The organism is Enterobacter sp. R-1.6.2 (assembly GCF_035064085.1).
Taxonomy (GTDB): Bacteria; Pseudomonadota; Gammaproteobacteria; order Enterobacterales; family Enterobacteriaceae; genus Enterobacter; species Enterobacter asburiae_B.
The window spans coordinates 1-55438 of sequence record NZ_JASEYI010000010.1; the positions used below are offsets into that span (position 1 = coordinate 1).

Genomic DNA, 55438 nt, shown 5'->3' on the forward strand with positions numbered 1-55438 from the left:
TATTATGGTGATCCCCTGGGCGAAATGCGCCTGGTAAGCAGAGTTTTTGAAATGTAAGGCCTTTGAATAAGACAAAAGGCTGCCTCATCGCTAACTTTGCAACAGTGCCAAATATTTTGCGGTCATGCGTTCACTCTCAGGTTATCAATCAAATGGATGGCCGAGGCCGGGTAATAATCACCACTGACAATAAGTTCCTCAGTGGTATAGGGGTAAACAGCCAGCGCATCGCCGTGATAGCATCCTGCGCCGACATAAAACTCTCCCGTTGAGCTCAGGCTGATAGCCAGCCCGGTCATGTGTCTACTTGCCGGTTTGGCATCCTCAATGAGCCGTTCAAGCTCCTGATACATTTCGTCAGTGATGCCGTTATCAAGCACACCGACAACCAGACGGAATGTGCCAGGCTCCTCACCGAGCTGCCACCACTCGCGCACCTCAATCAAAAAGCCAAGCGGTTCCACCACACGACGCAATGCGCTGATGGTTCCTTTGTGCTGATGGACGAAAAACGAGGACATAATGACGCTGCGTTTGGTGCTCTCCGGCCACGCCTCATCCCAACGGTCTACCGACAGCGCCCATGCCAGGTAGGGAAGTAAATTTACCGGGCACGCGCTGGGGTTCCATAACGTGCGTAGAGGTACCGGCACACGCTCAATATTCGAGAGCGCAGCGGCAGCGGCGACTTCCAGCGGCGAGGATCCAACGGGTAACAGCCTTTCACTCATCCGAACCCCCGATCGCTATCTGATACGAGGTACAGTTCGAGGCCTGCGACTTACTCAGTACAATGTCAGAGTGGGGAGATTCCAGTTCCACGCGCTGCACGCCTTCAACGTGAAGTGCTGCATAGATGGCCGAGAGACGAATATCGCGTCCAAGGCGATGCTGCGCGCTGATATAATTCTGCAGCTTCTGCTCTGCAGCTTGCCTGATGGGTTCAGCTTCTGGTCCGGGATAAACGTAGAGCGTTGCGTTTATCTTGTAAGGCACAATTTCTGCTGACTGGACAGTTACACGATCGCCGACCGGGCGGACGGTTTCAGCGTTAAGCGCTTTTTCAACAACCGCCAGTAGTTCAGGACGAGCGGTACCATCACCCTCACGGGATAACACCGAAATCGTCACGTATGCGGGCTGAGGGCTTTCAACCGAAACGTCAGCGACCCGTCCGTCGGCGCTTCGACCATGATATTCATAGGCTCCAACCGGCCCCGCGACGCTCAACCCTTCAAAGGCCTGCTGCGCACGCAGCCGCAGGTCGGCATCAGACTCCATGACGGCAGCCGTTGGCGGAATGGTAGTGTCATCGCCCGGGGTGATGGTCAGGCGTTCGGTATTATTGTTTCCCGCAATAACGTCCAGATCGTGACCGGAAGAATAGGCCAGCGTCACGGCCAGCGCAGCCTCATTAACCCGCTGGCGCCAGATAACTTCCCGGTAGGCGTTCTCCTGCAGAAGCTTCACAATCGGCTCGGATTCCAGCGTCAGCGTCCGTGCAATCGCCTCTCGCTCCTCTTCCGGATAGAGGGAGACAAAGGTGGCCTTTCGTTCTGCCAACAGCGTTTCATAATCCACCTCCTCCACGACATCAGGCGCGGCGAGCTGGCTCAGATCAACAATAGCCATAGCGTTTAACTCAGTGAAATGGTGATAGAAAAGGATTGTCCGGAGGTCGGGCGCGTGCCGGTGATATCGACATACAACGTCCCGTCGTTCTCCGAACGCTCGAATGTGATGGCCGTCAGGCTTATTCGCGGCTCCCATTTCTGGATGGCGGAATAACAGGCGGCCATGATTTGCAGTCGCAGCGCCGGGCTCTGCGGCCTGTCGATCATCGCCGCCAGCAGCGAGCCGTATTCCCGGCGCATGACCCGCGAACCGATCGGCGTAACCAGAATGTCGCACACGCTTTGCCGGATGTGTTCAGCCTCTGAAATGCTCAGCCCGGTCTGCCTGTTCATCCCCCTGTAACGCACCGTCATTGTGTCCCCTTAGTCCAGCTTCCGCCGCTTTGCACACTGCCGTGCGCGTGGTTATCCACCTGCACCCCGTTGGAGGTGAATTTACCGCCGGAATGCTCAATATTTCCGGCCATCACACCGCCCTTCTGCACTTCAAGAGAGGCGGTAATTAACTTGTTAGTGCACACCACTTCAGGCGTATCCAGCGTGATGCGGGACGTTGACATCACCCTCACCTCCGGCACGGTGGCGGTCAGCGATTCAGAGGCGGTAATGTCGGCCGTTTTAATGCCTGTAACCGTCAGCGCCCCGTGACCGGGTTCGTACTCGATGACCGCCCCGTCAGGAAACGAGACGTGGAACGCATCAGGTGACCCGGACGGCGCCGGATGGTCGTCAGAGAAAATGCCGGGCAGCACAAAGGCGGTATCAAGCTCGCCGCCGATGGCCAGCAGCAGCACCTGCTCTCCCTCGGAAGGGGCCCACCAGACGCGCGAACGTCCCGCACGACAGGTGAGCCAGTTCAGCCAGGTGGTTTTCATCCCGCCGGTCTGGACACGACAAAGCCCTCTGCTGAGGTCAACATCGGTCACAACACCGATACGAATAAGATTGCGGATCGCGCGAGCGATGCCGTTCATGGAAGTTAATGTATTCATGAGAAGAGAATGCCGTTCAGGAGGAACGGCAGCAACGAGACGCGGTTTTCTGCGGGATGATACAACAAGCGGTCCAGACGGCAGGCGCCAGGTGGCCTTCAGCGCGGGGAAATTAGTCCTCCCACTGGCTGACCAGCTCGCCGTTGACGTATAGCGCCTTCGGACGCGTAACGGGCTCCGGCAGCGGCGGCTCGGGGGAATACGTCGCGTGGAGAGCGCCCTGCTCCTGGGAAACAAGAATTCGCTCGGTTAATTGCACGCTGATGGTGATATCCATCGTATCGTCATCGTTTAAGACGATCGCGAAGGTGTAACCGTTTTTGCGTCCTTCATCGAGGGTAAAAATATCCGGCTGGTTTTCCCGAAGCCAGGCCAGCACCGGGACGAAAAATCCCTCGCTGTCGCCGGTGAAGCCGCTAACCTTCGCGTTCAGCGCATACCGTTTTTCAAAGGAGAGCGAGGAGGCCTGGCGGGCGTCAATATTGCCGCCTCCGACCGACATCTGCAGGCGCTCCGGGTTGGCATTGAGTTGGGGGATCGCGTCAATTAATGCCTGACGCAGGCTCTTGAGTTTGTGCATCGAGTTTATCCTGACAGTCTTTAATGGTTTCAACCTGCAGCGCGCAGGCGATAAGGGCGTATTCCAGCCTGCGAATATCCGCGCTGAGATCGCCGTTAGTGGCGGGTTCGCTCCCCGGCATCGGGCAGCGGCTCACCTTCGGGCAGGCGTTGTAAACAATGTGCTGCGGAGGCGCAGGCGGTGCGGGTGTGCAGCCTGCGGACAGCATCAGGCAGCTGAGCGGTATACCAGCGGCGTAACGCTTCATTTTCATTGAGTAATTTCCCGATAGTCGCTTCCCGTCTTGCCCCCTCCTCGCCCGCCGTGACAAGCTCCTCACGGAGCCTGACCTGGGCGTTTTCATTTGCTCTGGCCATCCGCTGCGACAGGGACAGCTGCTGATTAAGCGTGGCGAGGGCCGTTTTTTGCTCGCTGGCGACCCGATTGGCCGTAGCTAAGGAACGGGACAGGTTCAGGTTGTCATGACGAAGCCACAGCGCGATGGCCAGCAGCCCGGCCAGCGCCAGCATGAGCGTTCTCATGGCAGCCCCTTCATGCACCAGGCCTTCTCGCGGACGCGACGGTTTTCCAGCCCGGCATTTTTGACGCCGTTGACGTACACCCAGCGGGTAAGCTGCCCGCATGCCTGCACCCACTGTTTACGTTTGATAAAGGACACCAGCGTCGAACGGCAGGCGGCGCCTGCGCCGACATTAAAGGTAAAACTCACCAGCGCGTCATAGACCCGGGGCGGCATCTCTACTGGCGCACATGCCGCCAGACGCCGCTCAACATTGAGCACATCAGCGACCAGATTTACCGCAGCCTCACGCTCGGTAATGTCCCGCGTCGGCACAACGTTTGCCGTGTGGCCAATGCCGGACGTCCATACGCCGGCGCTACACCGGTAGGGCGAGAGGCGACATCCTTCGAGATCGGCAATCAACGCCAATCCTTCCGGGGACGTTTTCAGTAATCGAAAGTCAGGCATCAGCACCGCCAGGGCCAGCACGCCGGCGACGCTGCAACGCTTAATGATTGAGTTCACGAATGCTCTTCTTATCGAGGCCAAGAGACTGGAGATAGCGCCAGGTTTTTCGCTTAAACCAGTAATTCGTTAATGCGGTAAAAATGGCGCACAGACTCCCCACGTACAGCGCGACTTTTTCAGGAGACATCGCCCCGAACCATGCCAGCGCCATGGCCAGCCAGTAGGCGATAAACGTGGTGATTTTCTCCAGGCTCAGTCCCATAGGTTTACGGATTCTTTTGTGGGGGCGCTATTCACCTCCGGCATCTCTACCGGCGTGCCGTGAGGCAAGATAACGCCTAACTCCGCGAGGCCAGGATTGGCCTTCAGAACGGCTTCAACGACGCCAGCCGTGCGCCCATAAAAGCGGGCGCAAACGGCATCAAGCGTGTCCCCTTGCATTGCATAGATTTTCATCAGACGCTCCCAACATCCGGTTTCCAGGTACCGTAGAGTTTCCCGGGCCAGCAGGCTTTTCGCTATCGCTGACGGATGGACAATCGCGGGCACAACAGATCGTCCGCGAGCGGCGAAGCGTGGTTCAACGGAAGCGCAAAACAGGAATGAGGGTGTTGGTACGGGTGATGACGCCGGGGCTAGCGCCAGCTCTCGTCTTCCCAGACTTCCCGGAGGATAGCGTCCAGCGCCTCGCGATCGGCTTCTTTTTCAAGCCCCTGGAGTTCGACCCCCGTCACCGATCCGATTTTCACGTTCACCCGCGATGACGGAAACAGGGAGCGTATTCTGCGGGTCAGTTCGCACTGAAAGGCCTCAACGACGGCAGGGTCAATCTGCTGATCTTTATCGAGAGTAATGTTCACCCGAACGTTGCCCTCTTTTTTGATTCGTTCCGGAACAGGCGATGCTGAGAACACAACGGTAAATGCGTTGTTCTTGATTAAATTTCCCCGCGCAATCTCAGCAATCAAATTCAGGGCAATCTCACGATCTCTTTCCTGACACGTTCCTTCCGTCGTCAGTCGCGCAATCAGCTCGACTCGTTCAATCATGACCTGCTCGTTCAACTCTCTGTCCACACAACCTCCACCACGAGATACTGTATAAACATACAGTAGCACGTATTCACAAAAAGAGTGAAGCGAAAAATCAGAACCCTTCACGGTATGTACATGATATGGATGGAGATTAGCGTGCCCTCTGAGCGAAGAGATCCGTTAAAAGCCCAATACGTTCAAGGATTTTCCGCGCCTTTTGCTGGTAAGAACACGGTGCCGGAAATAGCGATCCGTCAGCTGCGCCCCTGCACCATTTATCGTTAAAGCGGCTGATGCCTCCCGCCATCAGATGCAGGGCTTCTGCCCGGCTGATGGCTATCCCGGTGGCGAGCCGTATCTCATCGATCACCTTCTCCGGTACCCCGTTCTGCGGGTCGCTCGCGAAGACGACGGGCGCTGTCGCGCCAGGGCGGATGAATTTGATGCGTTCGGTTAACGCCCGCCTCGCACGTCGGCTGAGGGGTTGAGAAAGATCGGTCTGCGTACAGTTATTGACAGAACTCCGAGAGGATACGGGCGCGTCCTTAAGATCCGCGGCCCGCTTCGGCACAATTTTCCACTGCGTGAGCCGGGTTAAAACTGGGCTGCCCGCGCCAACGGCAGAATCGTACACGCCGCGGATGCGGACCGTTTCCTCGCCGTACTGGTTAAACCCGGCGCGCGGCTCATACAGCGTGCGCACCTGTAAATCATCGCGACGCACAAACGGCCCGCCCTGCGCAGTAACGTAACCCGCCCAGTCCCCGGCGTCGGCAGCCTCCTGGACGGCGGCAAACTCAACGCTCAGACCGCGCGCGGCCTCGGCATCCACCAGACGTCGCAGCTCGCGGTAGACCGTTACCGGCGCGCCGCCGATGAACTGAAACTGGCGAATGTGCCAGCGTCCTGCCCAGGCCGACACGGCGGACGCCGTCTCCTTCAGCAATCCACCGCTTTCGTTATCGGTCTCGCCATCGAGCGCATAGCCGTCGATATTCTTTGAGATGTATTTGGCGATATAGCCGGTAGCGCTGCCTTTCTGCGGATCGATCGCGTCCGCGTGAAAGCGCGCCTGTCTGGCGCTTTCGCTCTGCAGCTCAACGGCATCCTCCTGCCGGGCATAATCCCCGATAATCCGGCGAACGCATTCGACGTCTTCCGGCAGCATAAACATCAGCATGTGCCAGTGGGGCGTACCGTCGTGATGGGGTTCCGCAACGCGGATACCAAAGATACGGCGCCCGTCCCGGTGCAGTTTTGCCCGGATGCGCGCCCACAGGCGGGTAAAGTAGATTTGCGTATCCGCCGGGCTGGCCCCGTTCCACTTCGCGTTGGGGAAGCCTGATTTCAGCGTCGCGTGATACTGCGCGGGCGCGGTTAAGGTATAGAACTCGCCCACGTAGCCCAGCGACTCACAGATATTTTCAAACCCGCGGATGCGGGTCATCAGTTCACAGCGACGTATCGCCGGGTTGGCCACCGAGCTGTCGTATTTTTCAATCAGGCTGATGCGGTTGCCCTCTTCATCTTCCAGCTCCATGCCCTTGAGAAATTCGCGGGTGCGGCGCTTCTGCTCGCGCCACTCGGTCACGCAGCGTTTGCTCGCATACGCCGCTTTTCGCTTGCTGACGTTGCCGAGGGCGATCTGCAAATGCTCGCGCCAGGCAGCCGCGACCCGACGCAGGCGCCCGCACCACCACGCCTCGGAAAACATGCGGATCACCGCCGCGGCAACGTCATCTTTGTTGAAAAACGTCTTCGACACCCGCTCCCAGTGCGGAGGCGACACGTTGAACTGTCGGGCGATCAGTCCGGCGCGCTGATACCAGACGTACAGCGTCTGGTATTCACCCATCTCAGCATCGTTAATATTCGCCAGCTCGCCGCGAATAAAGCTGGCGATATCTGCGGCCAGCAGGTCGATGTCCGCGCGGGACATATCCGGAAGGCGGTTATAGCGGGCCACCAGTTCGACCATCCGCGAGGCGAGGTATTGCAGAAGCTTGGTGTCGAAATGGCCGTCAAACACGGCCCTCGAGACCTCGTCGTGCAGGCCTGTGCAGGCATAGCGTTCAGAGACCCGCCTCAGACGGGGTAACATCCTTTTGCAGAAGCGGATCAAAAAGGCGTTAGCCTGCGGGCTGCCCCTATGCTGTTCGAGGGCGTCAACCGTGCGCCAGACCTCGAAGCGTACGCAGTCAGGCTGCTGTGAGAGGGCAATTCTTGCCTGCTGCAGCGCCGCGAAAAGGCGATCGCGGCGCTGCTGTTGGGCATGGGTGAGATAAGGGCTGGCAATGGCCGACCGTGGGGCATTCCACGGATAAGCAAATGACGTAGCCAACTTATCCTCCCCGGACGTGTTTATTTTTTATCTCTGCGATCTCCTGGCAGGTTACGCACAGGGCTACGCCGGGCACCGCTATTCGGCGCGCCTCCGGTATCGGCGCCTCGCAGTCCTCGCAGAGGAAACGCGAAGGCGATGCGGGTCGTCTGCGGGCGCGATTAATGTACCGCTCTCTGTCCTCCTGCTCGCGCGCCTGCGCAAGATCGATAAAATCGGCCATCAGTGCAGCTCCTGGGATTCACGCTCGTAGCGGGCCGCCTCGTGGCACAGCAGTTCGGCAACGTCTTCTCCGCTCATGCCGGTTTTGTAGATATGGCTCGCCAGGGCCTCCAGACGCAGGGAGACCGCGAGGGCTCGCGCGCATCGTTCCTCTGTTTTTGCCTCTGCCAGCAGGCGCTTCAGTTCTTCACTTCCGGTCGGATAAGGGCGGTTTTCACTGTTTCGCATCACGCGTTCTCCTTAAATTCAGGCAAAAGGATGCCCGGCGGGTTTACGCCATTAGTTTTTGGGTTGGGTTATATCGGCATGGTCAGCCGTTCAGGAAATAAACTCACGACAGCACGAAAATGATTCATGGCGTTAATCAGCGCCCTTTTCTCCTCTGTGGTTAGCTCACTGAGCTCGCACTCATGACGGGCGACGGGCAATCTCGCCAGGAAAAAGAGGGCGGCCAGCGCCCTGCTGTTCTCCTCAAAACAGGGATCGCGCTTATCGCGCAGCTCAGCCATAAACCGCGCCAGCTCTTTTCCGCTATCGCTCCCGTATCGGGCGCGCAGTTCAGCGACGTGGTTAAGCCCGCTAAGGCGAGCTCCCACGCTAAGTGGAACCCTTGCACGGGCAGCTTCTATCGCCATATCTCCCCTCGCGTAAACTCACGCACGCTAGTGCGCTGAAAACGGGCACAGCACGGTTTTTTCCGCCGTTTGATGATTGCGATTTCAGATGCCATGCTGCATGATTCCCATTTTGATAATGTCTGCAATCATTAGCCTCTGTTTGCCAACGCCTGCCGCTGATTGCCCGAATTTGTAATAATACTAATACCCAAATGAGTATTAGTAAACACCCAAAGGAATATATTTTGATTTTAGATTCTCAAGTGAATAATGAAGAGTTACTCGATAGAATCTGTCAGGTATATGGTTTCACGCAGAAAATCCAGCTGGCCCGGCACTTTAATATCGCCGCCAGCTCGCTTCAGAACCGCTACGCGCGCGGTACCGTCTCTTACGATTTTGCGGTTCAGTGCGCGCTGGACACCGGTGCCAGCCTTCGCTGGCTGATGACCGGACAAGGTGCACAGTTTGAAGGTCACCCCGCGCCGGGCGATCCGGTTTCGGTTTCCACATTCACACTGAGTGATGGAAAGCTGGAAGAAAATACCACTTTGAGTATTGACTCTGGTTTCTTTAGCAAACCGCTGGCTCGCGGCATCGCCGTTCGGGCGGAGGGAAAGCTGCACTTTATTGAAAAAGAAGCATCGTTAACCGACGGCCTGTGGCTGGTTGAGATTGAAGGCACCGCCAGCATCCGCGACCTCACGCTGCTGCCGGGTAAAAAACTCCACGTGGCGGGCGGCAAGGTTCCGTTTGAATGCGGTATCGACGAGATAAAAACGGTGGGGCGCGTGGCGGGGATTTACAGCGAGGTTAATTGAGGGTGGGTCGGATGCATTCGCCACCAAAGGTGGGGCGCTCGCTTTCGGGTAGGACACGGAAAAACCCGAGGCAGGGGAAAAAGAGAATCGACGCACATTAACAGGGCTGGTGAAGGTGTGGCATGTCGCTCTATCGGGTTTACCCCATAATGAGAGCACCACACATCAACTCATTAAAGAAATCCCCCATCGCGCCGATCATCATCCGTGTGTATTATTTCCTGTAGCTTTTACAACAACTAACCTTAACTCAAATACTTAAGCGCCAAAGCGAAAGGCATCATGAGCACACCGATCAAACGGCTAGAAATCATTAAAAATGCCATTGAACTGGAAGATGACGACATCATCCAGAGCCAGCTGACACGCCTGAAAAATGAAGCGTTTGACGATGAGCTGCAGGCAATCGTCGTGGCGCTTGAGGAGAAGAACTACACCGCTGCGATGGCGGCAATTACCGCCTGGCTGCAGGGCCAGCGCGCCGTGACCCAGTGGCGCGATCCGCAGGTGGCCGCCAGCAAGCTGGAGCTAAAGGCACTGGAAGAGCGTCTGCGCGATCTGATTGACCGGCGCAACGCCCGGGTGCAGCAGCTTGATGAGTTCAACGATCTCTATTTTTCTCGCCTCGGACCGCTGATGCAGCAGATCCTCGCCCTGCGTAAAACGCTGGCCGAGCTCAATCTGCGCCGTCAGCAGGCGGAAGCGCGTCGTCGCGAGGAAGATTACCGTCGCTGCCAGCGCTATATGGCGCAGGCGGTAGAGGTGCTGGCGACGCTCACCCAGCGCTGGCGCGATCTCCCGGCCGACTCCGTGCAGGCCGCTGAGGCGCGTAAGCATCTGGAACAGCAAAGCAATCTGATTGCCAACCTGCTGGCCGAAGCGCTGGAGCTGGAGAGCGGCTTAACGCGCGAAGAGGAGCCTGCGCGTCAGGCGCGCGACGACGCTAACGAAGAGTACGAGAAGTATCGCGAGCAGCATCACGATGCCGAAGTGCGGCTGCGCAAAGGGAAAGATCTCTCGGAAGAGGATCGGAACGAGCTCAAGCGCCTCTGGCGGCAGGCGAGCAAGCTCTGCCATCCGGATCTGGTGGCGGACGACCTGAAAGAGGAAGCTAACGCGATGATGGTCCAGCTCAACCAGGCGAAGCAGCGTGGCGACGTTAAAACCATTCGCTCACTGGTGGCCCGGCTGCAGCAGGGCTTTGAGCCATTGATGGCAAGCGACAGGCTGAACGATCTGGAACGTATCCGCAAAAAAATGGCGCAGGTTCGCGAGCAAATCGACATTTTAGTGAACGAGCTGGCGGAGCTGGAGAAAGAGGAGTCCTGGCTTCTGGTCTCGTCGCTGAACAATATGGAAGCGTACTTCGCTCAGCAGGAGAAAGCCCTGCACGAGGTCCGCGCCTCGCTCGAACATCAGGTGAGCGAAGCGCAGCTGGATTCCGCCGCCTGATTATTTGGCGTGCCAGTATGCGCTGGCACGCACCAGCTGCTGGTCAATCGCGTCGGTTTCAAACTGACGGCTCAGCGTCTTCACTACCTTCCCTTCCCCGGTCAGCCAGATGAAGTAATCTTCCTCTGGAACGGTCAGCGCCGCCAGATGGTCCGCTACCGCCTGCTCGCTGTGGCCCACCACCCAGGTGATGTTGAATTCACTCAGGTGCGCCAGATACGCCTTATAAGAATCGTCTCCGACCGTCACAACCGCATGAATTTCCGGGCGAACCGGCAGTTTAGCAATGCTCTCCAGGCGTCGACGCAGCGCGGGCATGCCGGACTCGTCGCACACGTACAGCTGCCAGGCGTAATCCTCCGGAACCACCAGCGAACCGCGCGGACCGCCGATGGTCAGCCTGTCGCCCGCTTTCGCCTCGACCGCCCAGCGGCTGGCAATGCCGCCGTCATGAACGAAGAAATCGAGCACCAGCTCATGGTTTGCCTCGTCGTACAGCGGCGTGTAGTCGCGCGTCTGAGGACGTACGCCGTCACCCCAGTCGATGCCTTCATCGGTGACCACCGGCGGTACAAATACCGCCCCAGGAGCCGGGAAAAAGACTTTTGTATGGTCGTCGAAACCGCGGGAACTAAAGCCCTCCAGCTGCTCGCCGCCTAAAACAATGCGCTGGAAACCCGCGCTGGCGCGCTCAACGCGGAGCACCGTCAGCTCGCGAAAGCGCAGGTCATTACGAACACGCTGTGGGTAACGGGTAGATGCCATTTTTAGCCCCTTCTCTGGTGAATACGATATATCTAAATCAATTATCCAAATGATAATGATTACTAGTAAGTAAAAATGCAAGATCTTTTAGATTGCATCTGAATATATCTTAGATATAGTTTAGATATATCAAATTAAGAGAACTACTATGCGACACGAACACGACAGCGGCGGGCGCCGACCGCGCTTTTTCGGCCACGGCGATCTGCGGCTGGTGATTCTGGATATCCTGACCCGCAGCGCGAGCCACGGCTACGAGCTGATCAAAGAGATCGAGAATCTGACCCAGGGGAACTACACCCCGAGCCCAGGGGTGATCTACCCGACCCTGGATTATCTTCAGGATCAGACCTTTATCACCATTACGGAAGAAGATAACGGTCGTAAGAAGATTGCGATTACCGCTGAAGGACAACGCTGGCTGGACGAAAACCGGGAACAGCTGGAACAGATCCAGGTGCGTATCAAAGCGCGTTCCGTCGGTTTTCAGCTGCGCAAAAACCCGCAGATGAAGCGGGCGCTGGATAACTTCAAAGCGGTGTTAGACCTGAAGGTGAATCAGGGAGAGCTCAGCGACGCGCAGCTCAAGCAGATTATCGGCGTTATTGACCGCGCGGCGCTCGAGATCTCCCAGCTGGACTAAGCCGGAGCGTGCTCGCTCACGCGGAAGACGCGTACCAGCTCCTTCAGGTGCATCGCCTGTTCGTTAAGCGATGCCGCCGCCGCGACGGACTCCTCCACCAGCGCGGAGTTCTGCTGGGTGGTGGCATCAATCAGGCCAATCGCGCTGTTAATCTGCGAGATACCTTCCGTCTGCTCGTGGCTGGCCTGGCGGATTTCGCGCAGGATCACGTCCATCTCTTCCACGTTGCCGACCATCCCGTTGATCAGCGCACTCGCTTTTTCAACCAGGTTCATCCCGTCCTGGGTCTGGCTGGTAGAGCTCTCAATCAGCTCGCGGATTTCGCTGGCAGACGACGCGCTCTTCTGGGCAAGCTGGCGAACTTCACCCGCCACCACCGCAAAGCCGCGACCGTGCTCGCCGGCGCGCGCCGCTTCCACCGCCGCGTTCAACGCCAGAATATTGGTCTGGAAAGCAATAGCGTCGATCAGGTCGATAATGTCGGACATCCGGTTCGACGTCTCGTTAATCAGGCGCATTTTGCTGGTCACCTGCTTCATCATCTCGCCGTTGTTTTTGACCACCGTGGCGGCATCCGCCGAGAGGTTGGTCGCTTCCCCGGTATGCGAGGCGGTATTTTTCACCGTCGCGGTGATCTGCTCCATCGAGGCGGCGGTCTGTTCTACAGAACTTGCCTGCTCTTCCGTGCGCGCGGCCAGATCCTGGTTCCCGGCGACAATCTGCGCGGCTGCGCTGGAGATATTCTCCGAGCCGGTTTGCACCTGCTGCACGATGTCCAGCAGTCGCGTTTTCATCTCCATCAGCGCATGCAGCAGCAGACCCGTTTCGTCTTTACCATGTGGCGTGATGCTGCCCGTCAGATCGCCCTCAGAAATGGCTTTTGCAAAATGCACCGCCTCGCCGAGCGGACGAGTGATAGCGCGCACGATAAACCAGCCAATCAGGCTGCCTGCCGCAACGCTAAAGAGCGTGAGCAGGATCAGCAGCAGGCGGTTAGACCTGAAATCCCCTTCCACCTGCGCGCCGGCACTCTGCATCTCGCTGTTTTGAATGGTAATCAGCTCCTTCACCTTCGCTTTATAAGCCTGCTGCACGGCGAGGGTGGTGGTCATCATCTCCTGAATAGCGCCCGCACGATTGTTGTTCTGCACCGCCTGCAGAATGCGGTAGCGCGAGTCCAGATACTGCTGGCGCACGCTGCGGATCTCCGCCAGAACCTGCTGAGACTTTTGATCCTGCAACGCGTTGTTCAGCTCGCCCAGGATCACCGTGATGTGCTCGCTGATCTCTTTCAGGCGCTGCTGAGATTGCCCCGTATAGGTGCCCTGCTCGTCCAGCAGCATCAGCTGTTGAGTGCTAATAAATTCCTGGAAGTTATCGATTAACTGGTTCGCTTTTACCGTGGTCGGATAATCACTGGTAATAATCGATTGCATCCCGTTATTAGCCCGGTTCAGGCTCAGCAGAGACAGGCTCGCACTGATGGCCATCAGGACAATAAAGAACCCGAACGCCAGAAATAATTTCGTGCCGATCTTTACGTCATGTAAGAACATATTTTCTCCATCGATGTGATTATTTCTCAGACGATCGCTGTTATCGGTAACGATTTCGCTAACTTTATGAGTTTGATCGTTTTTTTATTTCATAACCCCCGCAATGCATAGGTGCAGGCTATTAATATGGCCTCATCGATCGTTACCAGACCGTCAAACGGGGTATTTTCGAAATAGCATTCTGAAGAACTGACTTAGGCAGGAATAAATAACTGAGGCACTTTCTTTAGTTATTTAATATTAAATTAACAATAAACCACATTAATAGTCACAATCAGAAAAATAAAAAGCCGTTTATTCCCTACGGTATAAACGGCTTTTTTGGAACATTACTGACTCAGTGGAGCACAGTCACCGCATCCTTTAGGCGTCCGGCGCGGTGCTTCACCATTGCAGAAATGTGGGCGCTCTCCTCGACCAGGTCGGCGTTTTTCTGCGTAATGCTGTCGAGTTCAGCCACCGCGCGGGTCAACTCTGACAGCCCGGTTGCCTGCTCGGAGGTCGCGTGGCTGATCTGGGCGATAAGCTGCGTCACGTTTTTCACCTGCACCACGATATCATCCATCGTGCGGCCTGCGGCGTGAACCTGCTCAGAGCCGGACTGCACCTTGCTGGCGCTGGCATCAATCAGTTTACGAATATCATTGGCGGCACTGGCGCTGCGGCTGGCGAGATGGCGCACTTCGCCCGCGACCACGGCAAAACCTTTTCCCTGCTCTCCTGCCCTTGCCGCTTCAACCGCCGCGTTCAGCGCCAGAATGTTGGTCTGGAAAGCGATATCGTTAATCAGGGAGGTAATCGAGCCAATCCGCTGCGTGCTGTCGGCAATGTCATCCATGGTTTTAACGACGGTCTGCATCGCGTTGCCCCCTTTCGTCGCCGCGCTGCTCGCGGCCACGGAGAGTTTATCCACCTCGGCGGCGGTTTCAGAGTTACTCTGAACGGAAGCGGCCATCTGGTTCATTGTTGCGACGGTCTGCTGCACGTTCGCCACGGTCTGACGCGTCCGATCGTTCAGGTCTTCATTTCCCTGCGCCAGCCTGTCGCTGCCGTCACGGACGCTCACTACCTGGCTCGAGACGTCATTGATTAACCAGCGGCACATCAGGCCCAGCTGCCCGACCGCGCGCAGCGTCAGCCCCAGCTCGTCGCTGCGGTTCAGATGCTGCACGCTGTTGCGTTCACCGGTTGCGACCTTCAGGGCCTGTCGCGCCACATTCTCTACCGGGCGGACAATCTGTTGCTCAAACAGCAGCGTCCCCAGCAGCATCACCACCGCGGCAGCAACGAGCGGCATCCACCCGGCGGAAGTCGCGATCAGCGTGGCGGCGAGAACGGCAAAAAGCGCCGCCATCACGCTGCGCACGCGCCAGCGCAGCGGCATTGCCGGCAGTTTACCCAGCCAGCCTTTTCCAACCACCAGCCCCTTGTGCACGCGTTTCTTACAGCTCCCGTCGTTCAGCGCCCGGTAGAGCGGCTCCACGGCCGCAATCTCTTCGGCTGTGGCTTTGGTGCGAATGGACATATAGCCCGTCACCTGCCCGCGGCGCACCATCGGTACCGCATTCGCACGCACCCAGTAGTGGTCGCCGTTTTTGCGCCGGTTTTTGACAATCCCGCTCCACGGCTCGCCCTGCTGCAGCGTGTACCACATATCGGCAAACGCGGCTTTTGGCATATCGGGGTGGCGCACCATATTGTGCGGCTGGCCCGTCAGCTCATCGAGCTGGTAGCCGCTCACCTGCACAAAGGTGTCGTTGGCGTGTGTGATGTAGCTGTGGACGTCTGTGGTAGACATTAAGGTGGTGTCATCGTCCAGAGGATATTCATTCTGGGTGACATAGGTTGGAGAGGACATCGTGGGCATCCCTTGCAGGTTATTTGAATGTTAATTTTGTGGGTCAATGTTTTTTCGGCGGTAAACAATTTATCTTTAGTTGTTAAACTTGATGAAGATCGCAGATTTCACTTAAACCATATTTTTTGTACGATTTTATAATTCATTGATTTCAAATACTTTCGCAAAGAAATTACCTATAAAGCATGACCAGTTAATGCCCACTTAAGTTGCAGCCAATGCACTTCTTTAGTGCAGATGCGCTTTTCCGGCCTCATTTACCCTTTTTGTCCTGTACCGCTAAATCCCGTTTCGGTTGCTCCGGCATGATTAAATATTGTGCAACATTATTTTAACCTGGCGTTTATCCCGATTTTCGTTAAGTCATCTGAAGTGGCGTAATCCCTGCAATACTTAAACCAGTATCATGTGATACGCGATCCCCGGGAGCACATTTTGAACAGGTTACCTTCCAGCGCCTCGGCTCTTGCCTGTACCGCGCACGCACTGAATCTCATTGAGAAGCGAACGCTCGATCATGAGGAGATGAAACAACTTAACCGAGAGGTCATCGATTACTTTAAAGAGCACGTCAATCCAGGTTTTCTGGAGTATCGCAAATCTGTTACCGCCGGCGGGGATTACGGAGCCGTAGAGTGGCAAGCGGGGAGTCTTAACACGCTTGTCGACACCCAGGGACAGGAGTTTATCGATTGCCTGGGTGGTTTTGGTATCTTCAACGTGGGGCACCGTAATCCAGTTGTGGTTTCCGCCGTACAGAATCAACTTGCGAAACAACCTCTCCATAGCCAGGAACTGCTCGACCCGCTTCGCGCTATGCTCGCGAAAACGCTGGCGGCCTTAACGCCCGGCAAACTGAAGTACAGCTTCTTTAGCAACAGCGGCACGGAATCGGTCGAAGCGGCGATTAAACTCGCCAAAGCGTACCAGTCGCCGCGCGGGAAATTCACCTTTATCGCCACCAGCGGCGCGTTCCACGGTAAATCCCTGGGCGCACTGTCTGCTACCGCCAAATCCACCTTCCGCAAACCGTTTATGCCGCTGCTGCCGGGCTTCCGCCACGTGCCGTTCGGCGACATTAACGCCATGCGCACCGTGCTGAGCGAATGCCGTAAAACCGGCGATGACGTGGCGGCGGTGATCCTGGAGCCGATTCAGGGTGAAGGCGGCGTGATCCTCCCTCCGCAGGGCTATCTGCCCGCCGTGCGTCAGCTGTGCGATGAGTTTGGCGCGCTGCTGATCCTCGACGAAGTCCAGACCGGGATGGGGCGCACCGGCAAGATGTTTGCCTGCGAGCACGAAAACGTTCAGCCGGACATCCTGTGCCTGGCGAAAGCGCTCGGCGGCGGCGTGATGCCGATTGGTGCGACGGTTGCGACTGAAGAGGTCTTCTCGGTGCTGTTCGACAACCCGTTCCTGCATACCACCACTTTTGGCGGTAACCCGCTGGCCTGTGCGGCCGCGCTGGCAACCATCAACGTGCTGCTGGAGCAAAACCTGCCCGCCCAGGCGGAGCAGAAAGGTGACATGCTGCTGGACGGCTTCCGTCAGCTAGGCCGGGAGTATCCGGACCTGGTGCAGGACGCGCGTGGCAAAGGGATGCTGATGGCGATTGAGTTTGTCGATAACGAAACCGGCTATAGCTTCGCGAGCGAGATGTTCCGCCAGCGGGTGCTGGTCGCCGGAACGCTCAACAACTCGAAAACCATCCGCATTGAACCGCCGCTGACGCTGACGATTGAGCAGTGCGAGCAGGTGCTGAAAGCGGCGCGTAAAGCGCTGGCAGCGCTGCGAATAAGTGTGGAAGAGGCGTAATCAACGCCGGGTGGCGCTACGCTTACCCGGCCTACAAAATACTGCATGCAGGCCCGGTAAGCGTAGCGCCACCGGGCTGCTTTTTATCGGTGAAATTCCGCCACCGTCATGGTGAAGCGAAGCACGGTATCGCCTTCGTTCGCATATCCGTGCGCCGCTTCCGTTTTCGCCACCGCCGATGCGCCAGCGTTAACCTGGGTCACCGTCTCATCCACCGTCAACGTTAAAACGCCTTCGTTCACGTGCAGCAGCTCAAAGGTTCCCGCCGGGTGCCCCGGAGAGGTAAAGCGCTCTCCCGGCTGCATCTCCCACTGCCATAGCTCAATCATATCCGGGCCTGCGGTTCCCGCCAGCAGTCTGGCGCGTCCACCCTGTGCGCCCTGCCACAGCACCGGAATCGCAGCCTCTTCGATAACGTGCACCAGCGGCTCGCTGGATACGTTGACGATATCCGCTACGGAGATGCCGAGCGCGGCGGCCAGCTTGCACAAGATGGCGATACTGGGGTTGGCTGCGCCCTTTTCGATCTCCACCAACATGCCTTTGCTAACGCTTGCTCGGCGGGACAACTCGTCCAGAGACAGCTTTTTCTCTTTGCGCCAGTTGCGTATGCGGTTTGCCACGGCCAGGCTTACCAGGGCAACATCGGCACCCTGCGAAGTCATTATATTGACTTTATCAGTCATTGGTCACTACCATGGTATAAAACAGTCAATACAGGATTATTTATGTCTCTCGTTACGCCGTCAATAGATTCGCATCTTGCCGGGATTGCCCCGGGCTTTCGGGCGCTGAGCATTCTGGTTGAAGCTGCGCCGATAACCCACCCCGAGGTTGCGCCCGCCGCGTTGGCGCAGGCCTGCCAGCAGATGTTGAATGATGATGTGCCATGGGCTGATGCACACCTTTCAGACTGGGATGAGGTGTTTAAAGCCTTCGGCGCGAAACCGAAACGCACGCCCTGCTCGGCATCTGCCCTGCGCAAGCGGGTACTGAAAGACGGTTCGCTGCCGTCGCTGGATCCGGTCGTAGATATCTATAACGCGGTGAGTATTCGCTATGCCATTCCGGTGGGCGGGGAAAATCTCGCGGCGTATTCGGGTGCGCCGCGTCTGACGCTGGCCGACGGCAGCGAGCCGTTTGATACCTTCAAAGAGGGACAACCAGTGATGGAACATCCGGAACCGGGCGAGGTTATCTGGCGCGACGATCTCGGCGTCACCTGCCGCCGCTGGAACTGGCGACAGGGGGTACGTACCCGTCTGGACAGGCAGGCACAATCCATGTGGTTTATTCTTGAAAGCCTGCCGTCGATGCCCCTTGCGGCACTGGAAGAGGCAGGAGAAGAACTGGTCAACAACCTGCAGCGGCTGATGCCGGGAGCCACGGCTCGGGTTCAGCTGCTGACGCTGTAGGAGGACAACACGATGTTTCACGGGTTAAGCGCGTTTCCGTTAACCCCCCTGAAAGAGGGGACGTTTGACGAGCACTCCTTCATCAATCTTCTGCGCCCCGTGGTCGACGCTGGTATGGATTCACTGGGCATTTTGGGCTCAACGGGAAGTTACGCCTATCTGACCGTTGAAGAGCGCGGTCGGATCGCACGCTGCGCGGTGGCGCATGCTGATGACATTCCGGTCATCGTCAGCATCGGCGCATTGCGGCTGGACGATATTCTGCGTCTAGCTGACGACGCGCAATCGGCAGGTGTCTCCGGCGTGCTGCTGGCACCCGTGTCGTACCAGCGATTAACGGAAGACGAAGTATTTAATCTGTATGAAACGGTGACCCGCCAGCTCTCAGTACCGCTGTGCATTTACGATAATCCCGCCACAACCGGTTTTTCGTTTAGCGATGAACTGTTATTTGCCGCCGCGGCCCTGCCGAATATAGGGTCCATTAAGCTTGGCCGCGTGCCGGAGGACCTGTTGCAGGTACGCGCTCGTCTTCCTGATACCGTCACGCTGGGCATCGCCGGTGACTGGCGAGCGGCCTCCGCCCTGCAGGCCGGGTTTGACGTCTGGTACTCGGTGGTCGGCGGGTTGTTTCCGCAAACAGCGCTGGCGATTGCCCGTTCGAAAGAGTCGGCACAATCCGAGCGGCTGGAGCCGCTTTGGGCGCTGTTCCGCCATTATGGTAGTTTGCGGGTGGTAGCGGCAGCGGCAGAAATGCTGGGGAAAGTGGAAACACCCGCGCTACCCTTCCCCCTTCAGGCTCTTCAGGGTGAGCCGCGCGAAGCGCTTGCTACGATACTTGCGGATCTGGCGCTGGCTTGAACAACGCCGGGTGGCGCTAGCGCTTACCCGGCCTACAAAACCTTTATAACGCCTGTTACTCCGGCAACAGCCCCACAAAACTGCGTTTCTTGCGCGGCTCCGACATCAGCTCTTCGAGCTTATCCACGCACGCCAGATAGTGCGGGGTTTGCTTGTGCGCCAGCACCGCCTCTTCGTCTTTATAGGCTTCGTAGATAAAGAACCGGGTTTTCACCCTCGGATCCTGCAATACGTCAAAACGCAGGTTTCCCGGCTCCTGGATTGCCCCCTCGTGGTTGGCGCGAAACACCTCCAGAAACTCGTCTACCCGCTCGGGCTTGATGTTGATCTCCACCAGCGTCACGTTCATTTTGCTTCTCCCTGTTTCTCTTCCTGCCAGAACTGGAACGCATCGCGGGCGTTCCAGTTCTCGTGAACCACTTTTTTCACCGCCTTCAGCATGGAGAGCGGCGCGCTGGACTGGAAGATGTTGCGCCCCATGTCCACGCCGGACGCGCCCTGGTCGATCGCCCGCCAGCACATCTCCAGCGCCTCGTGCTCCGGCAGCTTTTTGCCCCCGGCGATAACGATCGGCACCGGGCAGCTGGCGGTCACTTTTTCAAAGCCCTCGTCCACGTAGTAGGTTTTGACGAACTGCGCCCCCATTTCGGCCGCGATGCGGCTGGCGAGCGAGAAATAGCGCGCGTCGCGCGCCATCTCTTTCCCCACGCCCGTCACCGCCAGCGTCGGCATACCGTAGCGCGCGCCCGCATCGACAAGCTTGATGATGTTGTTGATCGACTGATGCTCAAACTCGCTGCCGATATACACCTGCGCCGCCACCGCGCAGACGTTCAGGCGCAGCGCGTCCTCCATCGCCACCGCCACGCACTCGTTCGACAGTTCGCCCAGAATCGAGTTACCGCCGGACGCGCGCAGCACCACCGGTTTGTTCGTCGCGGCTGGCACCAGGCTCCTGAGGATGCCGCGGGTGCACATCAGCACGTCGGTTTCGCCAAACAGCGGCGCGATGGAGAGGTCGATACGCTCAAGCCCGGTGGTCGGCCCCTGAAAGTAGCCGTGGTCAAAGGCCAGCATCACCGTGCGGTTGCTCTGCGGGTTGAAGATGCGCGCAAGCCTGGACTGCATGCCCCAGTCCAGCGAGCCGCAGCCCTTCAGGGTGTACGGCACATTCTGCTGCGCCGTGCCGATGCCAAAATCCTTGCCGTCTTTGATGTCGTCTAAATCAGCCATTTGCTCCCCCGTCAGAAATCGTATTTGCTGATGTTCTCTTTGGTGAACACCACGCGCTCCGGCAGCAGCACGATGCCGTTGCCCTTCGCCTCATACTGGTAGCCCTGCACGCTGTTCGGCTCGACCTTCAGCGCGCCGATATTTTTTACGTCCACGCTGTCGCCGACGTTAAGATCGCCTTTTTTCAGCAGGCGATCGGCGACGTTGACCGCAATTTTGCCCTGTTGTACTACATCCCACAGGCCGAAGGCTTTCACCGTGCCGCGCTCAACGTACGGGCGCATCACGTTCGGCGTGCTGAAGCCGACAATCGCCACCCCTTCCCGCTTCAGGTTTTCCGCCGCCTGCGCCGCCGCTGGAAGCGCGTTGGCGTCCGGGGCGATAATCGCATCCAGATCCGGATACGCTTTTAAGATCCCTTCGGCGGTTTGCAGGGATTTGGTGGCGTCGTTATAGCCAAACTGGGTCGTCACGACCTGCCACTGGGGGTGATCTTTCTCGATTTTGGCCTTCGCCTCTTTCACCCACTGGTTCTGGTCGGTGACGGTCGGGCTTGAGTAGAAGAACGCCACTTTAGCGTTCGGTTTGGTGACCTGTTTGCCCGCCATCTCCACCAGCAGGCCGCCCAGCTGCTCCGGCGTCCCCTGGTTGATGTAGATGCTGCGGCACTCCGGTTTGGTGTCGGAATCCCAGGTCAGGACCTTGACGCCGCGCTGCATCGCGCGCTTGAGCGCCGGGCAGAGGCCGTCCGGCGACACGGCGGAGACGATAATGGCGTTATAGCCCTGGTTAACGAAGTTATTGATGAGCTGCACCTGCCCGGAGACGCTCGGCTCGGTCGGGCCGTCGTAGGTCACGTCCACGCCGAGGTCTTTCCCCGCCTCTTTCGCGCCGTTGCCGCCGCTGGTGAAGAACCCCACGCCCACCAGCTTCGGGATAAAGGCAATGCGGTCCGCCGCCTGCGCCGAGGCGAAGCTGAGGGCCATTGCCAGGACTATCAGTTTTGTTTTCATCTTACGCTCCGGATAGTTTTCTAAAGAGAGAACGCACCCACTCGCGGTGCAGACTCAGCGAACGTCCCATCACCACCACAACCAGCAGCGCCCCTGACAGCGCGCTCGACACCTGGTTAGGGATGCCGACCATCTGTAAACCCTGCTGCAGATACCCCACCAGCAGCGCCGCCAGCGCCGTACCGACAACCGAACCTGACCCGCCGTAGATATTGGCCCCGCCGAGCACGGCGGCGGTGAGCGCGGGCATCAGCAAATCGCGCCCCAGATCCGAACGCGCGGAGCCGAAATAGGAGACCATCACCAGCGCGGCAATCGCCGAGGCCACGCCCACCAGCCCGTACAGCGCGTAGGGCATGCCGTTCACCGACAGCGCCGCATAGCGCGCCGCGCGCGGGTTTTGCCCGATCAAAAACAGGTGACGACCAAAGCGCCCGCGGTGGGTAATCAGCCAGAAAAAGACGGTAATCACCGCGAACAGCACCAGCGGGATCGGCATACCCAGCACCGTGAGGTTAGCGAACGCCGTGAAGCTGTCCGGGAAGCCGCCGATGCCCTCGTAGCCCGTCGCGCCCGCCATGCCGGAGAGCAGCAGCGCGCCGCCGCCGTAGAGGTAAAGCGTGCCGAGGGTGATTACCAGCGGGCTGATGCCGGTGTAGTGAATCAGCGCGGCATTAAGTAATCCGCACAGCAGGCCGAGCAGCAGCGTCAGCGGAACTGCGACCGCCATCGGCCACCCCGCCTGCATCATCACGCCCAGCGCGATGGCGCACAGGCCGATAGTCGAACCGAGGGAGATGTCGATCCCGCCGCTGATGATGACCAGCGTGAGCGGCAGCGCCACAATGCCGATGCAGATAAAGTCGCTGGTGCTGAACAGCAGCATGTTGACGTCGAGCATGCGCGGGTTGATGGCGCCAAAGAGAAGGATCTCCAGCACCAGTAAAATCAGCAGCGCGCTTTCCCAGTTAAGCCTCATTTACGCCACCTCTTTTTTGCGTTTGGGAAACGGGGTGACGTGCTTTCCCCCTTTGTTACCCGGCTGGAAGCGGCCGTACTTCAGCGCCCGCTGATGGCGCGCCAGCGCCTGGCGCAGACGCCCGTCGAGCACCAGCACGCCCAGCAGCACCAGCCCGGCGATAAAGTCGTTCCACCACGCCGGGAGCCTGAACAGCACCAGCACGGTGTCGATTTGGGTCAGGAAGAAGGCGCCGAGCAGCGCACCAATCAGCGTGCCCGTGCCGCCCAGCAGCGAAATACCGCCGAGCACGCAGGCGGCGATGGCCTTCATCTCCAGCCCGCTGCCGGTCTGGTTGGGCACAAAGCCAATCTGCGCGGCAAAGACGATCCCGGCGCAGGCCGCCAGCATGCCGTTGAGGGTAAAGGCGATCATGCGGGTGCGGTTCACCGCCACGCCCAGCTGTCGCGCGGCGGCGAGGTTATCCCCCACCGCGTAGAAATCACGCCCGAACGCGGTGCGCGAGAGCGTCCACGCGCCCGTGACCGCGATAATCAACACCAGCATGCCGAGCGGCGAAATGCCGATGGCGGCAGGCTCAGAGAGGGATTTCAGCCCGGGCGGCAGCCCTTCAATCCACTTTCCGCCGGTCCAGAGCAGCATTGCCCCGCGGTACAGCCCCAGCGTGCCGAGGGTGGCGACAATCGCCGGGATGCGCAGCCCCACCACCAGGAACCCGTTGAACGCCCCGGCCAGCGCGCCAATAGACAGCGCGAAGAGAATGGAAACGGGAAGGCTGTAGCCGCTATTAAGCGCCACGCCGACGGCGATGGCGGACAGCCCGACGATGGAACCGACGGACACGTCGATATTGCGGGTCAGCATCACCAGCGCGGCACCGATGGCCAGCAGGATCAGGATCTGCGAGCTGGCGAAAATCATCCCCAGCGTCTGTAAACTCAGGTAGGACGGATTCAGCGCCACCAGCACGGCGAACAGCGCCAGAATGGCGAGGAACGCGCTCAGCTCGCGGTTTTTCAGCAAGGTCTTCATGACTGCCCTCCGAACGCCAGCGCCATCATCCTGTCGAGGCTGACGGCGTGGCGCGGCAGCTCGCCGCTGAGCACGCCCTGATGCATCACCAGCACGCGGTCCGCAAGGCCCGGGAACTCGTCAAGATCGCTTGAGATCATCAGCACCGCCACGTTCTGCGCCGCCACGCTTTTTATCAGCTGATAGATGTCGGCGCGCGCCGAGACGTCCACTCCGCGCGTCGGTTCATCAACGATCAGCAATAAGGGGTTGGCCTCCAGACAGCGCGCCAGCAGCACCTTCTGCTGGTTGCCGCCGGAGAGCGTCCGCACGGTTTGATCCGCATGATTGAGCTTGATCCCCAGCGCCCGGTGATAACGCTCCACCACCGCAGACTCCCGCTTGCGCTGCTGCCAAATCGATGGCTCGTTCAGCGCCACCGTGTTCCAGCGGATCGGCGCGTCGAGGAACAGGCCGGATACCTGCCTGTCTTCCGGCAGGTAGACCAGCCCTTTTTCCAGGCGTGAACTTACCGGCTCGGCGGTAATGTCCTGATTCTCCAGCCAGACGCGTCCGCCGCGTACCGGCCGCAGGCCGTAGAGCGTTTCCGCAAACTCGGTGCGCCCGGATCCCACCAGCCCGGCCAGGCCGACGATCTCGCCGGCGAAGATCTCAAGGCTGAGATCGATAAAGCCTTCCCCGGTGAGATCCTCTACCCGCAGCACCGGGAAATCCTGCGCCTGGGTGCGGCGGTTGCCCGGCAGCGCCAGCCACAGCTTTTGCGTATCGCTGAGGGATTTCTCCCGGCTTACCGGCGTCATGGCGGCGATCAGGGCGCTGTCGTCAAACTGCGCGGTTTCACCGCTCAGCACCACCGCGCCGTCGCGCATCACCGAGACGTGGCTTGCCAGCTGGCGAATCTCCGGCAGCTTGTGCGAGATAAAGACAATCCCGACGCCGAGCGCCTGCAGGGCGCGGATCTGGCGGAACAGCCGCTCGGTTTCGCCGGGCGTGAGGGAGGCCGTGGGTTCGTCGAGGATCAGGATCCTCGCGTTGCGCATCAGCCCGCGCAGGATCTCCACCATCTGCTGATCCGCCACCTCCAGGGTGCTGGCAGTGGCGTCGAGGTTAAGCTGGCACTGGAGCTGCTGGAGCTTCTCCGCCAGGCGCTTTTCCAGATCGCGTTCGCGCGGCAGGCGAAACAGGATGTTTTCCCGCACCGTCAGGTTGGGGAACAGCAGCGGCTCCTGCGGCACCAGATAAATGCCTAACCCGTGCGCCTGAGCGGGCGTGAGCCGCGCATATGACTGCCCCTCGACAGAAAGTTCACCGCCGTCCGGCGTTTCGACCCCGGCGATGATCTTCATCAGCGTCGATTTTCCCGCGCCGTTTCCGCCCATCAGGGCGTGCACCTGGCCCGCAAGCAGCGTGAAATCAATGCCTTTTAAGACCGGCACGCCTGAGAACTGCTTGCTGATATTCCGCGCGTCGAGAAGTGGTGTCATCATCGCTCCGCTATTGAACAAATGATTTTTAGATTTAATAATGTTCAAAAGCGTAGACGGTGAACTATATTTACAACCGTGCAGGGATCACAGTTTTATCGATTGAGATACAGATAAACCAGAAACGATCTAAAAGATCCGTTTTGTCGCGTGGCTCACACTTTCCCTTCGCGCCATCACGAACATATGATCTAAATTTTTATAAGAGTTCAACTATGAGCGATAAACGCACTGCGGAAGAAGGACGGTTTGCCGGGCTGGCACTGGCGGAAGAGGAGCTGGTGGCGCGCGTGGCCTGGTGCTACTACCACGACGGATTAACCCAGAACGACATCGGCGAGCGGCTCGGGCTGCCGCGCCTGAAAATCTCCCGCCTGCTGGAAAAAGGCCGTCAGTCCGGGGTGATCCGCGTGCAGATCAACTCCCGCTACGAGGGCTGCCTGGCGCTGGAGACCGAGCTACAGCAGCGCTTTGGCCTGAAGCTGGTGCGCGTGATGCCCGCGTTAAATACGCCGCCGATGAACGTGCGGCTCGGCATTGGCGCGGCGCAGTCGCTGATGGGCGTACTGGAGCCCGGCCAGCTGCTGGCGGTGGGGTTTGGTGAAACCACCATGAGCTGCCTGCAGCACCTGAGCGGCTTTATCAGCTCGCAGCAGATCCGCCTGGTGACGCTCTCCGGCGGCGTCGGGCCGTACATGACCGGTATCGGCCAGCTGGATGCGGCCTGCAGCGTCAGCATGATCCCCGCCCCGCTTCGCGTGTCATCCGCAGAGGTGGCCGGGATCTTAAAACGCGAGACCAGCGTGCGGGACGTGATCCTCGCCGCGACCGCCGCCGACGTCGCTGTGGTCGGCATTGGTTCAGTGAACCAGCGCCGTGACGCCACGATACTGCGATCCGGCTATATCAGCGAAGGTGAACAGCTGATGTATGCCCGCAAAGGGGCGGTCGGCGACATTCTCGGTTATTTCCTCAATGCCGAAGGGGAATGCGTCGAGGAGCTGGAGATCCACAAAGAACTGCTGGGCGTCACGCTCGATGAACTGGCGCAGCTGCCCACCATCGTTGGCGTGGCCGGAGGAGAAGAGAAAGCCGATGCGATTTATGCCGCACTGAAGGGTCGCCGTATCAATGGCCTGGTGACGGAGGAGACGACAGCCCGCGCGGTGCTGGCTCTGGCCGACTAAGAGCCGCCCTGCGCTAACAACGAGGCAAGCTCATGAGTTACCTTTTAGCGTTAGATGCAGGGACAGGCAGCGTTCGCGCCGTGATTTTCGATTTACAGGGCAACCAGATTGCCGTCGGTCAGGCCGAGTGGAAGCACCTGAGCGTGGAGAACGTGCCGGGATCGATGGAGTTCGATCTGGAGACCAACTGGCAGCTGGCCTGCCGGTGCATTCATCAGGCGCTGGAACGTGCGCGCCTGAGCGCGGCGGATATTCAGTCCGTCGCCTGCTGCTCGATGCGCGAAGGGATCGTGCTGTACGACCGCAACGGCGAGGCCATCTGGGCCTGCGCCAACGTCGACGCCCGTACCAGCCGCGAGGTGGCCGAACTCAAAGAGATCCACGACGACCGTTTTGAATCCGAAGTGTATGAGGTTTCAGGCCAGACGCTGGCGCTGAGCGCCATGCCGCGCCTGCTGTGGCTGGCGCACCATCGTCCTGACATCTACCGTAAAGCCGCCACCATCACCATGATCAGCGACTGGCTGGCGGCGAAGCTCTCCGGCGAGCTGGCTGTTGACCCGTCTAACGCGGGCACCACCGGCATGCTGGATCTCTTCTCCCGCGACTGGCGTCCGGCGCTGCTCGACATGGCCGGGCTGCGCGCCGATATTCTCTCCCCGGTAAAAGAGACCGGCACCGTGCTGGGCACGATTACCAAAGAGGCCGCGCAGCAGTGCGGCCTGCGCGAAGGCACCCCGGTGGTGATGGGCGGCGGCGACGTGCAGCTGGGCTGCCTGGGGCTGGGCGTGGTCCGCGCCGGACAGACGGCGGTGCTGGGCGGTACCTTCTGGCAGCAGGTGGTCAACCTGCCGCAGGTGCGCACCGACCCCGAGATGAACATCCGCGTGAACCCGCACGTTATCCCCGGCATGGCGCAGGCGGAGTCGATCAGCTTCTTTACCGGGCTGACCATGCGCTGGTTCCGCGACGCCTTCTGCGCCGAGGAAAAGCTGATTGCCGAGCGGATGGGGATGGACACCTATTCCCTGCTGGAAGAGATGGCGAGCCGCGTACCGGCAGGCTCCCACGGGGTGATGCCGATATTTTCCGATGCGATGCATTTCAAGCAGTGGTACCACGCCGCGCCGTCGTTTATTAACCTCTCCATCGATCCGGAAAAATGCAATAAAGCGACGCTGTTCCGCGCCCTTGAGGAGAACGCGGCGATTGTCTCGGCCTGCAACCTGGCGCAGATCTCGCGCTTCTCCGGCGTGACGTTTGAAAGCCTGGTGTTTGCGGGCGGCGGGGCCAAAGGCGCCCTGTGGAGCCAAATTTTAAGCGACGTCACCGGGCTGCCGGTGCGCGTGCCGGAAGTGAAAGAGGCGACGGCGCTCGGCTGCGCGATTGCCGCAGGTGCGGGCGCGGGGCTGTTTGCGGATATGGCCTCGACGGGCGAGCGGCTGGTGAAGTGGAGCCGCGAGTTCACGCCGAACCCGCAGCACCGCGAGCTGTACGACGGCATGATGCAGAAATGGCAGGCGGTGTACGCCGACCAGCTTGGGCTGGTGGACAGCGGGCTGACGACATCGATGTGGCAGGCACCGGGGTTAGTAAAAACCCACACCCCTCACCCTGCCCCTCTCCCCTGAGGGGAGAGGGAAAAAATCAGATCGAGCCAATTCTTTGAGACCGCACCAGCCAGTCCCCTCTCCCCTTTGGGGAGAGGGTTAGGGTGAGGGGCGAAGTTCTTTGAGATCTATCACAATCATTCGATCCCGCTTTTACCTTTCCGCTCCCGCTGGCTAAATTAGTAACTCATCCGACCACATAACAATAATTTTACACTGGAAGAGACTATGAGCCGCTACCCGTCGTTATTCGCCCCCCTCGACCTGGGGTTCACCACCCTCAAAAACCGCGTGCTGATGGGCTCGATGCACACCGGGCTGGAAGAGCGTCCGGACGGGGCCGAGCGTCTGGCGGCCTTCTATGCCGAGCGCGCGCGCCACGGGGTGGCGCTGATTGTGACCGGCGGCGTGGCCCCTGCACCTTCTGGAGTGACGATGGAGGGCGGCGCGGTGCTGAACGATGCATCACAGCTTGCGCACCACCGGATCGTGACCGACGCGGTGCATAAAGAAGGCGGCAAAATCGCCCTGCAAATCCTGCACACCGGACGCTACAGCTATCAGCCGAACCTGGTCGCGCCGTCGGCCATTCAGGCGCCGATTAACCGTTTTAAACCTCACGCCCTTAGCCACGATGAGATTCTGGCGTTGATTGACGACTTCGCCCGCTGCGCGGCGCTGGCGCGCGAGGCGGGCTACGACGGCGTTGAGGTGATGGGTTCAGAGGGCTACCTGATCAACGAGTTCCTCGCCGCCCGTACCAACCAGCGCGACGACGAATGGGGCGGCGACTATGCCCGCCGGATGCGCTTTGCCGTGGAGGTGGTGCGCGCGGTGCGCGAACGTGCGGGCGCGGACTTTATTATCGTCTTCCGCCTGTCGATGCTCGACCTGGTGGAAGGCGGCGGCACGTTCGACGAAACCGTGCAGCTGGCGCAGGCGATTGAAGCCGCAGGCGCTACCATTATTAACACCGGCATCGGCTGGCACGAGGCGCGCATCCCAACCATTGCCACGCCGGTGCCGCGCGCGGCGTTCAGCTGGGTAACACGGAAGCTGAAAGGCAAAGTCTCTGTTCCGCTGGTCACCACCAACCGCATTAACGATCCGCAGGTGGCGGACGATGTGATTTCGCGAGGCGACGCCGATATGGTGTCGATGGCGCGCCCGTTCCTGGCGGATGCCGAACTGCTCTCCAAAGCGCAAAGCGGCCGTGCGGACGAGATCAACACCTGCATCGGCTGTAACCAGGCCTGTCTGGATCAGATCTTCGTCGGCAAGGTCACCTCTTGCCTGGTTAACCCGCGCGCCTGCCATGAAACCAAAATGCCGATCGTTCCGGCGGTCAGTAAAAAGCGCCTGGCCGTGGTGGGCGCAGGCCCGGCGGGACTGGCGTTTGCGGTGAATGCCGCCTCGCGCGGGCACAGCGTGACGCTGTTTGATGCGCTGGCGGAGATTGGCGGGCAGTTTAATATCGCCAAACAGATCCCCGGCAAAGAGGAGTTCTATGAAACCCTGCGCTACTACCGCCGGATGATCGACCTGACGGGCGTCGAGCTGCGGCTTAACCAGTTTGTCAGCGCGGCGGATCTGATCGGTTTCGACGAGGTGATCCTGGCGAGCGGGATCGTACCGCGCACGCCTGCGATCGAGGGCATCGATCATCCTAAAGTGTTGAGCTATCTGGATGTATTGCGTGACAAAACGCCGGTCGGCGAGAAGGTGGCGATTATCGGCTGCGGCGGGATCGGCTTTGATACCGCCATGTACTTAAGCCAGCCGGGCGAGGCCACCAGCCAGAACATTGCCGAGTTTTGCGTGGAATGGGGTATCGACACCAGCCTGAACCAGTCCGGCGGGCTACGCCCGGAAGGGCCGCAGCTGCCGAAAAGCCCGCGCCAGATCGTGATGCTGCAGCGCAAGGCCAGCAAGCCGGGCGAAGGGCTGGGCAAAACCACGGGCTGGATCCACCGTGCCACCCTGCTCTCGCGCGGGGTGAAGATGATCCCGGCGGTGAGCTACCAGAAGATCGACGACGAGGGTCTGCACGTCACGATCGGCGGCGAGCCGCAGTTGTTACGTGTGGATCATGTGATTTTATGCGCCGGGCAGGAGCCGAAGCGCGATCTGGCGGATCCGCTGCGCGAAGCCGGTAAAACGGTGCATTTGATTGGCGGGTGCGACGTGGCGATGGAGCTGGATGCGCGGCGGGCAATTGCGCAGGGGACGAAGCTGGCTCTGGCGATCTAGGGTATTGCCGGGCGGCCAGGGTAAAAGCAAAACGGCAACCCAGTTGCCGTTTTTAGCGTTTGCTCCCTCTCCCTGTGGGAGAGGGCCGGGGTGAGGGCATCAGGCCGCACATAACAGTCTTACCGACGACGTCCCAGCTTCACCGCCTTCAGCACCACGAACTTGTTGTTCGTCGCAACGGTGACGCAGTTGCCGAAAATCTTCTTCAGCTTGTGGAAATAGTCCAGGTGGCGGTTCGCCACGATGTACAGCTCGCCGTTGATTTTCAGGCAGCGGCGCGCGTGGTGGAACATCTCCCACGCGACGTTATCCGTCAGGGCGTGCTTCTGGTGGAACGGCGGGTTGCAGAACACGGCGTTAAAGCGGAACGGCTCTACGCCGGACAGCGCGTTGTTGATCATAAACTCGCAGCGGTCCAGCGCTTCCGGCATGTTGGTTTCCACGTTCAGACGGCTGGAGGCCACCGCCATCGGCGACTCGTCGCTGAACACCACGCTGGCGTCCGGGTTCTTCGCCAGCAGCGTCAGGCCAATCACGCCGTTACCACAGCCCAGATCGACAATCTCACCTTCCAGATTTTCCGGCAGATGTTCCATAAAGAAACGCGCCCCGATATCCAGCCCGGTGCGGGAGAAGACGTTCGCATGGTTGTGGATGGTCCAGTCGGTGCCTTCCAGCTTCCAGCTCAGCGTCTCCGGCGCGTCGGCCAGCTCCGGCGCGCTGAAGGTGCAGTTGATCAGGCGCGCTTTTTTCCAGGCCAGCGTCGTGGTGGTCGGGCCGAGGACTTTTTCGAACAGCTCGAGCGTCGAGGTGTGAATATCGCGCGCTTTAGCGCCCGCGATAATGCGCGTTTCCGGCGTCACGACCTTACGCAGCGCACGCAGCTGTTGCTCCAGCAGCGCCATGGTTTTTGGCACTTTGATCAGCACCACGCCCGGCGCCTGCGGGTAGTCCGCGGTGCTGTCGAGGAATTTCACGCTGGATTCTTCGATGTCGTTATGGCGCAGGTTTTCACGCGTCGCCAGCTCGCTCAGGTAGGAATCGCCGATGCTGTATGGCGTGTGCTCCGCCAGGGCGCAGCCCAGCGCGCCAAAGGCGTCATTCAGGATCAAAACCGGGCCGCGGATTTCAGTCTCATCCAACTGCTGCAGCAGATATTCATCCGCCGCTTCCCACGCCATGAGCGGGTTAACGTCGTCCGTTTCCGGGAAACGTTTAAGGTTGAGTGAACGCAAACCGTTGTCTAAGTGGCTCATCGGCCCTCCTGAATGGTAAAATTTGGCGTATCCCTGAAAAGGGTGCGTGAGTATACCCGTTTTATTGTCGATTTGGGGCGTTGATGAACCAACTTACTTATCTCCAGGGCTATCCGGAGCATTTACTGACTCAGGTTCGCAGCCTGATTGCCGAGCAGAAGCTCGGCGCGGTGCTGGAAAAACGCTATCCCGGCACGCACGATTTCGCGACCGATAAGGCCCTCTGGCAGTATACGCAGGATCTGAAAAGCCGCTATCTGAAGAGCGCGCCGCCGATCAACAAGGTGATGTACGACAACAAGATCCACGTGCTGAAAAACGCGCTCGGCCTGCACACCGCCATCTCCCGCGTACAGGGCGGCAAGCTGAAAGCGAAGGCCGAAATCCGCGTCGCGACGGTTTTCCGTAACGCGCCGGAAGCCTTTCTGCGGATGATCGTGGTCCACGAGCTGGCGCACCTGAAGGAGAAAGAGCACGACAAAGCGTTCTATTCCCTGTGCTGCCACATGGAGCCGCAGTACCACCAGCTGGAGTTTGATACCCGACTATGGCTTACGCATTTATCGTTAAATGGTAATGCGGAATAGCGCACGCGAATTGTCATGATGACGTGCTACAGTGGCTAAAGGTTCCCCGCTACGGAGTACGTAAACGTTTATGATACGTTTCGCAGTCATTGGTACGAACTGGATCACGCGCCAGTTCGTCGACGCCGCACACGAAACCGGCAAACTTAAGCTTACCGCAGTCTATTCCCGCAGCCTTGAGCAGGCGCAGAGTTTTGCCAACGATTACCTCGTTGAGCATCTCTTCACTTCGCTTGATGACATGGCGCAAAGCGACGCCATTGACGCGGTGTATATCGCCAGCCCGAACTCCCTGCACTTCCCGCAAACGAAGCTGTTCCTCAGCCATAAAAAGCATGTGATTTGCGAGAAGCCGCTGGCGTCAAATATTGAGGAAGTGGAAGCGGCCATTGCGCTTGCCCGCGAAAACCAGGTGGTGCTGTTCGAAGCGTTCAAAACCGCCAGCCTGCCGAATTTCCTGCTGCTGCAGCAGTCCCTGCCGAAAATTGGCAAAGTGCGTAAAGCCTTTATCAACTACTGCCAGTACTCGTCGCGCTATCAGCGCTATCTGGACGGCGAGAACCCGAACACCTTTAACCCGGCGTTTTCGAACGGCTCGATTATGGATATCGGTTTCTACTGCCTGGCCTCTGCCGTGGCCCTGTGGGGCGAACCGCACGGCGTCAGTGCGCAAGCCAGCCTGCTGGAGAGCGGCGTGGATGCGCACGGTGTAGCGGTGCTGGATTACGGTGATTTCAGCGTCACGCTGCAGCACTCCAAGGTGAGCGATTCCGTGCTGCCGAGCGAAATTCAGGGCGAAGCGGGCTCGCTGGTTATCGAGAAGATCTCCGAGTGCCAGAAAGTGAGCTTTGTGCCGCGCGGCGGCAAAGCGCAGGAGCTGACGCAGCCTCAGCATATTAACACTATGCTCTATGAGGCAGAGGTCTTCGCCCGTCTGGTGGAAGACAACGAAGTGAATCACCCCGGCCTCGCGGTGAGCCGCACCACGGCGAAGCTGCAAACGGAGATCCGTCGCCAGACCGGCGTGGTATTCCCGGCAGACGGCGTGAGCGCGGAAGCGATCGCGTAAAGCTGTGTAATGAAACGGCGCAAACCATTGACGAAACCGATGGTCTGACATATTTTGTTACCTGCAAAGGGGAGTAACTTCTTCGCCGGTGGATCGTCATTACGATGCGTTAAACACGCATCCGGTCGCCGGGCAACCTTCGTGGTTGTAAGTGAGACCTTGCCGGAAGGCGAGGTCTATGCATAAAAAGCTAACGGCTATCGTCTTCTGACCATAGCCGTTTTTGTTTTTTATGTGTAAGGAAAATAGTATGCATTCTGTCGGCACTCCAATGTTGTGGGGCGGATTCGCGGTTGTCGTGCTCATCATGCTGGCGATCGACCTCTTTTTGCAGGGCCGTCGCGGCGCGCACGGCATGAGCATGAAACAGGCTGCGGCCTGGTCTCTGGTGTGGGTCACCCTCTCCCTGCTGTTTTGTGCCGCCTTCTGGTGGTACCTGGCCTCGACCGAAGGCCGCGCGGTGGCCGACCCTCAGGCGCTCGCCTTCCTCACCGGTTATCTGATTGAAAAAGCCCTGGCAGTTGATAACGTCTTCGTCTGGCTGATGCTGTTCAGCTACTTTGCCGTGCCTGCTGCCCTGCAGCGACGCGTGCTGGTGTACGGCGTGCTGGGCGCGATTATCCTGCGTACCATCATGATCTTCGCCGGCAGCTGGCTGATTACCCAGTTCGAATGGCTGCTGTACGTCTTCGGCGCGTTCCTGCTGTTCACCGGGGTCAAAATGGCGCTGGCGAAAGAAGACGGCTCCGCGATTGGCGATCGCCCGCTGGTGAAGTGGATCCGTGGGCATCTTCGCATGACCGACAAGATCGAGAGTGAGCACTTCTTCGTGCGCAAGAACGGCCTGCTGTTTGCCACCCCGCTGCTGCTGGTACTGATTCTGGTTGAGCTGAGCGACGTGATTTTCGCGGTGGACAGCATTCCGGCGATCTTCGCGGTGACCACCGACCCGTTCATCGTCCTGACGTCTAACCTGTTCGCCATTCTCGGCCTGCGTGCGATGTACTTCCTGCTGGCGGGCGCGGCGGAGCGCTTCTCGATGCTGAAGTACGGTCTGTCGGTGATCCTGGTGTTTATCGGTATCAAGATGTTGATCGTCGATTTCTACCATATCCCGATCGCCATTTCGCTCGGCGTGGTGTTTGGCATTCTGATCGTGACGCTGATTATCAATACCTGGGTTAACCGCCAGCACGATAAGAAGCAGCAGGTGGAGTAATCCCCCTCACCCCGGCCCTCTCCCACAGGGAGAGGGTGAACACACTTTTGTAACGCAGCAGTTAAAAAATATGATGCAACACGTAAAATCCAGCATTTTACGCTTTCTTCCTTTCGCGCATTCCCTATACTCGACCAGGCAAACATTTACTTACATCCGGACATAAATGTGACTAAGAGCACATCCGGGATGGAACGCAATTTCACTCAGGAAATACGTATGAGCACACAATCAAGCGGACTGTTCGCGCGCCTGGCGCAGGGCAGCCTCGTTAAACAAATTCTGGTCGGGCTGGTGCTGGGTATTCTGCTGGCGATGGTGTCAAAACCTGCTGCGGAGGCTACGGGGCTGCTCGGGACCCTTTTCGTTGGCGCACTGAAGGCCGTGGCACCGGTACTGGTTCTGATGCTGGTCATGGCGTCAATTGCCAACCACCAGCACGGACAAAAAACCAACATTCGCCCCATTCTGTTCCTGTATCTGCTGGGAACCTTCTCGGCTGCCTTAACGGCCGTGGTGTTTAGCTTCCTGTTCCCGTCCACGCTGCACCTGACCAGCGCGGCCGGTGACATCACGCCGCCATCCGGCATTGTCGAAGTGCTTCGCGGACTGCTGATGAGCATGGTTTCTAACCCCATCACCGCGCTGATGAGCGGAAACTACATTGGCATCCTGGTCTGGGCGATTGGTCTGGGCTTCGCGCTGCGTCACGGTAACGACACCACGAAAAACCTGGTCAACGATCTGTCCAACGCCGTGACCTTTATGGTGAAGCTGGTGATTCGCTTTGCGCCAATCGGTATTTTCGGGCTGGTCTCCTCTACGCTTGCAACCACCGGTTTCGACGCGCTGTGGGGCTACGCGCAGCTGCTGGTTGTGCTGGTCGGCTGTATGCTGCTGGTGGCGCTGGTGATCAACCCACTGCTGGTGTTCTGGCAGATCCGCCGCAACCCGTATCCGCTGGTGCTGACCTGCCTGCGCGAAAGCGGCGTGTATGCCTTCTTCACCCGCAGCTCTGCGGCGAACATTCCGGTTAACATGGCGCTGGCGGAGAAGCTGAACCTGGACCGCGATACCTACTCCGTGTCGATCCCACTGGGCGCAACCGTGAACATGGCGGGCGCGGCAATCACCATTACCGTTCTGACCCTGGCGGCGGTGCATACGCTGGGCATTCCGGTGGATCTGCCAACTGCATTGCTGCTGAGCGTGGTGGCGTCACTGTGTGCCTGTGGCGCATCCGGCGTAGCGGGCGGTTCGCTGCTGCTGATCCCGCTGGCGTGTAATATGTTCGGCATCCCGAACGAGATTGCGATGCAGGTTGTGGCCGTCGGCTTTATCATCGGCGTGCTGCAGGACTCCTGCGAAACCGCGCTGAACTCCTCTACCGACGTGCTGTTTACCGCAGCGGCCTGTCAGGCGGAAGACGCGCGTTTAGCGAAGAACGCACTGCGAGGCTAACAGCAAAACGGCAACCCTGAGGTTGCCGTTTTTAGTGTTTGTCCCCTCTCCCCGTGGGAGAGGGTCAGGGTGAGGGCATCAGCCCGCACCGATTAAAGCGTCACACCACTCTTAAAGATCGCCAGCTCGCGGAAGTCGTTCTTCTCGTTACAGGTCTGCCTGCCGTTAGCAAATTCCACGATAGTATCCACGAACTCCGTCAGCAGCTGCAGCATCGCTTTGCCGTGAATCAGCTGGCCCGCATCAAAGTCGATCCAGTGCTTTTTCTTTGCCGCCAGCTCGCTGTTGGTGGCGATTTTCACCGTCGGCACAAAACCGCCGTAAGGCGTGCCGCGACCGGTACTGAACAGCACCATATGACAGCCGGCACCCGCCAGCGCGCTGGTGGCGACCGCATCGTTGCCCGGTGCGCTCAGCAGGTTCAGACCGTGGGTTTTCAGGCGCTCGCCGTAGCGCAGCACGTCAACCACCTGGCTCGCGCCCGCTTTCTGGGTGCAGCCGAGGGATTTCTCTTCCAGCGTGGTGATCCCGCCCGCTTTGTTGCCCGGCGACGGGTTCTCGTAAATCGGTTGATTGTGGGCGATGAAGTACTGTTTGAAGTCGTTCACCATGGTGACGGTCTTCTCAAAGGTCTCTTCGTCACGGCAGTGGCTCATCAGAATACGCTCCGCGCCGAACATTTCCGGCACTTCGGTCAACACCGTCGTGCCGCCGTTGGCAATCACGTAATCCGAGAAGCGGCCCAGCATCGGGTTAGCGGTAATGCCGGAAAGGCCATCTGACCCGCCGCACTCCAGCCCAAACTTGAGCTCGCTCAGCTTGCCCGGCTCGCGCCTGTCGTGGCGCATCACCTCATAAAGCTGGTGAAGCTGTTCAACGCCCGCTTCCACTTCGTCGTCCTGATGCTGGCACACCATAAAATGCACGCGCTCAGGATCGAACTCGCCCAGCGTGTCGCGGAAGGCGTCCACCTGATTGTTCTCGCAGCCCAGGCCAATCACCAGCACCGCGCCCGCGTTCGGATGACGCACCATGTTTTGCAGCATGGTGCGGGTGTTAATGTGGTCGTCACCGAGCTGGGAACAGCCGTAGGTGTGGCTGAACAGATGCACGCCGTCAGTCCCTTCGGCGTTGTTGGTCTCTTTCAGGAAGCGCGTCTGGATCTGGCGCGCAATTCCATTGACGCAGCCGACGGTCGGGAGGATCCACAGCTCGTTGCGGATCCCCACGTCGCCGTTGGCGCGACGGTAGATCTGCACCTCACGATCCGCCGCCTGACGCTCTTCCGCGGGTAAATCAGGTTGATAGCTGTACTCGTCCAGATCGCTCAGATTGGTGCGGGTATTGTGTGAGTGAATGTATTCACCCGGCGCAATATCCGCCAGCGCATGGCCGATGGGCAAACCGTACTTCACCACGTTCTCCCCTTTCGCAATGGGGATCAGGGCAAACTTGTGTCCACGGACGATCGCCTGACGCAGGGTGACGCTCTGGTTATCAACGGTCACCACGTCGCCTTCAGCGAGATCCGTCAGCGCGACGGCCACGTTATCCAGCGAATGGATTTTGATGTATTGCATATCAACCTCAAACGGCCTTAGTTCAGTTCAATGGCGAAGTAGTCACGCGCATTGTTAAAGCAGATGTTTCACACCATTTCGCCCAGCAGCTGGATATCCGCTGGCGCTTCGCCCGCGTGTACCCAGCGGCCAATCATCTGGCACAGAATGCGTCGGAAATATTCATGACGGGTATAGGACAGGAAGCTGCGGCTGTCGGTCAGCATGCCGACAAAGCGGCTCAGCAGGCCCAGCTGCGCGAGCTGCGTCATCTGACGCTCCATGCCATCTTTCTGATCGTTAAACCACCAGCCGGAACCGAACTGCATCTTGCCCGGCATCCCTTCGCCCTGGAAGTTGCCGACCATGGTACCCAGCACTTCGTTATCGCGCGGGTTCAGGCAGTACAGGATGGTTTTAGGCAGCAGGTTTTGTTCGTTCTGTTTGCTCAGCAGTTTTGACAGCTCTTCCGCCAGCGGACGATCGTTGATGGAGTCGAAGCCCACGTCAGCACCGAGCAGTTTGAACTGGCGCTGGTTGTTATTGCGCAGCGCGCCGATATGGTACTGCTGTACCCAGCCGCGACGCGCGTATTCCGCACCGAGGAACACCAGCACCGCCGTTTTAAACTGCGCCACTTCGTGTTCGCTTAAGCCTTCACCAGAGAGACGACGCGCCAGAATGCTGTCCAGCTCGGCTTCGTTTGATTCCGCAAACAGCACTACGTCCAGCGCGTGGTCAGACACTTTACAGCCGTGCGCCGCGAAGTGATCCAGACGTTTGGTCAGCGCGGTTTGCAGGTCAGCGAAACGACGGATATCGGTATCCGACACTTCCGCCAGCTTCGCCATGTAGTCGGTGAAGGTGGCCTGCTCAATGTTGAAGGCTTTGTCCGGGCGCCAGCTTGGCAGCACTTTGATATCAAAAGAGGTGTCTTTCGCGACAACGGCATGATGCTCCAGGGAGTCGATCGGATCGTCGGTGGTGCCCACCATCTTCACGTTCATCTGCTTCATGATGCCGCGCGCGGAGAAGTTATCCTGCGCCAGCAGCGCGTTGCAGCGATCCCAGATTTCATCCGCGGTCGTTGGGGAAAGCAACTTACCGGTGATGCCAAACGGACGGCGGAGTTCAAGATGGGTCCAGTGGTAAAGCGGGTTGCCGATGGTGTGCGGAACGGTTGCCGCCCAGGCATCAAACTTCTCGCGGTCGGTCGCATCGCCGGTACACAGACGCTCAGCCACGCCGTTGGTGCGCATGGCACGCCATTTGTAGTGGTCACCCTTCAGCCAGATGTCATACAGGTTTTTGAAGCGATAATTTTCGGCAACCTGCTGCGGCGGTAAATGGCAGTGGTAGTCGAAAATCGGCTGGTCTTTTGCGTAGTCGTGGTACAGGCGGCGAGCAAATTCGGTATCTAACAGAAAGTCTTCGGTCATAAACGGCGTCATTATCGTCTTCCTCATTACGGGAGCGCAGAAAGCGTATGTTCATATGCTGCAAAGTTATCACACCAATTTCCACCAACCGAAGCTTTTTTCGTGAGTGAGATCAATAAACGCCAACAAATAAATTACCCTCAATGAAGTAAACCCTTCTGCAACCCCCGCCAATACTGGCTTTGCGCGCGACGATTAATGTCCCCACAAAGAATCATACATTTGTGATGTCACTCACCTTTTAAAGCTGTATGACAAGTTATCTTTTCGCCGTCGCAAACTATAAGCCGACGGAATGCATTACCGGTGTGAGAGACATCGGGTTTAACGGTACGGATACCGACTTATGCACGCTTACTTATGGCAAGGTTCGGGCCGTTCCGGGACATGCTCCTGGTTACGCCCCTCCCGTTACACAACTGCTCCCGGAAACGGTTGAGAGGTTGCCGTGCTCTGGCGCGGAAATAACATAACGATGAGGTTTTAGATGCGTAAAATTAAAGGGTTACGTTGGTATATGATCGCACTGGTGACGTTAGGCACCGTGCTGGGCTACCTGACGCGTAACACCGTGGCAGCAGCAGCGCCAACGTTGATGGAAGAGCTGCATATCTCCACGCAGCAATACTCCTACATCATTGCCGCCTATTCCGCGGCGTATACCATCATGCAGCCTGTTGCGGGCTATGTGCTGGATATTCTCGGTACAAAAATCGGTTATGCCTTCTTCGCCATCGCCTGGGCGGTGTTCTGCGGCGCAACCGCGCTGGCAGGCAGCTGGGGTGGACTGGCGCTGGCGCGCGGTGCGGTCGGTGCGGCTGAAGCCGCGATGATCCCGGCGGGTCTGAAGGCCAGCTCCGAGTGGTTCCCGGCGAAAGAGCGTTCCATTGCCGTCGGCTACTTTAACGTGGGCTCGTCCATCGGGGCGATGATAGCGCCGCCGCTGGTGGTGTGGGCGATCGTGATGCACAGCTGGCAGATGGCGTTCATCATCTCTGGCGTGCTGAGCTTTGCCTGGGCGATGGCGTGGTTGGTTTTCTACAAACACCCGCGCGATCAGAAAAAACTGTCTGAAGAAGAACGTGAATACATTATTGGCGGTCAGGAAGCGCAGCATCAGACCAACAACGGCAAAAAAATGACCGTCTGGCAGATCCTGGGCACCCGTCAGTTTTGGGGTATCGCCCTGCCGCGTTTCCTGGCTGAACCGGCCTGGGGTACCTTTAACGCGTGGATCCCCCTGTTCATGTTTAAAGTCTACGGCTTTAACCTGAAAGAGATCGCGATGTTCGCCTGGATGCCAATGCTGTTCGCTGACCTGGGCTGTATCGTGGGCGGCTACCTGCCACCGCTGTTCCAGCGCTGGTTTGGCGTGAACCTGATCGTTTCCCGTAAGATGGTGGTGACCATGGGCGCGCTGCTGATGATTGGCCCGGGGATGATCGGCCTGTTCACCAGCCCGTACGTCGCCATTGCCCTGCTGTGCATCGGTGGCTTTGCGCACCAGTCCCTGTCCGGCGCGCTGATTACGCTCTCGTCTGACGTCTTTGGTCGTAACGAAGTGGCAACCGCCAATGGCCTGACCGGCATGGCCGCCTGGACCGCGAGCACCATGTTTGCACTGGTGGTCGGCGCGCTGGCGGATACCATCGGCTTCAGCCCGCTGTTCGCGGTGCTGGCGATCTTCGACCTGATGGGTGCGGTGGTTATCTGGACGGTGCTGAAAAGCAAATCGGCAGAGGAGCTGGCGAAAGAGTCCCTCGGCAAACCGGCTACGCAGAGTTAGCAACCATTTTTCCGCCGGGTGGCGCTACGCTTACCCGGCCTACAAAACCCGTAGGCCCGTGCAAGCGAAGCGCCGCCGGGCATTTAAAGGCCGCTCAGTAGCGGCTTTTTTAATGGCAAAATCTGGAGAGTGGCACGCAAAAGTGGTATAACAAATCATCTGCCGTACCCTGCCTGGAGCGCATATGGAAATCACCGAACCACGTCGTTTGTATCAACAACTTGCTGCGGAGCTGAAAGATCGCATCGAGCAAGGCGTCTATCTTGTCGGTGATAAACTTCCCGCCGAGCGCTTTATCGCGGATGAAAAAAGCGTGAGCCGCACGGTGGTGCGTGAAGCGATTATCATGCTGGAAGTGGAAGGCTACGTTGAGGTACGCAAAGGCTCCGGCATTCACGTGATTTCTAATCTGCCAAAACACTCTCCCGTCGCGGACGAAAGTCTGGAATTCGCCAGCTATGGCCCGTTTGAGCTGCTCCAGGCTCGCCAGCTGATCGAAAGCAATATTGCTGAGTTTGCGGCGACGCAGGTGACCAAGCAGGACATCATGAAGCTGATGGAGATCCAGGAGAATGCCCGTAAGGAAAAATGTTTCCGCGATTCAGAGTGGGATCTGCAGTTCCACGTTCAGGTCGCCCTGGCAACCCAAAATACGGCGCTGGCGGCAATCGTTGAAAAAATGTGGACTCAGCGCGTTCACAACCCGTACTGGAAAAAACTGCACGACCATATCGATTCCCGTACCGTCGACAACTGGTGCGACGATCACGACCAAATCCTTAAAGCGCTGATTCGTAAAGATCCGCATGCCGCTAAGCTGGCGATGTGGCAGCACCTGGAAAACACCAAGCAGATGCTGTTCAACGAAACCAGCGATGACTTCGAATTTAACGCTGACCGCTATCTTTTTGCCGATAATCCGGTTGTTCATCTCGATACGGCTTCCAGTGCCGCAAAATGATGACCTTTCTGCTGGCAGGCGCTACGTCGCGCCTTCCGGCTTACAGGAGTAAGCAAAACATATATAGTGTCAGCCTTTGTAAATCCCCTCGCTCACTTCCTGGGCTTACGCCAAAATCAACTCACCCCTGCAAATTCTGTGACGCAGAACGTTGGGCTTTGTTACAATTGGATTCAATTCCTTATTTTGTAAGTTAGTGCTTGCTAACCAGCCAATTAACAGGGAACAGTGTTGGCCACACCGCAATGTGTCCGCGAGCGACCATAATGAAATCACAACAATGTCGCCGTGCTGTTTGTCCCGGATAACAGGCGTGACGTTAACCGATTTCCAGGAACACTGAATGGAACTTTTGACCCAACTACTGCATGCCCTCTGGGCGCAGGATTTTGAAACGCTGGCCAACCCTTCCATGATTGGCATGCTCTATTTCGTCTTGTTTATGATCCTGTTCCTTGAGAACGGTTTGCTGCCTGCTGCCTTCCTGCCCGGTGACAGTTTGCTGGTGCTTGTCGGCGTGCTGTGTGCCAAAGGGGCGATGGCGTTTCCACACACCATTTTATTACTGACCGTTGCGGCCAGCCTCGGCTGCTGGGTGAGTTATATCCAGGGACGATGGCTGGGCAATACCCGGATCGTCCAGAACTGGCTTTCTCATCTTCCCGCGCATTATCACCAGCGGGCGCACCACCTTTTCCACAAGCACGGGCTTTCCGCGCTGTTGATTGGCCGCTTTATCGCCTTTGTTCGCACCCTGCTGCCGACCATTGCCGGTCTGTCGGGGTTAAGCAGCACGCGCTTCCAGTTCTTTAACTGGATGAGCGGCCTGCTATGGGTGCTTATTCTGACGACGCTCGGCTATGCGCTGGGTAAAACGCCGGTCTTTATGAAATATGAAGATCAGCTGATGTCCTGCCTGATGCTGCTGCCTGTGGTTCTGCTGGTCTTCGGCCTGATTGGCTCACTGGTTGTCCTGTGGAAGAAGAAATACGGAGCCAGAGGCTAACGATGGCTATCTCACCGCTCGCCCTGCGCCGATTTGCCGTTGCCGTGATTACGCTGATCGTCCTCAGCGCCATGCTGCTGGCATGGAGCGCGCTTTCGCATCAGGAATCGACGCTGGCTATTCGCCCGGTAAACCAGGGCGCCAGCGTGCCTGACGGTTTTTCTGTCTGGCATCATCTGGACGCGAATGGGATCCGCTTTAAAAGCATTACCCCGCAGGACGATGTTTTACTGATCAAGTTTGATTCCCGTGCGCAAAGTGCCGCCGCGAAAGTGGTTCTCGACCGTACGCTGCCGCACGGGTATATCATTGCCCAGCAGGAAGATGACAGCCAGCCTGCAGCCTGGCTGTCATTGATTCGCGATACGTCGCATCGGTTTGGATAACTTCCAGGATTCCGAATCTTTTCACTCACTTTGGTGAATCCCCCGTTTACTTACTATGCTTAAGTACGCGGAGCACCCCTCGATGTACTCCGCATAACTTTGGATAGCGGCTAACGCCGCAACACAATGGAAGGTTTCGATAATGAAATTCCGCATGACTCTGGCTCTGGCCCTTTTTTCTTTAAGCACAGCATCCTTCGCAAACTCTCTCTGTCAGGAGAAAGAACAGGATATTCAGCGTGAGATCGGTTATGCCCAAAAGCATAACAATCAGCACCGTGTTGATGGTCTTAAAAAAGCGCTGAGCGAAGTGAAAGCGAACTGTTCAGACAGCAAGCTTCGTGCCGATCACAAGAAGAAAATCGCTGAACAGAAGGACGAGATAGCCGAGCGCCGTCGCGACCTGCAGGAAGCGAAAGAGAAAGGAGATGCGGAAAAAATTGCTAAGCGCGAGAAGAAGTTGAAAGAAGCGCAGGACGACCTGAAAGCGCTGGAAGCTCGCGATTATTGAGTTAACGGAAATCTCAACAGGAGAGAGAATCATGTCAAAAGATACGACGTCTGAACATCTGCGCGCTGAACTGAAATCCCTGGCCGATACCCTTGAAGAGGTGCTGAACTCCTCTGCTGACAAGTCAAAAGAAGAGGTCAGCAAGCTGCGCAGCAAGGCGGAGCAGGCGCTGAAAGAGAGCCGCTATCGCCTGGGTGAAACCGGTGATGCGCTGGCGAAACAGACCCGCGAAGCGGCTGCCCGCGCGGACGAATATGTGCGTGATAATCCATGGACGGGTGTAGGGATTGGTGCCGCAGTGGGTGTGGTACTGGGTGTCCTTCTGACGCGCCGTTGATATGGAAGATCCTCGTCACGCACAAGGGCCTGCTAACAACGTCCTCGGCATCGGCCAGCGTATTTTAACGACGCTGGTCGGGATTGCCGAAACGCGCGTCCGGCTCGCAGTGGTCGAGCTGGAAGAGGAGAAAGCGAACCTCTTCCAGATGCTGCTGATGCTCGGGCTGACCATGCTCTTCGCCGCGTTTGGTCTGATGAGCCTGATGGTGTTAATCATCTGGGCCATCGATCCGCAGTATCGTCTTAACGCGATGATTGCCACCACCGTCGTTCTGCTGGTCGCCGCGTTGATAGGCGGTATCTGGACGCTGCGTAAAGCGCGAAAGTCCACTTTCCTGCGCCATACGCGTCAGGAGCTGGCGAACGATCGCGCTCTGCTGGAGGATGACTAGCCGTGAGCGATAAAGCCGAACGTCAAAAGCGAAAAGCGTACCTGTTAAGCCAGATCCAGCAGCAACGGCTGGATCTGTCTGCCAGTCGTCGCGACTGGATCGACGCGACGCGACGGTTTGACCGGGGCTGGAATACCGTCCTGAGCCTGCGTTCGTGGGCGCTGGTCGGCAGCAGCGTGATGGCGATCTGGACGGTTCGTCATCCAAACATGCTGATCCGCTGGGCTCGTCGTGGATTCGGCGCCTGGAGCGCCTGGCGTCTGGTGAAAGCAACGTTGCGGCAGCAGCAGCTGCGGTGATAAAAGCAAAACGGTAACTCAGGTTACCGTTTTTTGTCTTTGCGCCCTCTCCCCGTGGGAAAGGGTTGGGGTGATGGCACCAGCGCACACGTTCCCTTACTCAATATCTTTGAAGAAGATTGACAGTTTTCCTTGCTAACAATTACCACCCGCCCCGTTTATTATCCTCTCCATCGACAGCAACGCCGCGGTATCTACCCGGAATTGCAGACAAATAATGTTCAGCCGCTCATGTGGTTTCCTGGAGAGTAAAATGAAAAAATTAGAAGATGTTGGTGTACTGGTCCCGCGTATTCTGATGCCAATTCTGTTCATCGTGGCAGGTTGGGGAAAAATCACCGGTTATGCGGGTACCCAGCAGTATATGGAAGCCATGGGCGTTCCGGGCTTCCTGCTGCCGCTGACCATTCTTCTTGAGTTCGGCGGCGGCCTGGCGGTACTGTTCGGCTTCCTGACCCGTACTACCGCGCTGTTTACCGCAGGCTTCACCGTGCTGACGGCGTTCATCTTCCACAGCAACTTTGCGGAAGGCGTGAACTCTCTGATGTTCATGAAAAACCTGACCATCGCGGGTGGCTTCCTGCTGCTGGCCGTCACTGGTCCGGGCGCATACAGCATCGACCGCGTTCTGAATAAGAAGTGGTAAGCACGCTATACTGAATGAACACAAAGCGAGGAGACATCTCCTCGCTTTTGCTATCTGACGGAGGAGAAAAAATGGGACAACTCGTAGACGGCGTATGGCAGGATGTCTGGTATGACACCAAATCCACCGGAGGTCGCTTCAAGCGCTCAGTTTCGGCCTTCCGTAACTGGCTGACCGCCGACGGCGCGCCAGGCCCGAGCGGCGAAGGCGGCTTCGCGGCTGAGAAAGACCGTTATCATCTTTATGTTTCGCTTGCCTGCCCGTGGGCACACCGCACGCTGATTGTGCGCAAGCTTAAAGGTCTCGAATCCTTAATTCCGGTTTCGGTCGTGAACCCGCTGATGCTGGAAAACGGCTGGACATTTGACAGTGATTTCCCCGCGGCGACCGGCGACGATCTCTACCACCACGATTTCCTTTACCAGCTCTATCTTCGCGCCGATCCTCACTACACCGGGCGCGTTACCGTACCGGTGCTGTGGGACAAGAAAAACCAGACGATTGTCAGCAATGAGTCTGCGGAAATCATCCGCATGTTCAATACCGCCTTTGACGCGCACGGCGCCCGTGCCGGAGATTATTATCCGGCTGAGCTGCGAGAGAAAATTGACGAGCTGAACAGCTGGATTTACGACAACGTCAACAACGGCGTCTACAAGGCCGGTTTCGCCACCAGCCAGGAAGCGTATGACGAAGCGGTTGGAAAGGTGTTTGAATCGCTGGAGCGTCTCGAGCAGATCCTGGGCCAGCATCGCTACCTGACGGGCGATCGCCTGACGGAAGCGGACATCCGCCTGTGGACCACGCTGGTTCGCTTCGATCCGGTCTATGTCACCCACTTTAAGTGCGACAAGCACCGCATCAGCGATTACCTGAACCTGCATGGTTTCCTGCGTGACATCTACCAGATGCCGGGTATTGCCGACACGGTCGATTTCGACCATATCCGCACCCACTATTTCCGCAGCCACAAAACCATCAACCCGACGGGCATTACCTCCATTGGGCCGTGGCAGGATCTGGATGAACCTCACGGGCGCGACGTCCGATTTGGATAAATACGAAGGGCATCACCAGATGCCCTTTTTTAATTCACAATCTCCATCTATCCTTACCTCGATCGCTTAGAAAACAAGTGATTGACTGACTAATGAGGCAAGGAAAATGGACTGGTATTTAAAAGTACTGCGTAACTACATTGGATTTGGTGGCCGTGCCCGCCGCAAAGAGTACTGGATGTTCGTTCTGGTGAACTTCATTCTCATTATGGTGCTGGGTATTGTGGATAAAATTCTTGGCTGGGAGCGGGCTGGCGGTGAAGGCGTGCTGACCACCATTTATGGCCTGTTAGTCCTGCTGCCATCGTGGGCGGTGCTGTTCCGTCGACTGCACGACACCGATCGTTCAGCGTGGTGGTTATTGCTGCTGCTGATCCCGATTATTGGCTGGATCGTGATTTTGATCTTCAACTGCCAGAGCGGGACGCCGGGCGAAAACCGCTTTGGTCCGGATCCTAAGATCGGCGCATAAAAAAAGCCCGGTGGCGCTTCGCTTACCGGGCCTACAAATTACGATTTTATTTATTGTATTGCGTGAAAAGCTTCGGAATTTCGCGTAAACACCATGATTTGGCTTCGCCCATGCTGTCACGGCGCCACGCCATAATGATATCAACCTCGTGGCTATATTCCGGGCTGACTACGCGCAGCCGCCCTTCAGCAATGTCCTTTTCGACAAACGGGTACGGCATGGTCGCCACGCCCAGACCGGCCAGCAGCGCCTGACGTTTGTCTTCCAGAGAGGTAACCGTCAGACGAGGCTGTTTATCCAGCAGCTGCACCGTCAGCACCGGACGCTCGCGCGCGGTATCCGCTACCGCCACGCCGCGATACTTCACGCGCGTCACTTCAGAGAGCGGCTCCGGCTCCTGGTGAATCGGGTGATTAGGTGCGGCAACATAGACGTTCATCACGCTGTAGAGCTTGCGCGAGTTGATTTCCGATGAGGAACGGAAGTGCATGTCCGGCGCAATCACAATATCCGCCCTGCCCGTTTCAAGACGTTCCCACGCGCCTGCCAGCACCTCGGTGATGATTGACAGCTGCGTATTGGCCTTCGCCGCCAGGCGGTCCACCAGCGGGAACAGCGCTTCTGTCGGCACCAGCGCTTCGGTAACTAACGTCAGATGGGTTTCCCAGCCGCGCGCCAGCGCTTCGGCGTCCGTCGTGAGCTTGTCCGCCGCTTCCAGCAGCACGCGGCCGCGCTCCAGCAGCATTCGCCCCACGTTGGTGAATTTTGTTCGATGACCGGAGCGGTCAAACAGCACCACGTCCAGCTCTTCTTCCAGCTTCTGCATGGTGTAGCTTAGCGCAGACGGAACGCGCCCCAGCTCATCTGCCGCCGCCGCAAAACTGCCGCGCCGGTCAATCGCGTCCATGACGCGAAGCGCCTCAAGCGTCAATGCTCTCTCTTTAGCCATCTCGTTCTCATTCAGGAAATTTGAACATACCGGGCAGAATATCTGGCTAACAATGCAGCGTCCATACCTTTACCATTGTTTTAGTGTAAAGAGAGGTCAAGTTTATGATTACGACAAGAACAGCTAAACAGTGCGGACAAGCCGATTTCGGTTGGCTGCAGGCCCGCTACACCTTTTCCTTTGGACACTACTTTGACCCTAAACTCCTCGGTTACGCTTCACTGCGCGTGTTAAACCAGGAAGTGCTCGCCCCGGGCGCCTCCTTCCAGCCGCGTACGTACCCGAAAGTCGATATCCTGAACCTGATCCTGGAAGGCGAGGCAGAATACCGCGATAGCGAGGGCAATCATGTCCAGGCAAAGGCTGGCGAAGCGTTGTTAATTTCCACGCAGCCGGGCATCAGCTACAGCGAGCATAACCTCAGCAAAGACAAAACGCTGACCCGTATGCAGCTGTGGCTGGACGCCTGCCCCGAGCGGGAAAATCCGCTGGTACAGAAGTTAGATTTAACGGGCGATAAGCAGCAGCTGATTGCATCGCCGGACGGCAGTAAAGGTAGCCTGCAGCTGCGCCAGCAGGTGTGGCTGCACCATATCGAACTGAAGAAAGGTGAACAGGTGAGCTTCCAGCTTCATGGTCCGCGCGCCTATTTGCAGTCTATTCACGGTACGGTACATGCGGTGACGCACACGGAAGAGAAAGAAGCGCTCACCTGCGGCGACGGGGCGTTTATTCGTGATGAAGCGAATATCACCCTGGTGGCGGATACGCCGCTGCGCGCGCTGCTGATTGATTTGCCGGTTTAGAGAATGCTCTCACCCTAACCCTCTCCCAATGGGAGAGGGAACCGATCGAGCCACGGCAGAATCATCCGGCGCCGTAAGAAATCACTCTGCCAGCGCGTTAGCCATATCGGTTCTAATCTGCTTACGCTGTTCCGGCGTCAACACCTGGCTGACGTCGAAGTAATATTTCACGCGGTAATAGCGGGTCTGCTCTTCAATTTTGCTAAAGGCGGCAAGCTGGCTTTTCACCGTGCTTTCGTCCCATTTACCCGCCTGGAACATGTCGATCAGCGCGCCGTCCTTCACCCCCGTCATCGGGATCTTGCTGACATTTTGTTCCAGCTGCTTATGCAGATCTTCAATCTTTTTAACCTGCTCATTGCTGAGCTTCAGGTGCTGTACCAGCGGATCCTGCGAGGGAGACGGGGCAGCCTCAACGTTCGCGGCCTGTGCCGTAAAACTGCACGCTGCCAGCGAGGCGGCGACCAGCGCAATACGGGTCATTTTCATCATCTTACTGTCCTTACATGCTGTGATAGGGAAAAGCAGGCGTATTGTTTTTCAAGAGCGGATGAATATGTGTGAGTAATTATATAAACAATTTTGTATGTTTAGCGGGCAAAAAAATACCCCCAGGGTGAGGGGGCATGAGACCTGAATGTCGTCAGATAGATTGCGTAAACGTCCTCGAAATCACATCCTGCTGCTGCTCGCGCGTCAGGGCGTTAAAACGCACCGCATAGCCTGAAACGCGGATCGTCAGGTTCGGGTAATTCTCGGGATGCGCGATGGCATCGAGGAGCATTTCCCGGTTCATGACGTTGACGTTCAGATGCTGCCCGCCCTCAATGGACGCTTCGTGATGGAAGTACCCGTCCAGCAGCCCCACCAGGTTGGTTTTGCGCACCAGCTCGTCCTTGCCCAGCGCCTGCGGCACGATGGAGAAGGTGTAGGAGATCCCGTCTTTCGCGTAGGTGAACGGCAGCTTGGCCACCGACGTTAGCGAGGCCACGGCCCCTTTTCTGTCGCGGCCGTGCATCGGGTTCGCGCCTGGGGCAAACGGCGTGCCGCCGCGGCGTCCGTCCGGCGTGTTCCCGGTCTTCTGGCCGTATACCACGTTGGAGGTGATGGTCAGGATCGACTGGGTTGGCACCGCGTTGCGGTAGGTTGGCAGCGCCTGAATTTTCTTCATAAAGCGCTCCACCAGGTCGCAGGCGATGCTGTCCACGCGGTCGTCATTATTGCCGTACTGCGGATAGTCTCCTTCAATCACGAAATCGACCGCCAGCCCGGTATGGTCACGCACCGGCTTCACCGTGGCGTATTTAATGGCCGACAGGGAATCCGCGGCTACCGACAGCCCGGCAATGCCGCAGGCCATGGTGCGATAGACGTCCCGGTCGTGCAGCGCCATCAGCGAGGCTTCGTAGCTGTACTTATCATGCATGTAGTGAATGAGGTTCAGGGCGCTGATGTACTGCACCGCCAGCCAGTCCATAAAGTGATCGAGGCTCGCCATCACGGTGTCGTAATCCAGCACGTCGTCCAGCAGCGGCTCGGTTTTCGGGCCGACCTGGATCTTCAGCTTCTCGTCCACCCCGCCGTTGATCGCGTACAGCAGCGTTTTGGCGAGGTTGGCGCGCGCGCCAAAGAACTGCATCTGCTTGCCGATCACCATCGGGCTGACGCAGCAGGCAATGGCGTAGTCGTCGCTGTTGAAGTCCGCACGCATCAGATCGTCGTTCTCATACTGCAGCGAAGAGGTGACGATCGACACCTGCGCGGCGTATTTCTTGAACGCGATCGGCAGTTGTTCTGACCAGAGGATCGTCAGGTTCGGCTCCGGCGCAGGCCCCATTGTGTGCAGGGTATGCAGATAGCGGAAGCTGTTTTTGGTCACCAGCGTGCGCCCGTCCAGCCCCATGCCGCCGATCACTTCCGTCGCCCAGATTGGATCGCCGGAGAAGAGCGTGTCGAACTCCGGCGTGCGCAGGAAGCGCACCATGCGGATCTTCATGATGAAGTGGTCAATCAGCTCCTGCGCCTGGACTTCATTCAGCCTTCCTGCCTGCATGTCGCGTTCAATGTAGATATCGAGGAACGAGGCCGTGCGCCCCAGCGACATCGCCCCGCCGTTCTGGGATTTCACCGCTGCAAGATAGGCAAAATAGACCCACTGCACCGCTTCCTGGGCGTTCATCGCCGGACGTGAAATATCAAAGCCATAGTTCGCCGCCATCTGCTGGATCTGCAGCAGCGCGCGCCTGTGCTCCGCCAGCTCTTCACGCAGGCGGATCGTCGCCTCCAGATCTTCACCGCGTTCCAGCCTGCCCTGCAGATCGGCAAACTGTAGTTCGCGCTCGCGCACCAGATAAGCGATCCCGTACAGCGCCACGCGGCGATAGTCGCCGATAATGCGTCCGCGCCCGTAGCCGTCCGGCAAGCCGGTCAGCACGCCGGATTTACGGCAGCGCATCATCTCCGGCGAATAGACGTCAAACACGCCCTGGTTGTGGGTTTTGCGCAGGTCGGTAAACAGGTATTCGAACTGCGGATCCATCTCCCGGCCATAGGCTTCGAACGAGCTGCGGATCATGTTGATCCCGCCATAAGGATGCAGCGCGCGCTTGAGCGGTTTATCGGTTTGCAGGCCGACGATCGTCTCCAGATCCTGGTCGATATAGCCCGGCCCGTGGGCCGTAATGGTGGTGGCGATGTTGGTATCAAAATCCACCGGGGCGTGGGTGGCGTTCTCCTGGCGAATGCCGACCATTACCTTCTGCCACAGCGCCGTCGTTGCTGGCGTCGCCTGCGCGAGGAAAGCTTCATCGCCTTCATAAGGGGTGTAGTTATGCTGAATAAAATCGCGGACGTTGACGGCGTTTTTCCATTCTTCACCGCGAAACCCGGCCCATGCGTCGCTGTAGGGCGCGACGCCCGTATCGATTGTTACTTTCATGTGATTCTCGCTTTATCAGGCGTAAGCCGCGGCCGGGGTAACCTTTCCAAGACGGAGGGCGTCCAGCGCGATCATTTTTTCTTCGTTGGTAGGGATAACCGCGCAGGCCACGCGGGACGATTCGGTGGAGATCACGCGCTCACCCGCGCTCCCCGGCAGGGCATTTTTGGCGTCGTCGAGGATGATGCCGAAGACTTTCAGATGTTCCGCCACCAGCGTGCGGACAAGCTTCGAGTTTTCGCCAATGCCGCCGGTAAAGACCACCCCATCCAGGCGGTGCAGCGACGCCGCGTGGCCGGCAATATGTCGCGCAATGCGGTGAACAAAGGTGTGTATTGCCAGCTGCGCCCGCTCGTTGCCTTCGTGCCAGGCTTTCTCCAGCGCGCGTAAATCGGAGGAGATACCGGAGATCCCCAGCAGCCCGGACTCTTTATTGACCACGCGCTCCAGATCCTCAAACGACTGGCCGGTCTGCTGGGCAATCCACGCCATCGCGCCGAAGTCCACATCGCCGCAGCGCGTCCCCATCACCAGCCCTTCCAGCGGCGTCATCCCCATCGAGGTATCAACGCTTTCGCCGTTGCGCACCGCGCAGATGGACGCCCCGTTGCCGAGATGGGCAATCACCAGGCCGCTGTCGTCGGGGGACAGCCCGAGAAGCGTATGCGCCTGCGCGGCCACGTAGCGGTGAGAGGTGCCGTGGAAGCCGTAGCGGCGCACGCCCAGCTCTTCAAAATAGCGGTACGGCAATCCGTACAGATACGCCTGCGGCGGCAGCGTCTGGTGGAAGCTGGTATCAAATACCGCGACCTGCTGCACGCCCGGGAACAGGCGCTCTGCCGCTTCCACGCCGCTCAGGTTGGCGTAGTTATGCAGCGGCGCCAGCGGGGAGACCTGGCGAATCTGCGCGATCGCCTCTTCCGTGATCAGGGTCGACTCGCTGAAGAGATTTCCCCCATGCGCAATGCGGTGGCCAATTAAGGCCACGCTGCTCATCAGGTTACGCTTCTCCAGCTCCAGGGCGATGGCAGCCAGCGCCCCTTCGTAGTCCTGGTGAGCCAGTCTGGCTGGCTCACCCCCGTTCACGGAAATAAAGGCCTTCTCGGTGTTGATCCCGTCTGCAATGCCCGTCATCAGGGCATCGCAGCTGCTGGCGTCGAGCACCGAAAACTTAACAGAGGACGATCCGCAGTTAATAACCAGTACAACCGGAAACTCAATCATCATGTGACTCCGCTCTTCCTGAGCAATGGGTTAGAACAGTTTGTAAACGATATTCAGAATGGTCAGCAGGCCGACCGCGGTAACGAAGATGTTCTCGGTACGCCCTTTGTATTTCGCCAGCGCCGGTGCTTTGCGGATGGCATACATCGGCAGCAGGCACAGCAGAGAGGCGATGATTGGTGCGCCCATGGCTTCAATAAGGTCCAGAATGTTCGGGTTGGCGTAGGCCACAACCCAGGTGGAGCCCATGATGAACACCATGCTGATGGTGTTCAGCTTGCCAACGGAGACTTTCTTCTTATCGCCCTTGTAGCCGAACTTGAGGATCAGGCCGTTCAGCCCTTCCAGCGTGCCCAGGTAGTGACCGAAGAAGGATTTGAAGATAGCCACCAGCGCGATGATGGAGGCACCGTATTCCAGTACCGTCGCGAACGTCGACTTGGTTCCGGACATTGACGCAAAGTGGTTCGCCAGGTAAGAGAGCACCGGAATGTTCTGCGCCTTGGCGTCCGCCATGTTCTGCGGAGAGAGCGTAAACAGGCAGCTAAAGGCGAAGAACATCACCACGGCCACCATCAGTAGGCTGGCGCGACCGATGATTTTGGAACATTTCTGCTCGGTGAACGCTTTGCCGAACTCCGGTTCGTACTCTTCGCGCTTGGAAACCACAAACGAGGAGACGATAGGCGAGAAGTTGAAGGAGAAGACCATGATGGAGATACCCAGCCACACCGTGACCAGAATGCCGTCATGACCGGTGAAGGCGATATCGCTCAGGTTGACCTGGTCAATCACCGCCGAGTTCCAGTAAGGGATCAGCGACAGGGAAATCAGCACCAGACTGGCGATAAACGGGAACACCAGGAAGCTCATGACCTTCACCATCAGGTCTTTACCGAACCAGATAACAAAGGCCATCAGCAGCAGCAGGAACAGCGCCACCACGCCGCGGTTCAGCGCAGGCAGCTGGAGCTGGTTTTCCCAGAAGGTCATAAAGGTGTTGGTAATGGTGACGCCGTAAATCCACAGCAGCGGGCAAATGGCGAAGAAGTAGAGGAAAGTGATCACCACCCCACCGGTTTTACCAAAGTGCTCTTCCACCGTTTCGGTGATGTTGCCGGAGACGTTGCTGCCGGAGAGGCACAAACGCGCCAGCGCGCGGTGGCAGTAAAACGCAATCGGGAACGCGAGAACCAGCATCAGCAGAATAGGGATCAATCCACCAAAGCCTGCGCGAATGGGAAAGAACAGCACGCCTGCGCCAATGGCGGTACCAAACAGGCCGAGCGTCCATGTGGTATCAGACTTACGCCAGGAGGACGTTTTTGTCTGGCCAACGATAATGCTTTCTGTGTTGCTCATAGGTCACCTTTATGCGTCAACGAAGCCGGTAATTTGGGAAACACGGGAGAGATCGATATTGCCGCCGGAAATAATGCAGACGGTTTTACGACCCTGAATATAGTGGTCAAGCTTGCCGCTTAATAACGCGGCGCAGGCCAGCGCGCCGGCACCTTCCGTCACCACTTTATTTCGCTGAATAAGCGCGATCATGCTGTCACGAATGTTGTCTTCGCTGACCAGCACAATGTCATCAACCAGCTCGCGAACAATTTCGAACGGTAAATTACCGGGGCGAGAAACGTCACAGCCGTCGGCCAGCGTGCCACTAACGCGATGGCTGATTATTTCCCCGGCCTGATACGATGCCGCCATGCCGTGAACATTTTCTGACTGCACGCCGATGATATTAATGGTGGGGTTAATGGATTTAATTGCCGTCGCAATCCCGGCAATTAAACCGCCGCCGCCGATAGGCACAATAACGTTATCCACATCGTATAAATCTTCGAGAATTTCCAGACCGATGGTGCCCTGCCCGGCAATCACTTTGGCGTCATCGTACGGCGGAATAAAAATACGCCCTTCCATCTCGACGATTTCGCTGACTTTAGCGATGGTGTCGTTGAAGTTCTCGCCGTGCAGCACAACTTCCGCCGAGTAGTCCCGCGTCGCGGCCACTTTAGACTTCGGCGCGCCCATAGGCATCACCACTTTGCCGTCGATGCCAAGCATCGCGCAGGAGAGGGACACACCCTGCGCGTGGTTTCCCGCGGAGCAGGCGACAACGCCTTTGCGTTTTTCAGCGTCGGTCAGCGAGCTTAATTTGTTAAACGCGCCGCGGATCTTAAACGAGCCGGTACGCTGCATGTTCTCAAACTTCAGGAATATTTCGCCCTTGCAGCGTTCGCTAAGATAATTCGAGCGCGGCATACCTGTTTTATATATTTTTCCTGCCAGTCGTTTTCTGGCGTCCTGAATATCTTCAATCGTTACCGGGAGATCGTAGGTAATATGCATAATATCCTCGTTATAATAATTCATTCTTTTCGGGCAAAGTCAGGGTATCAGAGCGTTACAGAGATAAGCTCTGGGTGTTTTTAAATTGATTACTCATTATTCATCGTCGTCTTTCGATATTCATCGACGAATACTGTTTTGCCAGCTCAACTAATACTGACGCCGATTTTTTAATCCTGTAATTTTTTGACCACACGGCGGCATAACGCGCCACGGGTAATTCATCTTCTACGGGCAACACAATAAACTGATCAGAACCGAACGGTGCAATCATGTCGCGGGGAATCACCGTCAGATAATCGGCATTCAGGACAAGGTTATAAATGGTGACGACGGAATCGGTCTGGACG

At 57.9% G+C, this 55438-nt stretch carries 60 protein-coding genes (1 of these 60 cut by a window edge); 25 read left to right on the plus strand and 35 right to left on the minus strand.

Annotated features, from left to right (window positions below; all coding sequences use genetic code 11):
* Positions 1-122: 122 nt before the first annotated feature.
* The 15 genes from QMN93_RS12235 to QMN93_RS12305 all read right to left on the minus strand — a co-directional run bounded on the left by QMN93_RS12235 (position 123) and on the right by QMN93_RS12305 (position 8408).
* Entirely contained in the window at positions 123-731 is a 609-nt protein-coding gene (locus tag QMN93_RS12235; RefSeq protein WP_039260511.1) for a phage tail protein I, read from the minus strand.
* Complete coding sequence (locus QMN93_RS12240; protein ID WP_033146687.1) at positions 724-1632, minus strand: baseplate assembly protein; 909 nt, start codon at positions 1630-1632, stop codon at positions 724-726. Before QMN93_RS12240 ends, QMN93_RS12235 begins: the two co-directional genes overlap by 8 nt.
* 5 nt (positions 1633-1637) lie before the next feature.
* A complete protein-coding gene (locus QMN93_RS12245) occupies positions 1638-1988 on the minus strand; it encodes a GPW/gp25 family protein (RefSeq protein WP_193140061.1) in 351 nt (116 codons plus the stop codon).
* Complete coding sequence (locus QMN93_RS12250; protein ID WP_193140063.1) at positions 1985-2626, minus strand: phage baseplate assembly protein V; 642 nt, start codon at positions 2624-2626, stop codon at positions 1985-1987. Before QMN93_RS12250 ends, QMN93_RS12245 begins: the two co-directional genes overlap by 4 nt.
* Before the next feature lie 112 nt (positions 2627-2738).
* Positions 2739-3206, minus strand: a complete 468-nt coding sequence (locus QMN93_RS12255) for a phage tail protein (protein WP_193140065.1) — start codon at positions 3204-3206, stop codon at positions 2739-2741.
* On the minus strand, positions 3169-3414 hold the full coding sequence (gene lysC, locus QMN93_RS12260; RefSeq protein ID WP_230122831.1) for an Rz1-like lysis system protein LysC: 246 nt from the start codon (positions 3412-3414) through the stop codon (positions 3169-3171). The genes QMN93_RS12255 and lysC overlap by 38 nt, the downstream gene beginning before the upstream one ends.
* Positions 3302-3727, minus strand: a complete 426-nt coding sequence (gene lysB, locus QMN93_RS12265; protein WP_193140067.1) for an Rz-like lysis system protein LysB — start codon at positions 3725-3727, stop codon at positions 3302-3304. The genes lysC and lysB overlap by 113 nt, the downstream gene beginning before the upstream one ends.
* Positions 3724-4233 carry a lysozyme gene (locus QMN93_RS12270; protein ID WP_193140069.1) on the minus strand — a complete coding sequence of 170 codons (510 nt, stop codon included), beginning with the start codon at positions 4231-4233 and terminating at the stop codon, positions 3724-3726. The genes lysB and QMN93_RS12270 overlap by 4 nt, the downstream gene beginning before the upstream one ends.
* Positions 4217-4438: an HP1 family phage holin gene (locus tag QMN93_RS12275; protein ID WP_193140071.1), complete on the minus strand. Its 222-nt coding sequence runs from the start codon at positions 4436-4438 to the stop codon at positions 4217-4219. Before QMN93_RS12275 ends, QMN93_RS12270 begins: the two co-directional genes overlap by 17 nt.
* Positions 4429-4632: a tail protein X gene (locus tag QMN93_RS12280; RefSeq protein ID WP_023309248.1), complete on the minus strand. Its 204-nt coding sequence runs from the start codon at positions 4630-4632 to the stop codon at positions 4429-4431. Before QMN93_RS12280 ends, QMN93_RS12275 begins: the two co-directional genes overlap by 10 nt.
* Before the next feature lie 179 nt (positions 4633-4811).
* On the minus strand, positions 4812-5252 hold the full coding sequence (locus QMN93_RS12285) for a DinI-like family protein (RefSeq protein ID WP_193140073.1): 441 nt from the start codon (positions 5250-5252) through the stop codon (positions 4812-4814).
* Between the two features lie 109 nt (positions 5253-5361).
* Complete coding sequence (locus QMN93_RS12290; RefSeq protein WP_193140075.1) at positions 5362-7551, minus strand: replication endonuclease; 2190 nt, start codon at positions 7549-7551, stop codon at positions 5362-5364.
* Position 7552: 1 nt separating this feature from the next.
* Entirely contained in the window at positions 7553-7774 is a 222-nt protein-coding gene (locus tag QMN93_RS12295) for a TraR/DksA family transcriptional regulator (protein WP_087823171.1), read from the minus strand.
* Positions 7774-8001: a DUF2732 family protein gene (locus QMN93_RS12300; protein WP_029741400.1), complete on the minus strand. Its 228-nt coding sequence runs from the start codon at positions 7999-8001 to the stop codon at positions 7774-7776. Before QMN93_RS12300 ends, QMN93_RS12295 begins: the two co-directional genes overlap by 1 nt.
* Positions 8002-8069: 68 nt before the next feature.
* The gene (locus QMN93_RS12305; protein ID WP_039260501.1) at positions 8070-8408 is read right to left on the minus strand and encodes a DUF5347 domain-containing protein; all 339 of its coding nucleotides are present in this window, start codon (positions 8406-8408) and stop codon (positions 8070-8072) included.
* A 227-nt stretch (positions 8409-8635) separates the two neighbouring features.
* On the opposite strand from QMN93_RS12305, the gene QMN93_RS12310 reads away from it, so the two are divergent.
* Positions 8636-9211, plus strand: a complete 576-nt coding sequence (locus QMN93_RS12310; RefSeq protein WP_182382734.1) for a phage repressor protein CI — start codon at positions 8636-8638, stop codon at positions 9209-9211.
* A 282-nt stretch (positions 9212-9493) separates the two neighbouring features.
* Complete coding sequence (locus QMN93_RS12315) at positions 9494-10663, plus strand: DNA repair protein (RefSeq protein WP_033146698.1); 1170 nt, start codon at positions 9494-9496, stop codon at positions 10661-10663.
* Here QMN93_RS12315 and QMN93_RS12320 read toward each other — a convergent pair whose 3' ends face one another.
* Positions 10664-11428, minus strand: a complete 765-nt coding sequence (locus tag QMN93_RS12320; RefSeq protein ID WP_182382736.1) for a siderophore-interacting protein — start codon at positions 11426-11428, stop codon at positions 10664-10666.
* A gap of 148 nt (positions 11429-11576) precedes the next feature.
* Here QMN93_RS12320 and QMN93_RS12325 point away from each other — a divergent pair, with 148 nt between their 5' ends.
* Entirely contained in the window at positions 11577-12071 is a 495-nt protein-coding gene (locus tag QMN93_RS12325; protein ID WP_167818700.1) for a PadR family transcriptional regulator, read from the plus strand.
* Here the strand turns inward: QMN93_RS12325 and QMN93_RS12330 are convergent.
* Both QMN93_RS12330 and QMN93_RS12335 read right to left on the minus strand, forming a co-directional pair.
* Positions 12068-13627 (minus strand): methyl-accepting chemotaxis protein, encoded by a 1560-nt coding sequence (locus QMN93_RS12330; RefSeq protein WP_023333505.1) that lies wholly within the window; start codon positions 13625-13627, stop codon positions 12068-12070. The two genes, QMN93_RS12325 and QMN93_RS12330, sit on opposite strands and share 4 nt — an antisense overlap.
* A 337-nt stretch (positions 13628-13964) precedes the next feature.
* Positions 13965-15485: a PAS domain-containing methyl-accepting chemotaxis protein gene (locus QMN93_RS12335; protein ID WP_033146701.1), complete on the minus strand. Its 1521-nt coding sequence runs from the start codon at positions 15483-15485 to the stop codon at positions 13965-13967.
* 435 nt (positions 15486-15920) lie between these two features.
* Here QMN93_RS12335 and ygjG point away from each other — a divergent pair, with 435 nt between their 5' ends.
* Entirely contained in the window at positions 15921-17300 is a 1380-nt protein-coding gene (gene ygjG / locus QMN93_RS12340; RefSeq protein WP_023309267.1) for a putrescine aminotransferase, read from the plus strand.
* 83 nt (positions 17301-17383) lie between these two features.
* Here ygjG and QMN93_RS12345 read toward each other — a convergent pair whose 3' ends face one another.
* Positions 17384-17986 carry a helix-turn-helix domain-containing protein gene (locus QMN93_RS12345; RefSeq protein WP_039260488.1) on the minus strand — a complete coding sequence of 201 codons (603 nt, stop codon included), beginning with the start codon at positions 17984-17986 and terminating at the stop codon, positions 17384-17386.
* Between the two features lie 42 nt (positions 17987-18028).
* Here QMN93_RS12345 and QMN93_RS12350 point away from each other — a divergent pair, with 42 nt between their 5' ends.
* Both QMN93_RS12350 and QMN93_RS12355 read left to right on the plus strand, forming a co-directional pair.
* Complete coding sequence (locus QMN93_RS12350) at positions 18029-18715, plus strand: B3/4 domain-containing protein (protein WP_033146704.1); 687 nt, start codon at positions 18029-18031, stop codon at positions 18713-18715.
* A gap of 12 nt (positions 18716-18727) precedes the next feature.
* Positions 18728-19576 (plus strand): dihydrodipicolinate synthase family protein, encoded by an 849-nt coding sequence (locus QMN93_RS12355; RefSeq protein WP_033146705.1) that lies wholly within the window; start codon positions 18728-18730, stop codon positions 19574-19576.
* A 55-nt stretch (positions 19577-19631) separates the two neighbouring features.
* Here QMN93_RS12355 and lsrG read toward each other — a convergent pair whose 3' ends face one another.
* The 6 genes from lsrG to lsrA are packed head-to-tail and all read right to left on the minus strand — an operon-like array spanning position 19632 to position 25317.
* Positions 19632-19925, minus strand: coding sequence for a (4S)-4-hydroxy-5-phosphonooxypentane-2,3-dione isomerase (gene lsrG / locus QMN93_RS12360; RefSeq protein WP_008503162.1), 294 nt, complete (start codon positions 19923-19925; stop codon positions 19632-19634).
* Positions 19922-20809 (minus strand): 3-hydroxy-5-phosphonooxypentane-2,4-dione thiolase, encoded by an 888-nt coding sequence (gene lsrF / locus QMN93_RS12365; RefSeq protein ID WP_182382739.1) that lies wholly within the window; start codon positions 20807-20809, stop codon positions 19922-19924. The genes lsrG and lsrF overlap by 4 nt, the downstream gene beginning before the upstream one ends.
* Before the next feature lie 11 nt (positions 20810-20820).
* Positions 20821-21822, minus strand: a complete 1002-nt coding sequence (gene lsrB, locus QMN93_RS12370) for an autoinducer 2 ABC transporter substrate-binding protein LsrB (RefSeq protein WP_033146708.1) — start codon at positions 21820-21822, stop codon at positions 20821-20823.
* Between the two features lies 1 nt (position 21823).
* Positions 21824-22801 carry an autoinducer 2 ABC transporter permease LsrD gene (gene lsrD, locus QMN93_RS12375; protein WP_182382740.1) on the minus strand — a complete coding sequence of 326 codons (978 nt, stop codon included), beginning with the start codon at positions 22799-22801 and terminating at the stop codon, positions 21824-21826.
* Positions 22802-23833, minus strand: coding sequence for an autoinducer 2 ABC transporter permease LsrC (gene lsrC, locus QMN93_RS12380; protein WP_047060302.1), 1032 nt, complete (start codon positions 23831-23833; stop codon positions 22802-22804). It abuts the gene before it with no gap.
* Complete coding sequence (lsrA, locus tag QMN93_RS12385; protein ID WP_182383927.1) at positions 23830-25317, minus strand: autoinducer 2 ABC transporter ATP-binding protein LsrA; 1488 nt, start codon at positions 25315-25317, stop codon at positions 23830-23832. The genes lsrC and lsrA overlap by 4 nt, the downstream gene beginning before the upstream one ends.
* A gap of 215 nt (positions 25318-25532) precedes the next feature.
* Between lsrA and lsrR the strand changes: the two genes are divergently transcribed.
* The 3 genes from lsrR (at position 25533) to QMN93_RS12400 (ending at position 30364) form a co-directional block, all read left to right on the plus strand.
* Positions 25533-26504, plus strand: coding sequence for a transcriptional regulator LsrR (gene lsrR, locus QMN93_RS12390; protein WP_039260477.1), 972 nt, complete (start codon positions 25533-25535; stop codon positions 26502-26504).
* A gap of 32 nt (positions 26505-26536) precedes the next feature.
* Entirely contained in the window at positions 26537-28135 is a 1599-nt protein-coding gene (gene lsrK / locus QMN93_RS12395; RefSeq protein ID WP_193140077.1) for an autoinducer-2 kinase, read from the plus strand.
* Positions 28136-28342: 207 nt separating this feature from the next.
* On the plus strand, positions 28343-30364 hold the full coding sequence (locus QMN93_RS12400) for an NADPH-dependent 2,4-dienoyl-CoA reductase (RefSeq protein WP_182382742.1): 2022 nt from the start codon (positions 28343-28345) through the stop codon (positions 30362-30364).
* A 119-nt stretch (positions 30365-30483) separates the two neighbouring features.
* Here QMN93_RS12400 and rlmG read toward each other — a convergent pair whose 3' ends face one another.
* A complete protein-coding gene (rlmG, locus tag QMN93_RS12405) occupies positions 30484-31620 on the minus strand; it encodes a 23S rRNA (guanine(1835)-N(2))-methyltransferase RlmG (RefSeq protein ID WP_323619688.1) in 1137 nt (378 codons plus the stop codon).
* A gap of 83 nt (positions 31621-31703) precedes the next feature.
* Here rlmG and QMN93_RS12410 point away from each other — a divergent pair, with 83 nt between their 5' ends.
* The 4 genes from QMN93_RS12410 to sstT all read left to right on the plus strand — a co-directional run bounded on the left by QMN93_RS12410 (position 31704) and on the right by sstT (position 35956).
* Positions 31704-32207: a YgjP-like metallopeptidase domain-containing protein gene (locus tag QMN93_RS12410; RefSeq protein WP_023333531.1), complete on the plus strand. Its 504-nt coding sequence runs from the start codon at positions 31704-31706 to the stop codon at positions 32205-32207.
* Between the two features lie 70 nt (positions 32208-32277).
* Entirely contained in the window at positions 32278-33276 is a 999-nt protein-coding gene (locus QMN93_RS12415) for a Gfo/Idh/MocA family protein (RefSeq protein WP_048974668.1), read from the plus strand.
* Between the two features lie 250 nt (positions 33277-33526).
* Positions 33527-34495: a TerC family protein gene (locus tag QMN93_RS12420; protein ID WP_193140079.1), complete on the plus strand. Its 969-nt coding sequence runs from the start codon at positions 33527-33529 to the stop codon at positions 34493-34495.
* Positions 34496-34714: 219 nt separating this feature from the next.
* Positions 34715-35956, plus strand: a complete 1242-nt coding sequence (gene sstT, locus QMN93_RS12425) for a serine/threonine transporter SstT (RefSeq protein ID WP_087823155.1) — start codon at positions 34715-34717, stop codon at positions 35954-35956.
* Positions 35957-36048: 92 nt separating this feature from the next.
* Here the strand turns inward: sstT and QMN93_RS12430 are convergent, their stop codons facing one another.
* Both QMN93_RS12430 and uxaC read right to left on the minus strand, forming a co-directional pair.
* Complete coding sequence (locus QMN93_RS12430) at positions 36049-37536, minus strand: UxaA family hydrolase (RefSeq protein WP_193140081.1); 1488 nt, start codon at positions 37534-37536, stop codon at positions 36049-36051.
* A 68-nt stretch (positions 37537-37604) separates the two neighbouring features.
* A complete protein-coding gene (gene uxaC, locus QMN93_RS12435; protein WP_193140083.1) occupies positions 37605-38966 on the minus strand; it encodes a glucuronate isomerase in 1362 nt (453 codons plus the stop codon).
* A 475-nt stretch (positions 38967-39441) separates the two neighbouring features.
* On the opposite strand from uxaC, the gene QMN93_RS12440 reads away from it, so the two are divergent.
* The 11 genes from QMN93_RS12440 (at position 39442) to QMN93_RS12490 (ending at position 46810) form a co-directional block, all read left to right on the plus strand.
* Positions 39442-40740, plus strand: a complete 1299-nt coding sequence (locus tag QMN93_RS12440; RefSeq protein WP_023309287.1) for an MFS transporter — start codon at positions 39442-39444, stop codon at positions 40738-40740.
* A gap of 184 nt (positions 40741-40924) precedes the next feature.
* On the plus strand, positions 40925-41701 hold the full coding sequence (exuR, locus tag QMN93_RS12445; RefSeq protein WP_023309288.1) for a transcriptional regulator ExuR: 777 nt from the start codon (positions 40925-40927) through the stop codon (positions 41699-41701).
* A gap of 343 nt (positions 41702-42044) precedes the next feature.
* Positions 42045-42707 carry a DedA family general envelope maintenance protein YqjA gene (yqjA, locus tag QMN93_RS12450; protein WP_024906405.1) on the plus strand — a complete coding sequence of 221 codons (663 nt, stop codon included), beginning with the start codon at positions 42045-42047 and terminating at the stop codon, positions 42705-42707.
* 2 nt (positions 42708-42709) lie between these two features.
* A complete protein-coding gene (gene mzrA, locus QMN93_RS12455) occupies positions 42710-43093 on the plus strand; it encodes an EnvZ/OmpR regulon moderator MzrA (protein ID WP_039260467.1) in 384 nt (127 codons plus the stop codon).
* Positions 43094-43235: 142 nt separating this feature from the next.
* Complete coding sequence (locus QMN93_RS12460) at positions 43236-43604, plus strand: DUF1090 domain-containing protein (RefSeq protein ID WP_058841630.1); 369 nt, start codon at positions 43236-43238, stop codon at positions 43602-43604.
* Positions 43605-43635: 31 nt separating this feature from the next.
* The gene (locus tag QMN93_RS12465; protein WP_008503141.1) at positions 43636-43941 is read left to right on the plus strand and encodes a YqjD family protein; all 306 of its coding nucleotides are present in this window, start codon (positions 43636-43638) and stop codon (positions 43939-43941) included.
* A gap of 1 nt (position 43942) precedes the next feature.
* Positions 43943-44335, plus strand: coding sequence for a phage holin family protein (locus QMN93_RS12470; protein WP_023333540.1), 393 nt, complete (start codon positions 43943-43945; stop codon positions 44333-44335).
* A gap of 2 nt (positions 44336-44337) precedes the next feature.
* The gene (locus QMN93_RS12475; RefSeq protein ID WP_033146723.1) at positions 44338-44634 is read left to right on the plus strand and encodes a YqjK-like family protein; all 297 of its coding nucleotides are present in this window, start codon (positions 44338-44340) and stop codon (positions 44632-44634) included.
* A gap of 253 nt (positions 44635-44887) precedes the next feature.
* Positions 44888-45280, plus strand: coding sequence for a DoxX family protein (locus tag QMN93_RS12480; protein WP_193140085.1), 393 nt, complete (start codon positions 44888-44890; stop codon positions 45278-45280).
* Positions 45281-45351: 71 nt separating this feature from the next.
* The gene (locus tag QMN93_RS12485) at positions 45352-46338 is read left to right on the plus strand and encodes a glutathione S-transferase family protein (protein ID WP_193140087.1); all 987 of its coding nucleotides are present in this window, start codon (positions 45352-45354) and stop codon (positions 46336-46338) included.
* A 106-nt stretch (positions 46339-46444) separates the two neighbouring features.
* On the plus strand, positions 46445-46810 hold the full coding sequence (locus QMN93_RS12490) for a DUF805 domain-containing protein (RefSeq protein ID WP_029739660.1): 366 nt from the start codon (positions 46445-46447) through the stop codon (positions 46808-46810).
* A 46-nt stretch (positions 46811-46856) separates the two neighbouring features.
* Here QMN93_RS12490 and QMN93_RS12495 read toward each other — a convergent pair whose 3' ends face one another.
* Positions 46857-47759: a LysR family transcriptional regulator gene (locus QMN93_RS12495; RefSeq protein WP_029739659.1), complete on the minus strand. Its 903-nt coding sequence runs from the start codon at positions 47757-47759 to the stop codon at positions 46857-46859.
* Between the two features lie 104 nt (positions 47760-47863).
* On the opposite strand from QMN93_RS12495, the gene QMN93_RS12500 reads away from it, so the two are divergent.
* Positions 47864-48565 carry a pirin family protein gene (locus tag QMN93_RS12500; protein ID WP_069303335.1) on the plus strand — a complete coding sequence of 234 codons (702 nt, stop codon included), beginning with the start codon at positions 47864-47866 and terminating at the stop codon, positions 48563-48565.
* Positions 48566-48646: 81 nt separating this feature from the next.
* Here the strand turns inward: QMN93_RS12500 and QMN93_RS12505 are convergent, their stop codons facing one another.
* The 6 genes from QMN93_RS12505 to tdcA form a co-directional block, all read right to left on the minus strand.
* Positions 48647-49057, minus strand: coding sequence for a Spy/CpxP family protein refolding chaperone (locus QMN93_RS12505; RefSeq protein WP_033146727.1), 411 nt, complete (start codon positions 49055-49057; stop codon positions 48647-48649).
* A 151-nt stretch (positions 49058-49208) separates the two neighbouring features.
* Positions 49209-51503, minus strand: a complete 2295-nt coding sequence (gene pflB, locus QMN93_RS12510; protein ID WP_023309297.1) for a formate C-acetyltransferase — start codon at positions 51501-51503, stop codon at positions 49209-49211.
* Positions 51504-51518: 15 nt separating this feature from the next.
* Positions 51519-52727 (minus strand): propionate kinase, encoded by a 1209-nt coding sequence (tdcD, locus tag QMN93_RS12515; protein ID WP_048974687.1) that lies wholly within the window; start codon positions 52725-52727, stop codon positions 51519-51521.
* Between the two features lie 30 nt (positions 52728-52757).
* Positions 52758-54089 carry a threonine/serine transporter TdcC gene (gene tdcC, locus QMN93_RS12520; protein ID WP_029739656.1) on the minus strand — a complete coding sequence of 444 codons (1332 nt, stop codon included), beginning with the start codon at positions 54087-54089 and terminating at the stop codon, positions 52758-52760.
* A gap of 9 nt (positions 54090-54098) precedes the next feature.
* Positions 54099-55088: a bifunctional threonine ammonia-lyase/L-serine ammonia-lyase TdcB gene (tdcB, locus tag QMN93_RS12525; protein WP_033147079.1), complete on the minus strand. Its 990-nt coding sequence runs from the start codon at positions 55086-55088 to the stop codon at positions 54099-54101.
* Between the two features lie 100 nt (positions 55089-55188).
* Positions 55189-55438: the end of a transcriptional regulator TdcA gene (tdcA, locus tag QMN93_RS12530; RefSeq protein WP_008501504.1), read on the minus strand. 671 nt of this gene lie beyond the right edge of the window; only the last 250 of its 921 coding nucleotides appear in the window; its start codon lies beyond the right edge, outside the window; it ends in the stop codon at positions 55189-55191.

What these genes read in the sequence shown, in the direction of transcription:
- QMN93_RS12480 (WP_193140085.1), top strand. Translation starts at nt 44,888, where the DNA reads ATGAAAAAATTAGAAGATGTTGGTGTACTGGTCCCGCGTATTCTGATG.
- QMN93_RS12255 (WP_193140065.1), bottom strand. Translation starts at nt 3,206, where the DNA reads ATGCACAAACTCAAGAGCCTGCGTCAGGCATTAATTGACGCGATCCCC.
- exuR (WP_023309288.1), top strand. Translation starts at nt 40,925, where the DNA reads ATGGAAATCACCGAACCACGTCGTTTGTATCAACAACTTGCTGCGGAG.
- uxaC (WP_193140083.1), bottom strand. Translation starts at nt 38,966, where the DNA reads ATGACGCCGTTTATGACCGAAGACTTTCTGTTAGATACCGAATTTGCT.
- tdcB (WP_033147079.1), bottom strand. Translation starts at nt 55,088, where the DNA reads ATGCATATTACCTACGATCTCCCGGTAACGATTGAAGATATTCAGGAC.
- lysC (WP_230122831.1), bottom strand. Translation starts at nt 3,414, where the DNA reads ATGCTGTCCGCAGGCTGCACACCCGCACCGCCTGCGCCTCCGCAGCAC.
- QMN93_RS12500 (WP_069303335.1), top strand. Translation starts at nt 47,864, where the DNA reads ATGATTACGACAAGAACAGCTAAACAGTGCGGACAAGCCGATTTCGGT.
- QMN93_RS12240 (WP_033146687.1), bottom strand. Translation starts at nt 1,632, where the DNA reads ATGGCTATTGTTGATCTGAGCCAGCTCGCCGCGCCTGATGTCGTGGAG.
- QMN93_RS12350 (WP_033146704.1), top strand. Translation starts at nt 18,029, where the DNA reads ATGTCTCTCGTTACGCCGTCAATAGATTCGCATCTTGCCGGGATTGCC.
- QMN93_RS12345 (WP_039260488.1), bottom strand. Translation starts at nt 17,986, where the DNA reads ATGACTGATAAAGTCAATATAATGACTTCGCAGGGTGCCGATGTTGCC.
- QMN93_RS12420 (WP_193140079.1), top strand. Translation starts at nt 33,527, where the DNA reads ATGCATTCTGTCGGCACTCCAATGTTGTGGGGCGGATTCGCGGTTGTC.
- mzrA (WP_039260467.1), top strand. Translation starts at nt 42,710, where the DNA reads ATGGCTATCTCACCGCTCGCCCTGCGCCGATTTGCCGTTGCCGTGATT.
- QMN93_RS12330 (WP_023333505.1), bottom strand. Translation starts at nt 13,627, where the DNA reads ATGTTCTTACATGACGTAAAGATCGGCACGAAATTATTTCTGGCGTTC.
- lsrD (WP_182382740.1), bottom strand. Translation starts at nt 22,801, where the DNA reads ATGAGGCTTAACTGGGAAAGCGCGCTGCTGATTTTACTGGTGCTGGAG.
- lsrR (WP_039260477.1), top strand. Translation starts at nt 25,533, where the DNA reads ATGAGCGATAAACGCACTGCGGAAGAAGGACGGTTTGCCGGGCTGGCA.
- QMN93_RS12335 (WP_033146701.1), bottom strand. Translation starts at nt 15,485, where the DNA reads ATGTCCTCTCCAACCTATGTCACCCAGAATGAATATCCTCTGGACGAT.
- QMN93_RS12495 (WP_029739659.1), bottom strand. Translation starts at nt 47,759, where the DNA reads ATGGCTAAAGAGAGAGCATTGACGCTTGAGGCGCTTCGCGTCATGGAC.
- QMN93_RS12275 (WP_193140071.1), bottom strand. Translation starts at nt 4,438, where the DNA reads ATGGGACTGAGCCTGGAGAAAATCACCACGTTTATCGCCTACTGGCTG.
- QMN93_RS12300 (WP_029741400.1), bottom strand. Translation starts at nt 8,001, where the DNA reads ATGCGAAACAGTGAAAACCGCCCTTATCCGACCGGAAGTGAAGAACTG.
- yqjA (WP_024906405.1), top strand. Translation starts at nt 42,045, where the DNA reads ATGGAACTTTTGACCCAACTACTGCATGCCCTCTGGGCGCAGGATTTT.
- QMN93_RS12320 (WP_182382736.1), bottom strand. Translation starts at nt 11,428, where the DNA reads ATGGCATCTACCCGTTACCCACAGCGTGTTCGTAATGACCTGCGCTTT.
- QMN93_RS12250 (WP_193140063.1), bottom strand. Translation starts at nt 2,626, where the DNA reads ATGAATACATTAACTTCCATGAACGGCATCGCTCGCGCGATCCGCAAT.
- QMN93_RS12315 (WP_033146698.1), top strand. Translation starts at nt 9,494, where the DNA reads ATGAGCACACCGATCAAACGGCTAGAAATCATTAAAAATGCCATTGAA.
- tdcC (WP_029739656.1), bottom strand. Translation starts at nt 54,089, where the DNA reads ATGAGCAACACAGAAAGCATTATCGTTGGCCAGACAAAAACGTCCTCC.
- QMN93_RS12355 (WP_033146705.1), top strand. Translation starts at nt 18,728, where the DNA reads ATGTTTCACGGGTTAAGCGCGTTTCCGTTAACCCCCCTGAAAGAGGGG.
- QMN93_RS12505 (WP_033146727.1), bottom strand. Translation starts at nt 49,057, where the DNA reads ATGATGAAAATGACCCGTATTGCGCTGGTCGCCGCCTCGCTGGCAGCG.
- lsrK (WP_193140077.1), top strand. Translation starts at nt 26,537, where the DNA reads ATGAGTTACCTTTTAGCGTTAGATGCAGGGACAGGCAGCGTTCGCGCC.
- lsrA (WP_182383927.1), bottom strand. Translation starts at nt 25,317, where the DNA reads ATGACACCACTTCTCGACGCGCGGAATATCAGCAAGCAGTTCTCAGGC.
- QMN93_RS12440 (WP_023309287.1), top strand. Translation starts at nt 39,442, where the DNA reads ATGCGTAAAATTAAAGGGTTACGTTGGTATATGATCGCACTGGTGACG.
- rlmG (WP_323619688.1), bottom strand. Translation starts at nt 31,620, where the DNA reads ATGAGCCACTTAGACAACGGTTTGCGTTCACTCAACCTTAAACGTTTC.
- QMN93_RS12430 (WP_193140081.1), bottom strand. Translation starts at nt 37,536, where the DNA reads ATGCAATACATCAAAATCCATTCGCTGGATAACGTGGCCGTCGCGCTG.
- lsrC (WP_047060302.1), bottom strand. Translation starts at nt 23,833, where the DNA reads ATGAAGACCTTGCTGAAAAACCGCGAGCTGAGCGCGTTCCTCGCCATT.
- QMN93_RS12280 (WP_023309248.1), bottom strand. Translation starts at nt 4,632, where the DNA reads ATGAAAATCTATGCAATGCAAGGGGACACGCTTGATGCCGTTTGCGCC.
- sstT (WP_087823155.1), top strand. Translation starts at nt 34,715, where the DNA reads ATGAGCACACAATCAAGCGGACTGTTCGCGCGCCTGGCGCAGGGCAGC.
- lsrB (WP_033146708.1), bottom strand. Translation starts at nt 21,822, where the DNA reads ATGAAAACAAAACTGATAGTCCTGGCAATGGCCCTCAGCTTCGCCTCG.
- pflB (WP_023309297.1), bottom strand. Translation starts at nt 51,503, where the DNA reads ATGAAAGTAACAATCGATACGGGCGTCGCGCCCTACAGCGACGCATGG.
- QMN93_RS12415 (WP_048974668.1), top strand. Translation starts at nt 32,278, where the DNA reads ATGATACGTTTCGCAGTCATTGGTACGAACTGGATCACGCGCCAGTTC.
- QMN93_RS12400 (WP_182382742.1), top strand. Translation starts at nt 28,343, where the DNA reads ATGAGCCGCTACCCGTCGTTATTCGCCCCCCTCGACCTGGGGTTCACC.
- QMN93_RS12410 (WP_023333531.1), top strand. Translation starts at nt 31,704, where the DNA reads ATGAACCAACTTACTTATCTCCAGGGCTATCCGGAGCATTTACTGACT.
- QMN93_RS12245 (WP_193140061.1), bottom strand. Translation starts at nt 1,988, where the DNA reads ATGACGGTGCGTTACAGGGGGATGAACAGGCAGACCGGGCTGAGCATT.
- lysB (WP_193140067.1), bottom strand. Translation starts at nt 3,727, where the DNA reads ATGAGAACGCTCATGCTGGCGCTGGCCGGGCTGCTGGCCATCGCGCTG.
- QMN93_RS12235 (WP_039260511.1), bottom strand. Translation starts at nt 731, where the DNA reads ATGAGTGAAAGGCTGTTACCCGTTGGATCCTCGCCGCTGGAAGTCGCC.
- QMN93_RS12465 (WP_008503141.1), top strand. Translation starts at nt 43,636, where the DNA reads ATGTCAAAAGATACGACGTCTGAACATCTGCGCGCTGAACTGAAATCC.
- lsrG (WP_008503162.1), bottom strand. Translation starts at nt 19,925, where the DNA reads ATGAACGTGACGCTGGTGGAGATCAACATCAAGCCCGAGCGGGTAGAC.
- lsrF (WP_182382739.1), bottom strand. Translation starts at nt 20,809, where the DNA reads ATGGCTGATTTAGACGACATCAAAGACGGCAAGGATTTTGGCATCGGC.
- QMN93_RS12470 (WP_023333540.1), top strand. Translation starts at nt 43,943, where the DNA reads ATGGAAGATCCTCGTCACGCACAAGGGCCTGCTAACAACGTCCTCGGC.
- QMN93_RS12305 (WP_039260501.1), bottom strand. Translation starts at nt 8,408, where the DNA reads ATGGCGATAGAAGCTGCCCGTGCAAGGGTTCCACTTAGCGTGGGAGCT.
- QMN93_RS12485 (WP_193140087.1), top strand. Translation starts at nt 45,352, where the DNA reads ATGGGACAACTCGTAGACGGCGTATGGCAGGATGTCTGGTATGACACC.
- QMN93_RS12295 (WP_087823171.1), bottom strand. Translation starts at nt 7,774, where the DNA reads ATGGCCGATTTTATCGATCTTGCGCAGGCGCGCGAGCAGGAGGACAGA.
- tdcD (WP_048974687.1), bottom strand. Translation starts at nt 52,727, where the DNA reads ATGATTGAGTTTCCGGTTGTACTGGTTATTAACTGCGGATCGTCCTCT.
- QMN93_RS12490 (WP_029739660.1), top strand. Translation starts at nt 46,445, where the DNA reads ATGGACTGGTATTTAAAAGTACTGCGTAACTACATTGGATTTGGTGGC.
- QMN93_RS12460 (WP_058841630.1), top strand. Translation starts at nt 43,236, where the DNA reads ATGAAATTCCGCATGACTCTGGCTCTGGCCCTTTTTTCTTTAAGCACA.
- QMN93_RS12325 (WP_167818700.1), top strand. Translation starts at nt 11,577, where the DNA reads ATGCGACACGAACACGACAGCGGCGGGCGCCGACCGCGCTTTTTCGGC.